Raw genomic sequence first — 54,476 nt, 5'->3', positions numbered from 1 at the left:
CCATGATCCGCTCCGTCAGCCGCCGTCCGGGAAGCCGCTGACCCGCAGGGTCACGTTCAGCCGCCCGTCCAGCCCCAGAGCGGCGGGGCCCGTCCCCGGGTACACCCTCGGCACGCCGTGGTACGCGAGCCGGGACTCCCCTCCGAAGACGAACAGGTCGCCGCTGCGCAGCTCGACGTCGGTGTAGGGACGGGTCCGCGTCCTGGTGTTGCCGAAGCGGAACACGCAGGTGTCGCCGAGACTGAGGGACACCACGGGCGCGTGCGAGGTCTCGTCGGCGTCGCGGTGCATGCCCATCCGGGCGTCGCCGGTGTAGAAGTTGATCAGCGCGATGTCGTACTCCTCCGTCCCGGCCGGTTCCGGCCCCAGCGCGTCGGTCAGCGCGCGCCGGCCCAGCTCGCCGAGCCAGGCCGGGAAGGGCTTCACCGGGGCGCCGTCGCCGTCGACGACCGTGCGCGCGTAGGCGTACGGGTACCAGTGCCAGCCCAGGCAGACCTGGCGGGCGGTCATGGCGCCGCCGCCGGGTGTGCGCACCGTGCGCAGTCCGGCGGGCGGACGCGCCCACTCCCGGCAGGCGTCGAGCAGCTCGCGCTGGCCGGCGGGGCCGAGCCAGTCGGGCACGTGCACCGCGCCCGGCGCGATCAGCGCCCGCTCCCGGGGAAACAGCTCCGCGTCCATTCCCCCATCCTCCCCCACCGGCCCTGACCTGCGGCTCGCGCACGGTCCGGACGGGCTTGGCGCAAGGATCCCTTAGCCTTGACGCACGATGGACGACCGTATGACGACTCCCTGGGGCGAGCTCACGCTGGCCCGCCACCCCGAGGACCCGCGCGACCGGCTGCGTGCCTGGGACGCCGCCGACGCGTATCTGCTCCGGCATCTCGCCGAGCAGGACGTGCCGGCGGACGGGACGGTCGTCGTGCTCGGCGACCGCTGGGGCGCGCTCGTCACGGCGCTCGCGGCGCCCGGGCCCACGGGGGCCGCCGGAGCGCCGGCCCAGGCACCGCGGGCGACACAGATCACCGACTCGTGGCTGGGGCAGGAGGCCACCCGGGCGAATCTCGCCCGCAACGGAGTCGCACCCGGCACGGTCCGGCTGCTCACCACGCAGGATCCGGTGCCCGCCCGCGTCGACGTGCTGCTGGTGCGGGTGCCCAAGAGTCTCGCGCTCCTTGAGGACCAACTGCTGCGCCTCGCGCCCTCGGTGCACGCGGGGACGGTCGTCGTCGGCGCCGGCATGGTGAAGGAGATCCACACCTCCACGCTCCAGTTGTTCGAGCGGATCCTCGGCCCCACCCGGACCTCGCTCGCCCGGCAGAAGGCCCGGCTGATCTTCTGCTCCCCCGACGCCTCGCCGGAGCGACAGCTCCCGTCCAACCCCTGGCCGTACCACTACGACCTGCCCGACGGCATCGGCGCGCTCTCCGGGCGTCCGGTGGTCAACCACGCGGGCGTGTTCTGCGCCGACCGGCTCGACATCGGCACCCGGTTCTTCCTGCGCCATCTGCCCCGTACGCGGGGCGAGCGGCGGGTCGTCGACCTGGGCTGCGGCAACGGCATCGTGGGCACGGCGGTCGCGCTGGCCGACCCGCGCGCCGAAGTGCTGTTCACGGACGAGTCGTTCCAGGCCGTGGCCTCGGCGGAGGCGACGTACAAGGCCAACGGGGCGCCCGGGCGGGCCGAGTTCAGGGTCGGGGACGGGCTGGCGGGGGTCGCGGACGGCAGCGTGGACCTCGTGCTGAACAACCCGCCGTTCCACTCCCACCAGGCCACGACCGACGCGACGGCGTGGCGGATGTTCGCCGGGGCGCGGCGCGCGCTGCGGCCGGGCGGCGAGCTGTGGGTGGTGGGCAACCGTCACCTGGGCTATCACGTCAAGCTGCGGCGACTGTTCGGCAACAGTGAACTGGTGGCGGGCGACCCGAAGTTCGTGGTGCTGAAGGCCGTCAAGCGAGGTTGAGCCGGGGTGCCCGGCAGACCCGAGGGACTGCGCACTCGGCCTGTCGAGGCGGCCGGCTGTCTCCTTCGCCGGGCGATCCCTGTGTGGCGGTCGCCCACCGCGCCGCGCGGGACCTGTCGAGGTCTGCGACCTGTTCACGGACCGGCCGAGCCGCACGGTCCAGGCACGGTGGCGGCTGACGCGGAGGAACGACGCCCGGCCGTTCGGATCCGCCGGGGAGGACCGGCACCCGAGTGGGGCGGATGCCGATCCGTTCAGGGGCCGCGGGGGCGGCGCCCACGGGCGGTTCGCCGTCCATGAGGCGTGCTCCCCGAGCCGCCGGCCGCCGGACGGGAGTCCACGGTCGGGCGTCCGAGGGGGCGGGCCGTGCGATGTGCGGGGCGTCAACTGTCCTCGCTGTCAGTTCGTTTCGCCAGACCGGCGCAGTGAGGAATCGACGGACGGCCGGGGTGCGTACGCTCCGCACCCCGGCCGTCGGTCGCTCTGGCTTGCCTTCGTCTCCTACTTCTTGCGCGCCACCCCGCAGTAAGCGTCGACGGCGACGGCCGAGTTGGCCGGATCGCCCGCGTCCGGACGCCACTCGGGAACTCGGACGACGCCCGGTTCGACCAGGTCGAGTCCTTCGAAGAACCCGGCGATCTCCTCGACGCCGCGCACGTGGTACGGCACCGCGCCGCTGGCGTTGTAGGCGTCGGACGCGGCGATCATGCCCTCGCTGGTCGCGGTGCTGTCGCTGATGACCAGGTAGCTGCCCGACGGCAGGCCGGCCATGAGCCGGCGCACGAGATCGCGGGCCTGCTCGTGGTCGGCGACATGGCCGAGGGTGTTGAGGATCATCAGGGCGACCGGCCTGCTGAGGTCGAGGGTGCCGCGGGCGGCCTCGATGACCTTCTCGGGCTCGTGGAGGTCGGCGTCGAGATAGGCCGTGCGGCCCTCGGGGGTGCTGGTGAGCAGAGCGTTCGCGTGGGCCAGGACGATGGGGTCGTTGTCGACGTAGACGATGCGGGCGTCCGGGGCGGCCCGCTGGGCGACCTCGTGGGTGTTGTCGGCGGTCGGCAGTCCGGTGCCGACGTCCAGGAACTGCCGGACGCCCTGATCGACGGCCAGATGACGCACCGCGCGGCCGAGGAAGTGGCGGCTGGTGACGGCCACGTCGACGAGGCCGGGGAAGATCTCCTTGATGTGGTCGCCGATCTCCCGGTCGACCTCGTAGTTGTCCTTGCCGCCCACGAAGTAGTTCCAGAACCGGGCCGAGTGGGGCTTGGAGGTGTCGATCCGGGCGAGGGCGCCGGCGGTGGTCTGGGGGGCGGGTTCCGGCACGGCGAGGCCTCCTGCGCGCTCAGGGTGGTGATCGGAAACCCCAACCTAAGTCAACTCGCCGTGGGGAAAGGCACGTCAGAGCGCCCGAGGGCAGCGCACCGCGCCGTTTCGGCCATCCTGCGTCACCGGAGGGGACGGGCCGTCAGTCCGACAACATTCGCGTCAGCACGGCACGTTGCACCGGCAGCACCTCGTCGTGCAGTGCGCGCCCCTTGCCGGTGAGAGCCACCCGGACGCCCCTGCGGTCCTCGGCGCACATCCCGCGCTCGACGAGGCCGTCCTTCTCCAGCCGGGCGATCAGCCGCGACAGCGCACTCTGACTGAGGTGGACCCGGTCGGCGATCTCCTGGACACGGAAGGCGCAGGCTCCGCCCGGGTCGGTCGCGGCGCTCGCGGCGAGGACGTCGAGCACCTCGAAGTCACTGCCGCACAGGCCGTGTCGGTGCAGAGCCCTGTCCAACTCGCACTGGGTGCGGGCGTGCAGCGACAGGATGTCCCGCCACTCTTCCACGAGCGCCTGCTCGGCCTTCTTCCCCGCCATGGCCCGCACCGTAGCAGAGAAGGCGTTTGATTGCATCAGAATTAAATGCATTTGCATTCGATGCAGACGCATGTAGTGTCTGCGGCATGTCCTCTCCGCTCTCCTTCCCCGCACCCCGCCTACCGGAGGTCCGCTGGACGCCGCGCCTGTGGGGAACCCTGCTGGTGCTCTGCGCCGCGATGTTCCTCGACGCGCTGGACGTGTCGATGGTCGGTGTCGCCCTGCCGTCCATCGGCGCCGACCTCGGGCTGTCCACCTCGACGCTGCAATGGATCGTCAGCGGCTACATCCTGGGCTACGGCGGTCTGCTCCTCCTCGGCGGCCGCACGGCCGATCTGCTGGGCCGCCGTCAGGTCTTCCTGGTCGCCCTCGGCGTCTTCGCGCTCGCCTCACTGCTCGGCGGACTGGTGGACTCCGGCCCGCTGCTGATCGCGAGCCGGTTCATCAAGGGGCTCAGCGCCGCCTTCACCGCCCCCGCCGGCCTGTCGATCATCACCACGACGTTCCCGGAGGGCCCGCTGCGCAACCGCGCGCTCTCCATCTACACCACCTGCGCCGCCACCGGCTTCTCCATGGGCCTGGTCCTCTCCGGCCTGCTCACCGAGGCCAGTTGGCGCCTCACCATGCTGCTGCCCGCGCCGATCGCCCTGATCGCGCTGGTCGCCGGCCTGAAACTGCTGCCGCGCAGCGCTCGCGAGCGGGGTCACGACGGCTACGACGTCCCCGGCGCCGTCCTCGGCACCGCGTCGATGCTCCTGTTGGTGTTCACCGTGGTCCAGGCGCCGGAGGCCGGGTGGGCGTCCGCCCGCACCCTGCTGTCCTTCCTCGCCGTCGCCGTGCTGCTGAGCGTCTTCGTCCTCGTCGAGCGACGCTCGCCCAGCCCGCTGATCCGGCTCGGCGTGCTGCGTTCGGGCAGCCAGGTGCGCGCCCAGCTCGGCGCCATGACGTTCTTCGGCTCCTACGTCGGTTTCCAGTTCCTGGCCACCCTCTACATGCAGACGCTGCTGGACTGGTCGGCGCTGCACACGGCGCTCGCGTTCCTGCCGGCGGGCGCACTGGTCGCGCTCTCCTCGACGAAGGTCGGCTCGGTCGTGGACCGTTTCGGCACCCCGCGGCTGATCACGGCCGGGTTCGCGCTCATGGTCGTCGGCTACGCGCTGTTCCTGCGCGTCGACCTGGACCCGGTCTACGCGGCCGTGATCCTGCCGAGCATGCTGCTCATCGGCGCGGCCTGCGCCCTGGTCTTCCCCTCGCTCAACATCCAGGCCACCAACGGCGTCGCGGACCGCGAGCAGGGCATGGTCTCCGGCCTGCTGAACACCTCGGTGCAGGTGGGTGGGGCGATCTTCCTCGCCGTGGTGACGGCGGTGGTCACCGCCGGCGCCCCGGCCGATCCCACCCCGCAGGCCGTGCTGGACAGTTACCGCCCCGGTCTGACGGTGGTCACCGCCATCGCCGCCCTGGGTCTCCTGATCAGCCTGACCGGCCTGCGCACCCGCCGCCCCGGTCCGACGGTGCCGGTCGCACGGTCCGCGAGCGATGTCGTCGTCGAGTCCACGGTGCGGGGGCCGGAAGCGGAGCGGGTGCCGGTCCACGACTAGGAAGACGCCTCCAGCGTGTGCCCGGCGGGGCGGTTGCTCCGCCGGGCACACGCCTGTGAGACTTGCGGGATGAGCGAGTACGGGGGACGACGCCGGCAGGCGCGGCGGGACGCGGTCACCGTCGAGATCGGGTACGCGCTGTTCAGCGCGGCGTTCGCGGCAGCAGTGATCTTCGGTGCGGTCGCCGGTCCGGCCCTGCTGTTCCGACTCCCGTCCGGCATCGAGATGTTGCTCTTCCGTACGGGGTACGTGCTCGCGCCTCTGGTGTTCGCGGCGCGGGTGGTGAGCGTGCTCGCCTGCTTCCGCCCCGACACCTCCCGGCCCAGCGGCGCCCACCCCGACGCGTAGCCGCGGCTCGTTCAACAGGGGTCTTCGCGGGTGCCGCGTCAGCGCCGCCCCAACGCTGCGGCAGCCGCGCCCGCCTCAACTTGCCCCTGTCGCCTGGATCTTCAGCCCAGTCCCACGCCATGGGCCAGGCGGGTGGCCGCGTGGCGGAAGAACGGCTCGCGGTCCTCGACCACCCGGTGGAACTGCCCGAACAGCTCGAATCCCACCAGGCCGTACAGCTGCGCCCAGGCCGCGACCAGCGCGGCGACCGTCTCCGGGGGCAGGTCGGGTGCGAGGTCGGCGGCCATACGGTCGGCCTCGGCGCGCAACTCGTCCGGGAGCGGCGGTAGTTCGGTCCCGCCGGCGCTCAGGCGGGCGTCGCGCAGGATGCCGATGAGGAGGAGGCCCACGCGGGAGGCGGCGGGGATCGTCGTGTCGGGTGCGCTGTAGCCGGGCACCGGCGACCCGTAGATCAGCGCGTACTCGTGGGGATGCGCCAGCGCCCAGCCGCGCACCCCCTCGCAGACCGCCACCCAGCGCCGGAGGGGGTCGGCGTCCGCGACGGCGGCGTGCGCGGTCTCGGCGCTCTCGCCCAGGGAGTCGTAGGCGTCGATGATGAGCGCGGTGAGCAGGTCGTCGCGGCTGGGGAAGTACCGGTACAGCGCGGAGGAGACCATACCGAGCGCGCGGGCCACGGCCCGCAGGGAGAGCTTGGCGGCACCTTCGGCCGCGAGCTGCCGACGGGCCTCGTCCTTGATGGCGGCGGTGACTTCGATGCGGGCGCGGGCGCGCGCGCCTTGAGTGGTGCTGCTCATGGGGGCAGTGTCGCACGGCGGGCGGAGCACCGCACACATCCGAGAGCGGTGACCCGCGACGAGATTGCCGCACACAAAAGAGAGCACTGCTCTTGTCATGGAGCACCCATCCGGTGCAGACTCCTCACAAGGGAAACGAGAGCACCGCTCTCCAAACCGCTCACTCACCGCTGGGGGCCATCATGTCGACGCCGTACTACATCCGGAGCAGCCGGCTCAACACCCGCTTCAACAGCGTCGTCGGCTGGCTGGCCCGGCACGGCGTGAGCCTCGCCGGCACGGCCGAGATGTCCGTGCGGGGCCGCAAGAGCGGCAGGATGCAGCGTATCCCCGTCAACCCGCACACATACGAGGGCGCGCGGTACCTGGTCTCGGCGCGGGGCCACTCCCAGTGGGTGCGCAACATGCGGGCCGCCGGGGGCGGTGAGCTGCGTGTGGGGCGCAAGGTGCACACGTTCTCCGCGGTGGAGCTTCCCGACGAGGAGAAGCTCCCGGTCCTGCGGACCTACCTGGAGAAGTGGGGCTGGGAGGTCAACCAGTACTTCGACGGGGTGACCGCCAAGTCCACCGACGCCGAGATCACCGCCGCGGCGGGCGACCACCCGGTGTTCCGGATCACGGTCGACGACCGTCCCTGACCGGACCGACCCACCTCACCCTCCCTCGTGAGGTGCGTCCCGGCCCCCGGCCTCAGCCCTCCCGGGCGCCCTCCCCGGACCGGCCTTCCAGAGACCGGCCCTCGCGGGGCTCCTGCGCCCCGCCGGCCCCCACCCACCGGTCCATGACGTTCAGCGCGCGCTGGGCCATCGGATGCGAGCGCACCAGCTCGCCCAGCGTGGTCCGGCCGCGGGTGATGTCCGTGAACGCCCGCCAGGCCGGGCGGACGCCGGTCAGCGCCGCGTGGAAGAGGCCGGGCCGGCGTTCGAAGGCGGCGAGCATCCGCTTGCCGACGCTCATCTCCACACCGAGGCCCGCCTTGACGGCGAACGCGTAGTTCAGGGCCTGACGGCGGGTGTCCACCGCGTCGTGCGCCTCCGCGATGCGGACCGCCCACTCACCGGCCAGCCGGCCCGAGCGCAGCGCGAAGGAGATGCCCTCACGGGTCCAGGGCTCCAGCAGGCCCGCGGCGTCGCCGCAGACCAGCACGCGCCCCCGGGAGAGCGGGGAGTCGTCGGCCCGGCAGCGGGTCAAGTGACCGGAGGAGATGCTCGGTTCGAAGCCGGCGAGGCCGAGCCGGCCGATGAAGTCCGCCAAGTAGCGCTTGGTGGCCGCGCCTTCACCGCGCGCGGAGATCACGCCGACGGTCAGTGTGTCGCCCTTGGGGAACACCCAGCCGTAACTGCCGGGCATCGGGCCCCAGTCGATGAGGACCCGCCCCTTCCAGTCCTCGGCGACGGTCTCCGGCACCGGGATCTCCGCTTCGAGGCCCAGGTCCACCTGGTCGAGCTTCACGCCGACATGCGCCCCTATGCGACTGGCGCTGCCGTCCGCGCCGACGACCGCGCGCGCCAGCAGCGTCTCGCCGCCCTGGAGGACGACCGCGACCGTGCGCCGGTCCGGCACCGACGAGCCGTGCTGCTCGACCCGCTGCACGGTGACGCCGGTGCGCAGCTCGGCGCCCGCCTTCTGGGCGTGTTCGACGAGCTGCTGGTCGAACTCGGGCCGGTTGATCAGCCCGAACAGCATCTGCCGGGAGCGTCGGGTGCGGGCGAAGCGCCCGTTGTGGGAGAAGGTCACCGCGTGCACGCGGTCGCGGAAGGGCAGCTCGAAGCCCGGTGGCAGCGCGTCGCGCGAAGGTCCGATGATGCCGCCGCCGCACGTCTTGTAGCGGGGCAGCTCCGCCTTCTCCAGCAACAGCACGCGCCGCCCCGTGACCGCCGCCGCATAGGCGGCCGAAGCCCCCGCGGGTCCCGCGCCCACCACGACGACGTCCCACACCCGCTGCACGTCGTCCGCCGAAGAGTTCTCGCTGCTCACGATGGTCTACTGCTCCCGATCAAGCCGCTTGCCGCACCTGTCCCACGCATCCTACGGCGGAGATCGCCGCCGTCCGCTGTGGGAGGATCGACGGCACCCACAGGTACAACGTCGCACCCACCAGGAGCGTGCCCATGTCGTCGAATCCGGTCGCCGAGACCGTCGCCTCCCTGATGCCCCGGGCGAAGGCGGAACTCACCGAACTGGTGGCGTTCAGGTCGGTGGCGGACTTCGACCAGTTCCCACGGAGCGAGAGCGAGGCGGCCGCGAACTGGATAGCGGCGGCGCTGCGTGTCGAGGGCTTCGAGGACGTGGCGCTGCTGGACACCCCGGACGGCACCCAGTCCGTGTACGGCTTCCTGCCCGGTCCCGAGGGCGCGAAGACGGTGCTGCTGTACGCGCACTACGACGTGCAGCCGCCGCTGGACGAGGCCGGCTGGGACACGCCGCCGTTCGAGCTGACCGAGCGGGACGGCCGCTGGTACGGGCGGGGCGCCGCCGACTGCAAGGGCGGCTTCATCATGCATCTGCTCGCGCTGCGCGCCCTCAAGGCGGACGGCGGGGTCCCGGTGAACGTGAAGGTGATCGTCGAGGGTTCCGAGGAGCAGGGCACGGGCGGTCTTGAGCGGTACGCCGAGCAGCACCCGGAGCTGCTGGCCGCCGACACGATCGTCATCGGCGACGCGGGCAACTTCCGGGTCGGTCTGCCCACGGTCACCTCCACCCTGCGCGGTATGACCATGATGCGGGTGACGATCGACACACTGGCGGGCAACCTGCACTCCGGCCAGTTCGGCGGGGCCGCACCCGACGCGCTCGGCGCGCTGATCCGCGTCCTGGACTCGCTGCGCGCCGAGGACGGCTCGACGACCGTCGACGGTCTGACCGACGGCGAGCCGTGGGAGGGGCTGGTGTACGAGGAGGAGCAGTTCCGCCGGGACGCCAAGGTCCTGGACGGCGTCGAGCTGATCGGTTCGGGGACGGTCGCCGACCGCATCTGGGCCCGTCCGGCGGTCACGGTCCTCGGCATCGACTGCCCGCCGGTCGTCGGCGCCACCCCGTCGGTGCAGGCGAGCGCCCGTGCGCTGATCAGCCTGCGGGTGCCGCCGGGCCGGGACGCGGCCGAGGCGACGAAGCTGCTCGAAGCCCACCTGGAGGCGCACACGCCGTGGGGCGCGCGGGTGCGAACGGAGCAGATCGGGCAGGGGCAGCCGTTCAGCGCCGACACGACGAGCCCGGCGTACGCGGCGATGGCCGACGCGATGGCGGTGGCCTACCCGGGTCAGGAGATGCAGTACGCCGGCCAGGGCGGGTCCATCCCGCTGTGCAACACGCTCGCGGCGCTGTACCCGCAGGCGGAGATCCTCCTCATCGGGCTGAGCGAGCCGGAGGCGCAGATCCACGCGGTCAACGAGAGCGTCTCCCCGGAGGAGCTGGAGCGGCTGTCGGTGGCGGAGGCGCTGTTCCTGCGTACGTACGCGGCGAGCTGATCAGCCGGCTCTGCCCTCGGCAGAAGGGCCTGCCCGCCGGGCGGGGTTCCTGCCTAGGGTCGGCTCATGGACGTCATCGAGCTGCTGCCCCGTCTTCACTTGCTGCGTTTCGCGGTCGGTCAGGCCTATCTGTGGTGTGACGGTGACGAGTTGACGCTCGTCGACGCCGGGCCGGCCGGATCCGGCCGGGTGATCGCCGACGCGGTCACGGCCCTGGGGCACTCCCCCGGGGCCGTACGGCGGGTGGTGCTCACCCACTTCCACGAGGACCACGCGGGCGGTGCCGCCGAGTTCGCCGCCCTGTCCGGGGCCGAGGTGCTGGCGCACAGCGCGGACGCGGCCGTCCTGCGCCGCGAAGCCCCGGCTCCGCCGCCGGTGTTGCGGGACTGGGAGCGCCCCCTGCACGCGGCCGCCCTGCGGCTGTTGCCCGAAGGTGACTTCGAACGGCCTTCACAGGTCTCGGAGTTGTCCGAGGGCGATGTGCTCGCCTTCGGTGGCGGTGCGCACGTGCTGCACGTCCCCGGGCACACCGACGGCAGTATCGCGCTCCATCTCCCCGATCAGGGCGTGCTGTTCACGGGCGACACCATCGCGGCCTCACCGGTCGACGGGTCGGTCGTGCCCGGTGTCTTCAACCTCGACGGCTCCCGGGTGCTCGCCGCTCTCCATCGTCTGGCCGCCCTCGACACGCGCACCGCCTGCTTCGGTCACGGCAGCCCGGTGACGGAGAACGCCTCGGACGTCCTCCGTGAGGCGGCGGACCGGTCCGGGGCCATGCGGTGACGTGCCTGCGCGGCCCGGCGTCCGCCCCGCGCCCGGTCCGTCAGCCGACCGGTGTGCCGGCCTCCAGGTAGAGGGCGGCGCCCCGTTCCCGTGCGCGCAGGGCCCAGCGCAGGCGCTCGTAGCGGACCGGGGGCAGCAGGCGGGCGGCCTCCTCCTCGGTCACGAAGCGCCAGGCGCGCAGTTCGGGGCCGGGCAGCAGCAGGCCCGCGACGGCGGCGGGGTCGAGGGGGCCGCCGTCGAAGAGGAAGCGCAGACCGCCGTATCCGGGGGGTGTGGGCCGTTCCCAGTCGACGACGAGCAGCCGGGGCGCCTCGTCCAGCTGGACGCCGGTCTCCTCCCGCACCTCGCGCATCCCGGCGCGTGCGGGCGCCTCCCCGGGTTCCACGACTCCGCCGGGGAACTCCCAGCCGGGCTTGTAGGTGGGGTCGACGAGGAGGACGCGGTCGTGCTCGTCGAAGAGCAGCACGCCGGCGGCCACGGTCTCGCCGGTGGGTTCGGGGGTCTGCACGATCTCGCAGACGGGGACGGTTCCGGCGCCGACGGCCTCCGCGATGCGGAGGGCGGTCTCGTACGGGGTGAGGGCGCTGGTGTCGACAAGGTGGGCGTCGGCGGTGAGCCAGGAGGCGAGGGCGGCTCGGTACGGTTCGATGTGGTCGTACGACCACTGCCGTACGCGCATCTCGCCGTCGGGGAGGTCGGGCGGGACGTCCCGCTCGGCTATCCGCCCGCGCAGGATCGTTTCAGCCGGGGCCAGGAGCACATGTCGGACGGGGATGCGGCGGGCGGCGAGGGCACCGAAGATCTCGTCGCGGTACTCCTGGCGCAGGAGGGTCATGGGGACGACGAGGGTGCCGCCGAGCTCGCCGAGGAGCGCTGCGGTGGTGTCGATGACGAGTCGGCGCCAGATCGGGAGGTCCTGGAAGTCGCCGACCTCGGCGAGGCGTTTGGCCGGCAGCAGGTGCGAGAGCGCCGCGCCGATGACCTCGGGGTCGAAGAGCGTGCTGTTCGGGATCAGGTCGATCAGTTCCCGTGCGGCGGTGGTCTTCCCCGCACCGAACGCGCCGTTGATCCAGACGACGGTCACGTGTCCCCCTCTTCGGTCGGCCCCCTGGGGCTTGCCCGCTCCACCCTGCCACGGAAACCGCGTCTCGTTGAGGGCGCGTGACACGGCGACGCCGGTCCCCGTGGGCCGGGGACCGGCGTCACGCCGTCGTGCGGGGGCGGTCAGTCGCCGAGGGCGCCCTCGTCCACGCTGAGGCTGTCGGCGGCGACGGTGTGGTCGAGGGTGCTGAGGGTGTCGCCCACATTCAGCCCGTCGAGTTCCTCACCGGCCGTGCTGTGCGAGGGGGTGATCGCCGCGACGACGAAGCCGGTGGCGAGTGAGGCGATGGCGAGCATGCTGCGCTTCTTCATGCCCGGAACAACTACGAAGCCCGCCCTGAGGTCACGCTCCCTCTGCGTCGTGGTCAGGCGGCGCGCTCGCCCGCGCGCTGCCCTGGCCTCCTGCCCCTCATACCCCCGCGCGTGCACCCGTCCCGCCGGCCAGTGCCGCCGCCGCGGCGCCGACCAGGCCCGCGTCCGTGCCCATCTGGGCGGGCACCACTCTCAGGCGCCGGACGAAGGAGAGCGTCGCGTAGTCGGCCAGGGCGCGCCGCAGGGGTGTCAGGAGCACGTCGCCCGCCTTGCCGACGCCTCCGCCGATCACCGCGACGTCGATCTCGACGAGGGTGGCGGTGGCGGCGATGCCGGCGGCCAGCGCCCGGGCGGCGCGCTCGAAGGAGGCGGTCGCGACGGGGTCGCCCGCGCGCGCGGCGGCGGCCACCGCGGCCGCGGAGGCGTCCCCGTCCGGGCCGGGCTGCCAGCCGTTCTCCAGGGCGCGGCGGGCGATGTTGGGGCCGCTGGCGATCCGCTCGACGCAGCCGCGCGCGCCGCAGGGGCACGGGTCGCCGTCGAGGTCGACGCTGATGTGGCCGATGTGGCCGGCGTTGCCGGTGGGGCCGGGGTGCAGCCGGCCGTTCAGCACCAGGCCGCCGCCGACGCCGGTGGAGACCACCATGCACAACGCGTCGTCGTGGCCGCGGGCGGCGCCCTGCCAGTGCTCGGCGGCCGTGATCGCCACGCCGTCGCCGATCAGCTCGACGGGGAGGTTCCCGGTCGCGGCCCGGACGCGTTCGACGAGGGGGAAGTCGCGCCAGCCGGGCACGTTGACCGGGCTGACGGTGCCGGCGGAGGCGTCCACCGGGCCGGCGCTGCCGATGCCGAGGGCGTGCGCGCGCTTCCAGAGCGGCGAGGCCGCCAGGTCGGCGAGCACCTCCTCGACCGCCCGCATCACGGTGTCGCCGTCCTCCCGGGCGGGCGTGGGCCGCTGGGCGCGGGCCTGGATGGCGCCGGTGCGGTCCACCAGCGCTCCCGCGATCTTGGTGCCGCCTATGTCCAGCGCTGCCACGAGGTCGGTGCGCATCAGTCTCGGTTCTCCCCCGTCGACCGTCGGGATCCATGACGGGAGACAGTCTCCCCGCGCATGACAACGTTGTCCAGGCCCTATGCTCGACGCCACATCGTCATACGATCCCCAAGGCCCTGGTACGCCAGTGCGACCCGGGACCCTGTAGCCGTGGACAGAAGGACAGGACACCGCATCGTGCCAGAGACGCCCCGCCGCCCAGCCGGCAGCTCGGGAACTCGTTACGGGAACCGTCCCACCATGAAGGACGTCGCGGCGCGGGCCGGGGTCGGTCTGAAGACCGTCTCCCGCGTGGTGAACGACGAACCGGGCGTCACGCCGGAGACGGAGCGGCGCGTCCAGGAGGCGATCGACGCGCTCGGCTTCCGCCGCAACGACAGCGCGCGCGTGCTGCGCAAGGGCCGTACCGCGAGCATCGGGCTCGTCCTGGAGGATCTCGCCGATCCTTTCTACGGCATGCTCAGCCGCGCGGTGGAGGAGGTGGCGCGGGCGCACGGCGCGCTGCTGATCAACGGCTCCAGCGCCGAGGACCCGGAGCGTGAGCAGGAGTTGGCGCTGGCGTTGTGCGCGCGCCGGGTGGACGGGCTGCTGGTCATCCCGGCCGGGGACGACCACCGGTATCTGGAGCCGGAGATCAGGGCGGGTGTGGCGACGGTGTTCGTCGACCGGCCGGCCTGCCGGATCGAGGCGGACTGTGTGCTGTCGGACAACTTCGGGGGCGCCCGGGAGGGGGTCGCGCATCTCGTCGCGCACGGCCACCGCCGGATCGGGTTCATCGGCGACATGCCGCGCATCCACACGGCCGCCGAGCGGCTGCGGGGCTACCGGACGGCGATGCGGGAGGCGGGCATCGCGGTGGCGGACGCCTGGACGTCGCTGGGGGTGACGGAGCCGGGCCGGGTGCGCCGGGCCGCGCAGGAGATGCTGTCGGGGCCGGAGCCGGTCACGGCGATCTTCTCGGGCAACAACCGGGTGACGGTCACCGTGATCCGGGTGCTGGCCGAGCGCGAGCGTCCGGTCGCACTGGTGGCCTTCGACGACCTGGAGCTGGCGGATCTGCTGCAGCCGGGCGTCACGGTGGTCGCCCAGGACGCGGCCGCCATCGGCCGCACCGCCGCCGAGCGGCTCTTCCGGCAGCTGGACGGCACCTTGGTGGCCCCTGAGCGTGTCGTGCTGCCGACGCGGCTCGTCGCCCGCGGCTCGGGCGAGACGCCGCCGGCCGACTGACCGCTCGAGATGCCGGGCGCGCACACCTGATCCTCCGTTAGGGTGAGCGCACGGCATCGCGTGTCGGTCACCGTCCGGGTGAGGCATGGAGGTGCCCGTGAGTTTGCCTTACGGAGGCATTCCACTCATGTCCGTCAAGCTCGATCACACCATCGTCCACTCCCGTGACAACCGGGAGTCCGCCGAGTTCCTCGCCCACGTCCTGGGTCTCGAGGTCGGCACCGAATGGGGCCCGTTCGTCCCCGTCACCACCGCCAACGGCGTCACCCTGGACTTCGCCGCGATCCCCGCGGAGAAGATCGTCACGCAGCACTACGCGTTCCTGGTCTCCGACGAGGAGTTCGACGCGGCGTTCGGCCGGATCAGGCAGGCGGGGATCACGTACTTCGCCGATCCGCACGGCAGGCAGCCGGGCGAGATCAACCACCACCACGGCGGCCGCGGTCTGTACTTCATGGATCCGGCGGGTCACGGGATGGAGATCATCACCACTCCGTACACCTTCCCCGAGCAGTAGTCCGCAGCGGGTGGCCGGCCGGGCGGTGTCGTCCCGGCCGGCCACCCGGCTCAGGGCGCCCGGCCCGCGCCCTCCGGCTCAGGACGCCATGAGGCCGCTCGGGCGCGGTGCGGCGAAGGCCTCCAGGTGGGCCCGCGTGAGTCCCGTCGCGCCCGTCACCTCCTCGGTGTCTAGTGCGCCGCAGTCCAGCCCGCGCAGCAGATGGCCGCTGAGGGCCTTGGCGGTGGCCGGCTCGTCCATGACGTCCCCGGCGCGCCGGTGGGCGTAGCGGGCGAGCCGCTCGGCGGCCCGGGCGAATCCCTCGCGGTAGAAGGCGTAGACGGCGGCGTAGCGGGTCGGGAGGTGGCCGGGGTGCATGTCCCAGCCCTGGTAGTAGGCCCGGGCGAGAGCGCGGCGGGTGAGGCGGTAGTGGAGCCGCCAGGCGTCGTGGACCTGCTCGGTGGGGCCTACCGGCAGGACGTTGGTGGAGCCGTCGCAGACGCGTACGCCGGTGCCGGCCGCGGCGACCTGCATGACCGCCTTGGCGTGGTCGGCGGCCGGGTGGTCGCTCGCCTGGTGGGCGGCGGAGACGCCGAGGCAGGCGCTGTAGTCGAAGGTGCCGTAGTGCAGGCCCGTGGCGCGGCCCTCGGCGGCCTGGATCATGCGGGCGACGGTGGCGGTGCCGTCGGTGGCGAGGATGGCCTGGCTGGTCTCGATCTGGATCTCGAAGCCGAGTCGGCCCGGGGTGAGTCCGTGTGCCTGCTCGAAGGCCTCCAGGAGCCGGACCATGGCGGTGACCTGCTGCGGGTAGGTCACCTTGGGCAGGGTGAGCAGCAGTCCGCCGGGCAGGGGGCCCGCCGCGGTGAGGCCGGTGAGGAAGACGTCGAGGGTGCGGATGCCGCGGTCGCGGACGGCGGCCTCCATGCACTTCATGCGGATGCCGGCACAGGGGGTGGCGGTGCCCCGGGCGTGGGCCTCGGCGATCAGCCGGGCGGCGCGGGCGGCGGCCTCGTCCTCCTCGGCGTCGGGGCGTACGCCGTAGCCGTCCTCGAAGTCGACGCGCAGGTCCTCGACGGGCTCACGGGCCAGCTTGGCGCGCACGCGCGCGTACACGTCCTCGGCGAGGTCGCGGGGCAGTTCGAGGACGGCGGCGAGGGCGGCGGCCTCGGGGGCGTGTTCGTCGAGGGCGGCGAGGGCCTGGTCGCCCCAGGAGCGGACGGTGCCGGCGGTGAAGGCGTCGCCGGGCACGTAGACGGTGTGGACGGGCTGGCGGGTGCCGGGGTCGCCCGGGTAGCGGCGGTCGAGTTCGGCGTCGACGGGTGCGAGGGAGGCGCCGACGGCCTCGCTGACGGCTGCCGGGAGGCTCGTGGCCACCGTCTCCTGCCGGCCGTGTCCCATCCCGCGACCTCCCGTTTTCCGGTGTACGGAATCAACAATCCGTAGAGCGAAGCTATCCGTGGATCTTCGCGTCGGTCAACACCCTGTCCTGCCCCCGGTTTCCCCCAGTCACCTGATTCCCCTTCCGCACGGCGGCTCGCACCCTCATCCTGGATCATCAGGGAGGAAGCACATGGCGGACACCGGGGCAATCACGCGTCGCACGGGACTGAGGACCGTGGCGGCGGCCGTCGCGGTGCCCCTGCTCGGGACGTGCCGCTCCTCCGCGCCCCGCGACCGGCCCGGGAAGGCCGAGGCCGACGACGAGGGTCCGGCGGCGCCGGTACGGTACCCGCCGCTGGAGGTCATGACGTTCAACCTCCGCTTCCCCAGCACCAAGGAACCGTACAGCTGGGCGAGCCGTCGTCCGGCGATGCGCGCTCTGTTACAGGGCGCGGCGCCGCACGTCATCGGCACCCAGGAGGGCGAGCCGCCGCAACTGCGGGACATCGAGGCGGACTTGGGGCCGCACTTCGACTGGATCGGCACCGGGCGCGGCGGTGGGGACCAGGAGTCCATGGCCGTCTTCTACGACACGCGACGGCTCACCCCGCTGGAGCACGCCCACTTCTGGCTGTCGGACACGCCGGAGGTGCACGGCTCCAACACCTGGGGCGGCATGCATCCCCGCATGGTCACGTGGGTCCGTTTCCGCGATGTGCGGGCCGGGGGGCGGCAGTTCTGCCTCCTGAACACCCACCTCGATCACAGGAGCCGGTACGCGCGGGAGCGCGGCGCGGCCCTGATCGCCTCCTGGATAGCGGAATTCGACCCAGGCCTGCCGTTGCTGGTGACCGGCGACTTCAACGTCCCCGCGCACGGTTCCCCGGTGTACGACACGCTGCTGGGCGCCGGTCTGGTCGACACCTGGGACACGGCGCGCGAGCGCGGTGAGGCCTTCGGGACGTTCCACGCGTACCGGCCGCTGCGGCCGGGCGGCCCCCGGATCGACTGGATCCTGGCGACGCCGGGGGTGACGGTCCACCGCAGCTGGGTCGACACGTTCACGCTGGACGGCCGTTACGCGAGCGACCATGTGCCGGTGCTGGCCTCGGTGTCGACGGGCTGAGCGACGGGTGTGGGAGCGGGCCGAGGCCCCCGAGACCGGTGTGCGGTCTCGGGGGCCTCGGGTGGTCCGGCGGATGCCGGGCGGCGCGTCAGCGGGTGATCAGCCCTTGCGGACCTTGATCGCCTCGGTGAGCTGCGGGACGACCTCGAAGAGGTCGCCGACGACGCCGTAGTCGACCAGGTCGAAGATCGGGGCCTCGGGGTCCTTGTTGACGGCCACGATGGTCTTCGAGGTCTGCATGCCGGCGCGGTGCTGGATCGCGCCGGAGATGCCGTTGGCGATGTACAACTGCGGCGACACCGACTTGCCGGTCTGGCCGACCTGGTTGGTGTGCGGGTACCAGCCGGCGTCGACGGCGGCGCGGGAGGCGCCGACGGCCGCGCCGAGGGAGTCGGCGAGGGCCTCGATGATCGAGAAGTTCTCCGCGCCGTTGACGCCGCGGCCGCCGGAGACGACGATCGCGGCCTCGGTCAGCTCCGGACGCCCGGTCGACTCGCGCGGGGTGCGGCCGGTGACCTTGGTGCCGGTGGCCTGGGCGGAGAAGGTCACGCTGAGCGCCTCGACGCTGCCGGCGGCCGGCGCGGCCTCGACGGCGGCGCTGTTCGGCTTGACGGTGATGACCGGGGTGCCCTTGGAGACACGGGACTTGGTGGTGAAGGACGCGGCGAACACCGACTGGGTGGCCACCGGGCCCTCGTCGCCGGCCTCGAGGTCGACGGCGTCGGTGATGATGCCGGAGCCGATGCGCAGCGCGAGCCGCGCGGCGATCTCCTTGCCCTCGGCGGAGGAGGGGACCAGGACGGCGGCCGGGGAGACGGCCTCGACGGCGGCCTGCAGCGCGTCCACCTTCGGTACGACGAGGTAGTCGGCGTACTCGGAGGCGTCGTGCGTGAGGACCTTGACCGCGCCGTGCTCGGCGAGCGCGGCGGCGGTGTTCTCGGCGCCGGCGCCGAGGGCGACGGCGACGGGCTCGCCGACGCGGCGGGCGAGCGTCAGCAGCTCCAGGGTGGGCTTGCGGACGGCGCCGTCCACGTGGTCGACGTAGACGAGGACTTCAGCCATGGGATTGCTCTCCTGCGAAACGAAGTTGAGGGGCGGTCGGCGTGGGCTCTAGATGAACTTCTGGCCCGCGAGGTAGTCGGCGAGCTGCTTGCCGCCCTCGCCCTCGTCCTTGACGATCGTGCCGGCGGTGCGCGCGGGGCGCTCGGACGCGGACTCGACCTTGGTCCAGGCGCTCTCCAGGCCGACCTCGTCGGCGTCGATGTCGAGGTCGGACAGGTCCCAGGACTCCACCGGCTTCTTCTTGGCGGCCATGATGCCCTTGAAGGACGGGTAGCGCGCCTCGCCCGACTGGTCGGTGACCGACACGACGGCCGGCAGGGAGGCCTCGAGCTGCTCCGAGGCGGCGTCGCCGTCGCGGCGCCCCTTGACGGTGCCGTCCTCGACGGACACCTCGGACAGCAGGGTGACCTGCGGGACGCCCAGGCGCTCGGCCAGCAGGGCCGGGACGACGCCCATGGTGCCGTCGGTGGAGGCCATGCCGGAGATCACCAGGTCGTAGCCGGCCTTCTCGATGGCCTTGGCCAGGACCAGGGAGGTGCCGATGGCGTCGGTGCCGTGCAGGTCGTCGTCCTCGACGTGGACGGCCTTGTCGGCGCCCATCGACAGCGCCTTGCGCAGCGCGTCCTTGGCGTCCTCGGGGCCGACGGTCAGGACGGTGACCTCGACGTCGTCGTCGGAGTTCTCGGAGATCTGCAGCGCCTGCTCGACGGCGTACTCGTCGAGCTCGGAGAGCAGACCGTCCACGTCGTCCCGGTCGACGGTCAGGTCATCGGCGAAGTGCCGGTCGCCAGTGGCGTCGGGCACGTACTTCACAGTGACAACGATCCTCAAGCTCACGCCGGCTCTCCTACTGCAATCGTCAGTTCTCGGCTGCCTTCTTGCAGGCAGCATAGGCGCTGCAAGCGGCCGATCCCGGTCGGGGCGGCCCGCGCTCCGACCGAAATATTACTCGCCAGTACACCCAGTTCGTTCCCGCTAAGCAAGCGCTTTGAACTGTGACCTGTGCAACGCAGCGTAATCGGATCCCGGCCGCTTCGCAGACGAGCAGGCCCGCGGTGTCAGTCCCGCAGGGCCGTGAACCCGCCCTCGTGGTAGAGGAGCGGCCGCCCCGCGCCGGCCGGGTCCCCGACGACGACCTCCGCCAGCACGATGCGGTGGTCCCCGGCGGGCACGCGCGCGACGACCCGGCAGACGAGCCAGGCGAGCACGTCGTCCAGGACGGGAACACCCTCGGGGCCCTCGCGCCAGGCGGTGGGCGCGCCGAACCGGTCGGCGCCGCTGCGGGCGAAGGTGGCGGCCAGCTCCCGCTGGTGCTCGCCGAGTATGTGCACGCCGACATGGTCGGCGCGGGAGAGGGCCGGCCAGCTGGACGCGCCGGTGCCCACCCCGAAGGAGAGCATCGGCGGCTCGGCGGAGACGGAGGTGAGCGAGGTGGCGGTGAATCCGACCGGGCCGCTCTCGCCGGGCGCGGTGATCACGGCGACGCCGGCGGCGTGGCGGCGGAAGACGGAGCGCAGCAGGCCGGGTGAGGCGAGCTGGGGGGCGCTGAGGCCGGACGTGGCCGTCATGAGGCGTTCCTTCTGCGGGAGGGGACGAGCGGGGTCGCGGGGGCTCACCGGCCCGGACAGCGCGCGCTCGCCGTCCGCACGAGGTCGACGTGGACCCGCGCGTGGAGAAGGAGTTCCTGCGGCATACGGTCAGGCTGACGATAGGTGACATGCGCAGTCAAGTCCGTCCCGGCATCCGGGAGCCGTCGCGCCACGCCCGGCACGGGCCTCACACGGCCTCCCCGAGGGCGGCGATGACGTCGGCCTTGCGGGGCTGGCCGGCGGCCCGGCGCACCACGCGGCCGTCCGCGTCGAGGACCAGCACGGTGGGGGTCTTGAGGATGCCGAGGTCGCGGACGAGGTCGAGGTGGGCCTCGGCGTCGATCTCCACGTGAGCGACGCCCGGGACCATGCCGGCGACCTCTCCGAGGACCCGGCGGGTGGCCCGGCAGGGGGCGCAGAAGGCGCTGGAGAACTGCACGAGCGTGGCCCGCTCGCCGAGTTCCCCGCCGAGCCGGCCGGCGTCGAGCCGCTGTCCCTCGTCGCGTCCGCGCACGCGCACTCTCCCGTTCCGCCGTCGGTGCAGCACTCCGTAGGCGCTCGCCGCCGCGAGCACCGCCACGCACACCATGAGTCCCGTCATCCCCAGCACCAGCGTTCATCAGACCGCAAAGATTCCCGGCTCCCGGGGGTGTTCCCGTTGCGGAATGCTTGATTCATGGACATCGACGCGAGGGGGCCGCGCTTCGGGGCGGCCGTGACGACCGTGGTGCTCGCGGTCGTGCTGATCACCGGGAGCGCCTGGCTGCTGGCCTGGCAGACGCTGGCGTTCGCGCTCGGCGCGGCGGGCGGCGTGGGGCGCTCGCCGTACGGGTGGTCCTGGCGGGTGGCGGTGCGGCCGAAGCTGGGGCCGCCGACGGAGTTCGAGCCGCCCCAGCCGCCGCGGTTCGCGCAGGCGGTGGGGCTGCTCTTCGCGGGCGTGGGACTCGTCGGCTTCACGCTGGGTCCCGGGTGGCTGGGTCTCGCGGCGACCGCGGCGGCGCTCGCGGCCGCGTTCCTCAATGCTGCTTTCGGGTACTGCCTGGGCTGCGAGATGTACCTGCTCGTCCGCAGGTCGACGGTACGAGCGAAGTAAAGACGATCTAAAAGCACAGGTCGGTCAGGGGGCCGAAGTGACGAGGATCTCGCGGTTCGGGGGCACCAGGGCTGGCTCCCGAGCCGTTCTTCGGGCACGATCTGCGACAAGCCGTAAACCTACGGCTGCGTAACTTTGCCCCTCGGGACACCCCCCGCGGGCAGAGAGAAGGAAGGGTTCGCCCCGCCCATGGCAGAGCTTGTCTACCGCCCCGTCGTCGGCCTCGCCCAGACCCTGTTCAAGGTGTGGGACCTCAAGATCGACTGCAAGGGGTCGGAGAACATCCCGCGCTCGGGCGGAGCCGTGCTGGTGAGCAACCACATCAGCTACCTCGACTTCATCTTCGACGGCTTCGCCGCGCTGCCGCAGAAGCGTCTGGTGCGGTTCATGGCGAAGGAGTCGGTGTTCCGGCACAAGATCTCCGGCCCGCTGATGCGCGGCATGAAGCACATCCCGGTGGACCGCAAGCAGGGCGAGGCGGCGTACGCGCACGCCCTGGACTCGCTGCGTTCCGGCGAGATCGTCGGCGTCTTCCCGGAGGCCACCATCTCCGAGTCGTTCACGCTGAAGAGCTTCAAGTCGGGCGCCGCCCGGCTGGCCCAGGAGGCGGGCGTCCCGCTGATCCCGATGGCCGTGTGGGGCACGCAGCGGCTGTGGACGAAGGGGCACCCGCGCAACTTCAAGCGCAGCCACACGCCGATCACCATCCGGGTCGGGGAGGCGATCGAGGCCTCCCGCGACAAGTACGCGGGGGCGATCACCCGGCAGCTGCGCGAGCGCGTCCAGGAGCTCCTGGAGGCCGCGCAGCGCGCCTATCCGGTGCGCCCCAAGGACTCCGAGGACACCTGGTGGATGCCGGCCCACCTCGGCGGCACGGCCCCCACCCCGGAACAGGTACGCGCGGCCGAGGCGCGCTGACCTCACCCGCGCGCGGCGCGCCGGCTCACAACGCGGTGGGGAGCGCCCCCCAGAGGCGGGGGCGGTCCGAAGCCGCCTTCAGCACGCTCAGCACGCCCGGGTGCGCGGCGGCGTACAGCACCGGGTGGTCGTACTCTCCGGCCTCGACGTCGGGCGTGAAGGCCAGCTGCTCTCCGTTGAGGGAGAAGCGGGCGTTCACGCCCGGTTTGTTGCCGCGCGGGTCCTGGCGGTGCCAGGCACCGTGGAAGCGTACGGCGACCAGTCCGTGCACCACGTCGAGCTTCTGATAGCACAGCGCGGTCGGGATGTCCTCGGCCCGCAGCAGCGCGGTCAGGGCGTGGGCCTTGGCGTAGCAGACGCCGGTCCGCTGCTCCAGGACGTCGGAGGCGCGCCAGGTGACGCGCGGGTCGCCGGAGTCCTGCGAGTGGGGGATGGTGTCGCGGACGTAGGCGAAAGCCAGGCGCGCATAGGCATACGAGTCCTCCGCCTCCGCAGCGATACGCGTGGCGGTCTCCCGCACCAGCGGATGGTGATGGTCGATGACCTCGTCCGCGGCCAGATAGGCGGACAGGTCGGGGTTCTCCTGGATCAGCTGCATGACGCGAGAGCATAGGAAAACGACCACCCGAAAGCCATTACTTTTCCGGGTGGTCGCATACCTATGCAGATATGGAGGGGCCTCTCAGCGGGCCATCTCCTCCTTGAGGGCGGCGAGGAACGCGTCCACGTCGTCCTCCGTGGTGTCGTAGGAGCACATCCAGCGGACGACGCCGGCCGGCTCGTCCCAGAAGTAGAAGCGGAACTTCTTCTGCAGCCGCTCGCTCACGTCGTTGGGCAGCTTGGCGAACACGGCGTTGACCTGGACCGGGTGGACGATCTCGACGCCGTGCACTGCGCGGACGCCCTCCGCCAGCCGCTGCGCCATCTCGTTGGCGTGGCGGGCGTTGCGCAGCCACAGGTCCTTGGCGAGCAGAGCCTCCAACTGCACCGACACGAAGCGCATCTTGGAAGCGAGCTGCATGGACAGCTTGCGCAGGTGCTTCATGTGGCTGACGGCGTCCTGATCGATCACCACGACCGCCTCGCCGAACAGGGCGCCGTTCTTCGTCCCGCCGAGGGAGAGAACGTCGACACCGACCGCGTTGGTGAACGTGCGCATCGGCACGTTCAGCGAGGCCGCCGCGTTGGCTATGCGGGAGCCGTCGAGGTGGACCTTCATCCCGCGCGCGTGGGCGTGGTCGCAGATCGCGCGGATCTCGTCCGGGGTGTAGAGCGTGCCGAGCTCGGTGCTCTGGGTGATCGAGACGACCTGCGGCATCGCGCGGTGCTCGTCGTCCCAGCCCCAGGCCTGCTTGTCGATCAGCTCGGGCGTGAGCTTGCCGTCCGGGGTGGGCACCGTCAGGAGCTTCAGCCCGCCCATGCGTTCGGGCGCGCCGCCCTCGTCCACGTTGATGTGGGCGCTCTCGGCGCAGACCACCGCGCCCCAGCGGTCGGTGAGCGCCTGGAGCGCGAGGACGTTGGCGCCAGTGCCGTTGAAGACCGGGAAGGCCTCCGCCGTGGGGCCGAAGTGGCTGCGGACGATCCCCTGGAGGTTCTCGGTGTAGTCGTCCTCCCCGTACGCCACCTGATGGCCGCCGTTGGCCAGGGCCAGGGCGGCCATCACCTCCGGGTGCGCCCCCGCGTAGTTGTCACTGGCGAATCCGCGGACCTGCGGGTCGTGACGGCGGCGCGCGTCGGTCTTGGAAGGGTTCACGGCTTCTCGGTGAGCCACAGACGGTGTCCGTTCACTTCGGCGGCGGACTTCTGCCAGACGCCGGCCACGGCCTCGGCCAGGTCCTTGACGTCGGTGAAGCCCGCGAACTTCGCGTTGGGTCGCTCGGCGCGCATCGCGTCGTGCACCAGCGCCTTCACCACCAGGATCGCAGCCGCGGAGGTCGGCCCCTCGGGGCCCCCGGCCTTGCGGAAGGCGTCGGCCAGCGCGAGCGTCCACGCCTCGGCGGCGGCCTTGGCGGCGGCGTACGAGGCGTTGCCCGCCGTGGGCTTCGTCGCGCCGGCGGCGCTGATCAGCACGTAACGGCCGCGGTCGCTGCGCTGGAGCGCGTCGTAGAAGGCCAGCGAGGTGTGCTGCACGGTGCGGATCAGCAGGAGTTCGAGGAAGTCCCAGTCGTCCAGGCTGGTCTTGATGAACGTCTCGCTGCCCCGCCAGCCGCCGACGAGGTGGACCAGGCCGTCGACGCGGCCGAAGTCCTTCTCGATGTGCGCGGCCCAGTCACGGGTGGACTGGAGGTCGAGCAGGTCCACCGGCTCACCGGTGACGCTGGCGCCACCGGAGGCGTAGCGGGCCGCGTCCACGGCCTCCGCGAGCCGCTCGGGGTCGTTGTCCGCCCCGACTACGGTCGCGCCGGCCTCGGCCAGCCGCAGCAGCGCGGCCCGGCCCGCGGGTCCGCCCGCTCCGGCCACCGCGATGACCGCACCGCTGAGTGCCCCGTTCCCCATGGTCTTCGCCTCCTGAGCAGTGTTCTCGGTACGCAGGTCGCTCACGCGGCGATCCGCTCGGCGCCGTCCGCCGTGATGCCCTTGGTGGAGGCGATCACGTTCTTCAGCTTCTTGGACAGGGCCTCATAGAACATGCTCAGGGGAAACTCGTCGGGAAGCACGTCATCGACGAGCTTGCGCGGCGGCTGGCTCAGGTCGAGGGCGTCGGGGCCCTTGGCCCACTTGGAACCCGGGTGCGGGGCGAGGTAGGTGGAGACCAGCTCGTAGCCGGCGAACCAGTGGACCAGCTTGGGGCGGTCGATGCCGTCGCGGTAGAGCTTCTCGATCTCGCCGCACAGCTCGTTGGTGACCTGCGGGGCGCGCTCCCAGTCGATGTGCAGCTTGTTGTCGGTCCAGCGCACCACGTCGTGCTTGTGCAGGTAGGCGAAGAGCAGCTGGCCGCCGAGGCCGTCGTAGTTGCGCACGCGCTCGCCGGTGACGGGGAAGCGGAACATGCGGTCGAACAGCACCGCGTACTGCACGTCGCGGGCCTGCGGGACGCCGTCCGCCTGGAGCTTGACGGCCTCCTTGAAGGCGGTGAGGTCGCAGCGCAGCTCCTCCAGGCCGTACATCCAGAACGGCTGGCGCTGCTTGATCATGAAGGGGTCGAAGGGCAGGTCACCGTGGCTGTGGGTGCGGTCGTGGACCATGTCCCACAGGACGAAGGCCTCCTCGCAGCGCTTCTGGTCGTGGACCATGGCGGCGATGTCCTCGGGCAGTTCCAGGCCCAGGATCTCGACGGCGGCGTCGGTCACCCGGCGGAAGCGGGCGGCCTCGCGGTCACAGAAGATGCCACCCCAGGAGAATCGTTCCGGCGCCTCGCGGACGGCGATGGTCTCCGGGAAGAGGACGGCGGAGTTGGTGTCGTAGCCGGAGGTGAAGTCCTCGAAGGTGATGCCGCAGAACAGCGGGTTGTCGTAGCGGGTGCGCTCCAGCTCGGCCAGCCAGTCGGGCCAGACCATGCGCAGCACGACCGCCTCGAGGTTGCGGTCCGGGTTGCCGTTCTGCGTGTACATCGGGAAGAGCACCAGGTGCTGGAGCCCGTCACGGCGGTTCGCGGCGGGCTGGAAGGCCAGCAGGGAGTCGAGGAAGTCCGGCACCTCGAAGCCGCCCTCGGACCAGCGGCGCAGGTCCTTCACCAGGGCGCGGTGGTAGTCGGCGTCGTGCGGGAGCAGCGGGGACAGCTCCTCGACCGCGTCGACCACCTGACGCAGGGCGTGCTCGGCGTCGGAGCGCTCGGGGGCGCCCTCGGCCGCGAAGTCGATCGCCCCGTCCTTCGCCTGCCAGGGGCGGATCCGCTCCACGGCATCCTTGAGCACGGGCCAGGCCGGGTGGTCCACCACCCTGACCGCGGGAGGAGCCTGGCCCTCCGAACCCACCTGCACAAGAATTTCCGTCATGTCCCATCCCTCACTGAAGAACCTTGCGTACGGACACCGTAGGCATACGAGCTTTCTTCCAGCAAGAGGGAGTGCGGGAAATCATCCTGCGCACATCCATGGTCACCGCTCTTTTTCCTGTTTCTCTTCACGTATGCCATGACTTTCGCCACGGTCGACGGGGTAGGCGATCGTCGGCGCAGACATCTGCCCGCGCCGGCGCCCGGCCGCGGGTCCCGGCGCAGCCGACGACGAAAGCGAGTCCAGTCGTGAACCTCCTCACCATCGGTCACCGCGGCGTGATGGGCGTCGAGCCCGAGAACACCCTCCGCTCGTTCGTCGCCGCCGAGCGGGCCGGCCTGGACGTCGTGGAGCTCGATCTGCACCTGAGCAAGGACGGCGCGCTCGTGGTCATGCACGACGCGGACGTGGACCGCACGACCGACGGCAGCGGGCCGGTCGCCGACCACACGCTCGACGAGCTGCGTGCGCTCGACGCGGGGCGCGGGGAGCGGGTGCCGGTGTTCGAGGAGGTCCTGGAGGCGGTGTCGCTGCCGGTCCAGGCCGAGATCAAGGACGTGCGGGCGGCACGGGCGCTCGCCGAGGTGATGCGGGCGCGCGCCCTGGTGGACCGCGTCGAGGTGTCCTCGTTCCACGACGAGGCGGTCGCCGAGATCACCCGCCTGGTCCCCGGGGTGCGTACAGCCCTGGTGGGCAGCCGGTACGGCGTCGACATCGTCGAGCGCGCGGTGGCCGTGGGAGCCGCGACGGTGTGCCTGGACATCCGGCGGCTCACCCTGGAGATCGTCGAACGGGCCCGCGCTCAGGGCTTGCGGATCTTCGGCTGGGTGGTCAACACGCCGGAGCACCTGCGCCTCGTACGGGCCCTGGGGCTGGACGGCGCGACCACCGACCGGCCCGAGATCAAGCAGGCGGGCCGTCTCACGGCGTAAGGGCGGTCACCGCGTCGGGCAGGCCTTCCCCGGGTCAGCGGGGGGCGGTCAGGCGAGTTCCTTGACCAGCAGCTCGAACTGGAGATCGTCGCGCTGCGGGATGCCGAACCGCTCGTCGCCGTACGGGAACGGCGTCATCCGGCCCGTACGGCGGTAGCCGCGCCGCTCGTACCAGGCGATCAGCTCCTCGCGCACCGAGATCACCGTCATGTGCATCTCGGTGGCGCCCCAGGTCTCGCGGGCCAGCCGCTCGGCCCGCGTGAGCACCGTCCGGCCGAGGCCCGAACCCTGCTCGGTCGGGCTCACCGCGAACATCCCGAAGTAGGCGTGGTCGCCGCGGTGTTCGAGCTGGCAGCAAGCGACGATCCGGCCGTCCCGCTCGGCGACCAGGACCTTGCCGTCGGGCGACTTGACGATCTCCAGGACGCCCTCGGGGTCGGTTCGCTGCCCCTGGAGTATGTCCGCCTCCGTGGTCCACCCGGCCCGGCTGGAGTCCCCGCGGTAGGCCGACTCGACGAGGCCGACCAGAGCGTCCACGTCGGTGTCGACGGCGTCGCGGAAGGTGAGCGCGGTGGCGGTGGTGTCCATACGACGGTCTCCGGTCTGCGATGTCGTTCGGGGCGGGGCGCGGCTCGCGCCGTGCGCCCGGCGGGTGCAGCGCCGAGCCTAACCCGGCGCCTGCTGAACGGCCCCTATGCTCCCGTCGCATGGTGCATGTACTCAGCAGCCGGATCCTGCTCCGTCCCACCGACCCGGAGCGTTCCCGCGTCTTCTACGGGGAGCAGCTCGGCCTCGCCGTCTACCGCGAGTTCGGGACGGGGCCGGAGCGCGGCACCGTCTACTTCCTCGGCGGCGGCTTCCTGGAGGTCTCGGGGCGTGCGGAGAGCCCGCCGGACCCCGCCGTGCGGCTGTGGATGCAGGTCGCGGACGTGGCGGCGGCGCACGAGGAGCTGCTCGCCAAGGGCGCGCGGGTGGTCCGGGAGCCGGTGCGGGAGCCGTGGGGCCTGGTCGAGATGTGGGTCGAGGACCCGGACGGGACGCCGGTCGTGCTGGTGGAGGTCCCGGCCGACCATCCGCTGCGGTACCGGCCGGGCCTGTGAGCCACCTGGTCCCCGGGACGTTCCGTCGGCGCGAGGGGGTCAGAGGGTGAAGTTCCGCATGTGTCCTTCCAGGCGGCTCAGCAACTCGCCCAGCAGATCGGCCAGTTCGCCCTGCCGGGTGCCGTCCAGGGCGGACAGCACGGCCCTCTCGTAGGCGAGTTGCTCGGGCAGGACGCCGTCGACGAGGTCGCGGCCGGCGTCGGTGAGGCGCACATGGGCGACACGGCGGTCGCGGGTGTCCACGCGGCGCTCCACCAGGCCGCGTTCGGTCAGCTGCTTGACGCGCTTGGTGACGGCGGCGCCCGAGGAGAAGGTCTCCCGGGCCAGTTCGCCGGGGGTCAGCTCGTGGCCGGTGCGGCGCAGCGCGCCCAGCAGGTCGAACTCGGGCCGGCTGAGACCGGCGCGGCGCAGCGGGGCGTCCTCGGCCTGCTGGAGGAGGGCCGCGCAGCGGTTGACCCGGCCGATGATCTCCATGGGCCCGGTGTCGAGGTCGGGCCGCACGGCTCGCCACTGCCGGACCACGGCGGCGACGGTGTCGGCGCGGAGGCCTTGGGCGGACGCCTGCGGTTCGGTAAGCCGGGGGCCGCGCGCGGACACCGGTTGTGCCGTGCCGGAGGCCGACTGCGCCATGTCCGGGTGGGTCCGCGGGTCTGTGCCGGCGACCTGCTGTCCCGCGTCCGCAGGAGCCCGGGGGTCCGTGTCGGCGGCCTGCTGCCCCGCCTCCGCAGAAGCCCCCCGGTCCGCACCGGGCTGCTGCCCCGCCTCCGCAGGAACCCCCGGGGCCGTGCCGGCGGCCTGCTGCCCCGCCTCCGCAGGAACCCCCGGGGCCATGCCGGCGGCCTGCTGCCCCGCCTCCACGGGAGCCCCCCGCTCCGCGCCGGCGGCCTGCTGCCCGCGCGCGTCGGCGGGCTGCGCGTGGCCCCGGCCTGAGGTCGGCTTCCGGAGCGCCGGAGGCGCTTCATGCCGGAGCTTGTCCGTGCTCGATGCTCGGCTCCCGTCCGGGGTCGCCCCGCGCTCGCCCTCGCCGCCCGTCGGCCGTCCGTGGGTCGCCGTCATGGCCGTGTGGCCTCCGCTTCTGCGCTCGTGTCCCTGACCGCGGTCCGGGCCAGGAGTTTCTGGCGGCGGGCCGTCGCCGCGAGCGTACGGTGTCCGGCTTGTTCGACCGCCATCACCCGCTCCTCGGGAAGGGCGCGCTGCCACCACTCGCCGGCGGCGGCGTCGGCGGTGGTACGCAGGTGGACCAGGGCGGCCGCGAGCGAACGGCGGGCGGACTCCAGGGCGTCCGGAGCGGGACGCGGCCGCGGCTGCTGCTGCGACTCGGCAAGGAGCAGGGCGACGTCCGCGCGGGCGCGCTCGGCGGCTGTCAGGGCCTGCCCGAGCCGGTCGCCGGCGCGGCGGTTGGTGACGGCGACGGCGGCGGCGAATCCGACCAGCGCGCCGACGAGGGTGTCCACGACCCGCTCGGTGATCAGTTCGCCCGCGTCCTGGTGGCGGGCGAACTCGGTGATCAGCAGGGCCATCGGTGTCACACAGACGCTGCCGAGCCAGTAGTTGCGGCTGATCAGCGCCTCGGCGCCGAAGTTCAGGGCCAGGCAGACGAGGACCAGGGCCGCCTGGTGGAAGTGGGCCACCGGGACGAGGGCCGCGTAGGCGAGCACGCCGACGAGGTTGCCGACGACGCGCTGGAGGCCCCGGCTCCAGGTGAGGGTGACGTTCGCCTGGTAGAGGGACGCGGCGGTGACCAGGGCCCAGTAGGGCCGGCCGATCCCGAGGGCGAGCGCGACGTACCCGGCGAGTGCGCAGCCGAGAGCGGTGCGGACGGCGAGCGGGGCGAGGGGGCCGAGGCGACGCCACAGCGGGGGCTGTCCGACGGCGAGCGTGGCGTCCAGGCCCAGGAGTTCGTCGTCGTCCACGAGGTCGTCGGGGCGCGGGACCGTACCGGTGCCGCGCAGTCGCCGTGCCCAGGCGCGCAGCCGCTCCGGGTCGCTGTCGGCGGGCGCGGCGAGCGCGACCTCGGCGCGGACCAGGAGCCGCTGCAAGGCGCGGCGGGGCTCGCTGTCGCGTGCCCACAGCAGGGTCTGCCAGGCGGCGTGCACGGCGGCAGCGGCGGCGGCACGCGCGTGTGCGTGTCCGTCCTGAGCGCCGGCCGCGCCGGCGACCGGGCTGCCGGCGGAGTCACCGTGTGCGGCGGCGTACGCGGCGGCGGCGTTCAGGGCCTGGGCAGTGGCGCGGCGCTCGGGCCCGTGGGGGCGCGCCGGTCCTGGCGCCATGCCGATCAGCCAGGCCCAGGCGCCCGCGGCGAGGGCCAGGGCGAGGTGCCCGGGGATCTGCCCGGGGGTCTGCGGCACGAACAGCGTGGCGGAGCTGATGAAGGTGAGGACGATGTTGCCCGGCGGCCCGACGCGGGTGGCGTCGCACAGCGCCTTCTGCACGGCGGCGAGGAGGGCGCCGACAGTGACGAGGACGACCGCGTTCGCGGTGAGCGACGCCGTGAGCAGGGCGACGGCGAGCCCGCCGGTCATTCCGAGGACCACCCACGCCAGTGCGCGCGCCCGGGCCGCGTAGGGGCGGTTGTGGGCGTACAGGGCGCACAGGGACCCGGCCATCGTGTACATGGCCAGGTCGAGGCGGTCGAGGGCCAGCAGGGTGAGGTTGGGCGGGGCGACCGCGGCGACCACGCTCAGTGCGGGCTTGAACCAGATGTCGGAGGGGCGGCCGAGCCGCAGGGCGCCGGCGAGCGGGAGGCGGGCGGGGGGACGGGGACGCCGAGGGGTCGCACTGCTCATGAGAACTAATTTAACAGGTGTTTTACTCATGAAAGATACGGTCCCCGGCGCCGCCTCCGTCACACCAGGCCACCCGCACCGGGCGCGCCCCCGTCGAACGCTCCCCGTTTACACCCGTGCGCTCGGGTGCGCGCCGCGCGCCTTGGGCATCGCATCCCTCGACCGATCGTCGAGCGGGGAGGTGCGCGTGCACGGTCCGGCTTCGCCCGGCTGGCTGCTGGTCGTGCTGTGTGCGGCCACGGGCGCCTACTGTCTGCTGCGCATGCGCAGCGGCGACGAGCGGCAGCGCCGCGCCGCGGGCGGTGAGGCGTTCATGGGCTTCGGCATGGCCGTGATGTCAATGCCCGCGGCGGCGTTCACCCCGCCGGGGTGGGCCTGGCCGCTGTACGCGGCGGTCTTCGGCGCCGCCGCTCTGCGCGCGCTGTGGGCCGCCCGTTCCGACGCCCACCACCTGCACCACCTGGTGGGTTCCGCGGCCATGGTCTACATGGCGGTGGCGATGGCCTCGCCCGCCGCGCACCACTCCCCCGCCCACGCGGACGCCGGCGCGGCGCACGGCGGCTCGGGGGTCCCGCTGCTCACGGGCGCGCTGCTGCTCTATTTCGCCGCGTACGTCCTCGTCTCCGGGGTGCGACTGCTGCCCGCGGGCGGCGGGCCGGCGGGCGTCGTCGCATGGGGCGACCGCCCCGAACTCGCGCGCGCATGCCGCCTGTCGATGGGCATCGGCATGCTGGCGATGCTGCTGACGATGTGAGCGCCCGACCTTCCCCCACCACCGGCCGGACAACCGTGGTGTGCGTCACTTTGCCCCGGTGAGCCGTACCCGAGCGCGGTACGCCGCTCATAGGGTGCTGCCCATGATGGTCCCCGCGGTCCTGCTCCTGCTCGGCGCCCTGACCGCCGTGGCCGGTCCCCGGCTGCTCGCGCGGGCCGACTGGCCGGACCGTGAACCGGTGGTGGCGCTGTGGACGTGGCAGTGCGTCGTGGCGGCGGTGCTGCTGTGCTGCGCCCTGTCGATGACGCTGAGCGCGGCGGCGGCCTGGCAGGCGGTGCGCGGGCACGTCTTCGCGTCGGCCCCGAGCGGCGTCGTGGAGGCGTACGCGCTGAGCGCGAGCGGGCCCTGGGCGGCGGCGACCGCGACGGCTCTGGCGTGCGCGGGGCTGTGGAGCGGGGCGATGCTCGTACGTGAGGTCGCCCGCGCGCGGTCGGGGCAGCGCCGCCGTCGGGCCGAACTGCGGCTGCGGGCACCGCTGTTGCCGGGCGAGGCGGCGACCCCGGGACAGCTGGTGGTGCTGGAGGACGAGCGGCCCGAGGCGTCATGGCTGGCCGACGGAACGCCTCAACTCGTGGTGACGACAGCCGCGTTGCGTCGACTGAAAGGTCGTCAGCTTGATGCGGTGCTGGCCCATGAGCAGGGTCACGCCCAGGCGCGGCACGACTGGCTGCTGCACTGCTCGGCCGCGCTGGCGAACGGGTTTCCGCAGGTGCCGGTGTTCGCCGCGTTCCGCGACGAGATGCACCGCCTGGTCGAACTCTCCGCCGACGACATGGCCTCCCGCCGCTTCGGCCGGCTGACGACCGCGCTCGCCCTCGTCGAACTCAACGAGGACCGGGGTGTCTTCGGCCCCTCCCCCGCCCCGCACGCGCACGTGCCGCTGCGGGTCCGGCGGCTGCTGACGCCTCCCGACCGGCTGAGCGCGTCCCGCCGGCTCGGGCTGACGGCGACGGCCGCGCTGGTTCCGGTGATCCCGGTTGCGGTGACGCTGGTGCCGGGACTGCGGGCGCTCGGCTGAGGATCGCCGCGCGGGAGAGCGGGAGAGTCCACGACCGGCCCCCGGGTAGGCTTCGAACTCCCGACGCGGGCAAGGATCAGGGCATGCACTCGCCGTCCGTCGACTCCCCGCCCGCCCCCTCGCCGTACCGCACGGCATTGCGCGCCGCGCTGGTCCTGGGGCTGTCCTCCCTGCTGCTCATGCTCCTTGTCGTGGCGGAGTGGCGTCCGCTGATGTCCGTGGACGGCGACATCGCCCGCACCACCCACCGCTGGGCCGTCGCCGACCCCGACGTGACACAGGTCTGCCGTGTGCTCACCGACTGGGTCTGGGACCCGCTGGTCATGCGGCTGCTGTGCGCGGCGGTCGCCGTGTGGCTGGTGTGGCGCCGAGGCGCGTGGTGGACGGCGGCGTGGCTGGTGACGACGTCGGCGGTGGGCACGGTCGTCCAGCAGGCCATGAAGGCCGCCGTCGGCCGCGCGCGCCCGGTCTGGCCCGACCCGGTCGACTCCGCCCACTACGCGGCCTACCCGTCCGGCCACGCCCTCACGGCCGTCGTCGCCCTCGGTCTCGTCCTGTGGATCCTGCGCCGCGAGAGCGTGAGCCCGGCTCTGTGGCGTACGGCGGTCGCGGTGGCGGTGGTCTCCGCGGTGGGCGTGGGTCTGACCCGGATCTGGCTGGGCGTCCACTGGGCCACGGACGTCCTGGGTGGCTGGCTGCTGGGCGCGGCGCTGGTCGCCCTGGCGATCGCGGCCCACGTCCGCTGGCGGCCGTGACGCGCCGCGACGGCGATGCCCTCGAGGGCCCGCGGGCGTACGACGGCCGGTCAGGCCCGATGTTCTTCACGCCTCTGGAAGGCCGACTCGCCGGCTCCGTAAGATCGATCGCATGACCACAGCCGTGCTGTTCGACTTCTCCGGCACCCTCTTCCGCATCGAGTCCACCGAGGCCTGGCTGCGTGCCGTGCTGGACGCTGCCGGTGCCGCGCCGGACGAGGAGGAAGTGGCGGACGCGGCGCGGGCGCTGGAGGCGGCCGGGGCGCTGCCGGGCGGCGCGCCTCCCGTGCGGGTGCCCGAGGAGCTGGTCGGGCTGTGGCGGGATCGGGACCGGAGCGCCGAGCTGCACCGGGCCGCGTACACCGGGCTCTCCCGCCAGGTCCCGCTGCCCGACCCGGCCCTGCACGACGCGCTGTACGACCGGCACATGACGCCGGCCGCATGGACCCCGTACCCGGACGCCTCCGAGGTGCTGGGCGCGCTGCGCGAGCGTGGCATCCGGGTGGGCGTGGTGAGCAACATCGGCTGGGATCCGCGTCCGGTGTTCCGCGAGCACGGTCTCGACCCGTTCGTCGACGCGTACGTCCTGTCGTATGAGCACGGCGTCCAGAAGCCGGACCCACTGCTGTTCGCGACGGCGTGCGAGAGGCTCGGCGTCGATCCGCGGACGACGCTGATGGTGGGCGACGACCGCAGGGCCGACGGCGGTGCCGCGCAGTTGGGCTGCGCGGTCCACTTCGTGGATCACCTGCCGGTGGCGGACCGGCCCTGCGGGCTGCGGCCGGTGCTGGAGCTCGTGGGCTGAGACGGTCGCGGTGAGCCCGGCTCGGCGGGGGCGGGGACCGCGCACGCGGTGCATGGACCCTGCCCGGCAGCCCTCCGCCGTCCGGAATCCCTCCGCACCGGAAGGAGCCTCAGGCCACTATCGGGGAGAAAACGCGCCCACTCTGGACGATCCCCCGCGTCGCCCAGAGCAGGCGGCAGCCCGGCACGGCTCCGAGCGGAACCCACCGGGATGTCCCTGAGTATAGTTGGCTGGCAGCCAGTCAACGCAGGAGTTCCAGGATGTCCCCGCGCAGCGCCTCGGTCAATGAAGAATTGCGGCGGCGTTCCCGGGAGCGACTGCTGCAGGCGGCGGTGGAGTTGGTGAGCGAACGCGGGTACGAGGCGACGACGCTCGGCGACATCGCGGACCGGGCGGGCTCGGCCAGGGGCCTGGTGTCGTACTACTTCCCCGGCAAGCGGCAGTTGGTCCAGTCGGCCGTGCACCGCTTGATGCACCGCACGCTGGAGGAGGCGCTGGAGCGGGAGCCGCGTACCGAGGACGGCCGGGAGCGGCTGGCGCGGGCCATCGACGCGATCCTGGGGCTGGCGCGGGACCGGCCGGTGCTGATGCGCCAGCACATGGCGGGGTTGCTCCAGGCGGAGGGCTTCGTGCGGTGTCCGGAGCAGCGGCGGCTGGCGGAGCTGCTGCGGGACACGGTGGCCCGGCACGGCTCGTGCGACGTCGACACCGACTACCCGGTGCTGCGTTCGCTGCTGATGGGCTCGGTCTACGCGATGGTGCTGCCCGATGCGGGGATGCCGCTCCCGCCGGTGCGCGCGGAGCTGTTCACGCGTTACCGGCTCGGCTGGGGACAGGGGGTCCCGCCGGACACCGTGGCGCCCGGCGGGACATGTGAGACGGACCTGTCACGCTTCTTCGCGACGGGACGGCCTGCCGGGAGTCCGCCGGCCGGGGTTCACCCCGCCGAGGCTCGGACCACCGGGATTCAGCCGGCCGCGGATCAGTCGAAGTAGTCCGGCTGGGTCTGGACGTTCAGTTCGGGCAGGTGCACACGCTTGGCCGGGTTCGTGCGCTTGTCGTCGATCTTCAGCACGTCGAAGCCCTTGGCGATGTCGTTCGAGTAGATGTAGCCGTTGTAGTAGTACGCCGACCAGGGGCCGGCCGTGGTCAGCCGCTCGGTGTCCACCGGGCCGCGCTCGAAGTAGGCGATCTCCTGCGGGCTGGCGGAGTCGGTGAAGTCCCAGACGGAGACGCCGCCCTGGTACCAGGCCTGGACCATGATGTCCTTGCCCTCGACCGGGATCAGCGAGGCGTTGTGGGCGACGCAGACCTCGGTGGGACCCTGGTGCCGAGGGATCTTGAAGTAGCTGCGGAAGACGAGCTTGCGCTTGTCGCCCTTGCCGACGATGTCGTAGATGCCGTCGGCGCCGCGGTTCGGGCCGATCTCGGCGGTGCAGGTGGCAGCGCCGCCGCCGCCCAGCTCGTCGGTGAAGACGACCTTGTTCGCCTTCTGGTTGAAGGTCGCCGAGTGCCAGAACGCGAAGTTCACGTTGTCCTGGACCCGGTCGATCACCTTGGGCTTCTCCGGGTTCTTGATGGAGAACAGGATGCCGTCGCCCATGCAGGCGCCGGCCGCGAGGTCCTCCTCCTGCAGCACGGTGATGTCGTGGCAGCCGGTCGTCTTGGAGACGCCCGGGTTGGTGGGTCCGCCGGGGTTGCCGCCGCCGTCCGGTCCCTCACCGGGGAAGAGGACGGGGAACCCCACGACCGCGGCCTTCTCGGGCGCCTTGCGCGGCACCTTGATGACCGAGATGCCGTCGTGCGGGGGCTGGCAGTCGGGGTAGGCGGCGTTCGGCGAGTACGAGGAGACGTAGACGTAGACGTTCTTGCGCTCGGGCACCAGCGTGTGGGTGTGCGAGCCGCAGGCTGTCTCGACGGCGGCGACGTACCTGGGGTTCTGCTTGTCGCTGATGTCGAAGACCTTGATGCCCTCCCAGGAGGACTTCTCGGTCGCGGGCTGGGTGGTGCTGTTGCAACTGCTGTCGCTGCGCGAGGAGTCGGTGGACAGGAACAGCAGGTCGCCGGAGACGGAGATGTCGTTCTGCGAGCCCGGGCAGAGCACCTGGGCGACGGTCTTCGGGGCCTTCGGCTTGCTGATGTCGAAGATCCGGAAGCCGTCGTAGTTGCCGGAGAAGGCGTACTTGCCCTGGAAGGCGAGGTCGGTGTTGGTGCCGGGTAAGGCGTCCTTGGGAACGTTCGCGACGTGCTCGATGTTGTCCGAGTGGACGATCACGTCCTTGCCGGGTATCTCGCCGGCGGCGATCGCCTCCGCGGCCTCCGCCTGCGCCCGCTGGGACACTTCGCGTTCGACGGCCGGGCCGTCCCCCGGGTCCGGGGTCGCCGCGGCCGGGGCCGCGGTCAGCAGCGCGGCCATGAGTCCGGCACAGGCGGCGACGACTCCCAGTCGTCTGCGCCGCGTTCGGGATTCGTTCAACAGGGTCACTGCGTCCTCCCTCGATGCCGTTCGCTCGGGAACGGTTCACGGTCCTCCGAAGTATCGTCTTCATCATGCACAGATCAACAGGCGGCAACGCACTCGTCATGAATGTTTTCGATCAACGTGGTCCAGACTCCCGGTAGACCGCACCACGGTCCCGCCAGGTCCGTCCGGGTCGTCAACCGGCCCCACCCAGGAGGTTGTTGTGCTTTTACGTCGAGCGCCCCTCGTCACCGCCTCGCTGCTCGTGCTCGTCCTCGGCGGTTGCGACTCCGGACCGGGCGACAAGTCCGGTGCGGCGAGCGGGCCTTCGGTGATCGCGCCGGGCAAGCCGGGCGAGGCGAACCGCACTTTGTCACCCGGGGAAGCGGCGGCGCACCGCGCGGAGGACGACACCCCGAACTCGGCCGACGTCTCCTTCGCCCAGACGATGATCGTGCACCACGCCCAGGCCCTGGAGATGACCGCTCTCGCCCCGAAGCAGGCCGAGTCGGCGAAGGTCAAGTCGCTCGCCGCCCGGATCACGGCCGCGCAGGGGCCGGAGATCGCGGCCATGAAGAGCTGGCTCGGCAAGTACGGCAAGGCGGAGGCGAACGGCGAGGGCGAGGCGGGCGACGGGGGAAGCGCGCACCATCACGGCGCGATGCCCGGGATGGCGACCGAGGCGCAGATGAAGCAGCTCCGCGCGGCCGACGGCAAGGCCTTCGACAAGCTGTTCCTCGCCTTGATGATCACCCACCACGAGGGTGCGCTCACCATGGCTGCGGACGTGAAGGCCCAGGGCAACAACATCCGCATCGAGGAGATGGCGGACGACGTGGTCGCCGAACAGACCTCGGAGATCTCCCGCATGCGCACGATGCTGTGACCGGCGGGGCCCGGGCCGGCGGGCATCGCCGGCGCTCGGGGCGGCGGGGCGGCGGGGGCGGTGCGGCCGGACGGGGCCGTCCGCCGTCGCACGGGACGTAACGATACGATCACTCTCCGTGCGGGCGGGAGTGCGCACGCGTGCCGGTCGCGGCACCCTGTCAGGGGAGCCGCGGCGGTGCGATGCTGGAAGTGCCGGCGCATCCCTCCGTCCCTCGGGGTAAGGAGTCCGGCCGTGCTGCGTGTCGCCGTCGTCGGCTCCGGGCCGAGTGGTGTCTACACCGCCCAGAGCCTCGTACAGATGGACCAGGAGGTCCTCGTCGACGTCCTGGACCGGCTGCCGTGCCCGTACGGGCTGGTGCGCTACGGGGTCGCCCCGGACCACGAGAAGATCAAGTCCCTCCAGCAGAACCTGCGGACGGTGCTGGAGCACGCGCGCGTGCGCTTCCTCGGCGGGGTGCGGGCCGGGGCCGGCGGAGTGCCCGTGGAGCGGCTGCGGGAGCTGTACCACGCGGTGGTGTACTGCGTGGGCGCCGCGACGGACCGGCGGCTCGGCATCCCCGGCGAGGACCTGCCCGGCAGCTGGTCGGCGACGGAGTTCGTGTCCTGGTACAGCGCCCACCCGGACGCCGGAGCCGACGGCTTCCTGACGGGCGCGCGCTCGGCCGTGGTCGTCGGCGTGGGGAACGTGGCCGTGGACGTCACCCGCATCCTCGCGCGCGGGGCGGCGGAGCTGAGCCCCACCGACATGCCGCAGGCGGCGCTGACCGCGCTCGCCGCGAGCGAGGTGACCGAGATCCACATGGTGGGGCGGCGCGGCCCGTCCCAGGCCCGCTTCACCACCAAGGAGCTGCGCGAGCTGGGCTCGCTGGCGGACACCGACGTCGTCGTCGACGAGGCGGAGCTCGCCCTCGATCCTGCCTGCGCCGACGCGTCCGCCCTGCCGGCCGCCCAACGCCGCAACGTGGAGGTCCTGCGCGGTTGGGCCGCCGTGCCGCCCAAGGGACTACGACGCCGGATCCGCCTGCGCTTCTTCCTGCGGCCCGTCGAACTGCTCGCCGAAGCGGGCCGCGTGGCCGCCGTGCGCTTCGAGCGGACCGCGCCGGACGGGCGGGGCGGGGTGACGGGCACGGGCCGCTACGAGGAGGTCGCGGCGCAGTTGGTGCTGCGGTCGGTGGGGTATCGCGGGGTGCCCTTGGAGGGGCTGCCGTTCGACGTGGAGCGGGGCACGGTGCCGCATGTCGCGGGACGTGTGGTGCGGGAGGGCACGGTGTCCCGGGGCGAGTACGTCGCGGGCTGGATCAAGCGGGGCCCGACGGGTGTCATCGGCACGAACCGGCCGTGCGCGAAGGAGACGGTCACCTCGCTGCTGGCGGACGCCCCCGCCCTCGTCGCGCGGGAGCTGCCGGGCGATCCGCTGGCCGCCCTGCGCGCCGAGGGCGCCGAGCCCGTCGAGTGGCCGGGCTGGCTGGCGATCGAACGGGCCGAGGCTGAACTCGGGGCCTCACTGGGCCGAGGCGTGGTCAAACTCCCGGACTGGGCCGCACTGAAAGCAGCAGCAACCAACCTGAACCACTGACGCCCTGCGCCCAGTCATAGGTGGCTTGCGCGAGCGCGGCCACACCTCGCCGGCCGCTGGACCGCTCACCCCGCACCCCGCGCCACCGCCGGGCCGCACACCCCGCCGGTGCCGAACCGCGCACTCAGCCGTCAACCGCGGCCGCAAGGGCGGCACGGGCGGGCGCGGCGGCACCGCCGACGCCGGGCCGCGCACACCTCCCCCGCGCCAACGCCAGGCCGCACACCCCGCCGTCCCCCGCAACCCGCGCCATCACCCCGCCACCCACACCCGCCAATCGCAGGCAGTCGTGCCGCCAGGGCGGCACGGGCGGGCGCGGCGGCACCCGCCGACGCCGAGCCGCGCACACCTCCCCCGCCCAACGCCGGGCCGCGCGACCCCGCCTCAGGGGGCACCGGCCACTCAGGCGAGCAGCGCCGTGTCCTCCGGTGAGCGTCGGTAGACGCCGTCCTGGCGGTCGAGGTGATGCAGGTCGACGAGGTGGCGGCGCAGGGTCACATGGTCAATGCCCTCCTCGGGGCACCAGGCGCGCAGCCGGTCGTCGACCTCCCGTTCGGAGTACTCCCGCCCCGCCTCGAAGCTGCGCTCGGCGACATGGCGCAGCACGAGCTTCTTGCGCTCCCACTGCGCGGGCAGCCGCACCAGCCGCCCGTCGCGCACGAACGTCCGCAGCAGCGCCTCGACGCGCTCGTCCCCGGTGCCGTGGTCGCGCGGAGGCTCCCCGCTCACGGCCGTCTCCCGGGCGAGGTCGCGGAAGAGGTCGTACGCGACCGCCAGTCCCCCGTCGTCCGACACGACGACCTCGCGGTCCTGCAGCCGGCGCAGCGCGGCGAGGGTCTCCTTGGCCGACAGCCCGGCCCGCTCTGCGACCTCGGCCGTACCGCGCGCGCCCAAGGCGACGGCGGCGAAGGCGCGCACCTTCTTCTCGTCGGCGAACAGCCTCAACACGTCGTCGGACGTCATTCTCGGGTCTCCTTCCGCCGGGCCGGCGCCCGGGACCCGGGGGACGCTACCCCTCGGCCTTCATCGGCCGCCCGGCATTTTCCACCGCCCCACGACGAGCGCGCACGCGCACGCGTGCGGCCCCCGATCGATGGTGACAAGAGGGCCGCACAGAAGGGACGCGACGTCAGATCGTCGTGCAGGCAGCTCCGTTGAGGGTGAAAGCGGTCGGCGCGGCGCTGTCACCGGTGTGGTTCGCCTGGTATCCGATGGTGACGCTGGCGTTCGGCGCGAGCGTGCCGTTGTACGGCGCGTTGGTCGCGGTCACCGCTCCCGCGGCCGGTGCGTACGTGGCGCCCCAGCCGCCGGTGATGCTCTGGCCTGCGGGCAGGGTGAACCCGAGCCGCCAGCCGCTGACGGTGGCGGTCCCGGTGTTGGTGAGGGTGATCGAGGCGGTCAGGCCGGTGCTCCATGCGCTGGTCGACGCGGTCACCTTGCAGGGCCCGGCCGGGGGCTCGGGATCGGGGCCGGGTCCGGGGCCGCCGCCGGCGTCCAGGCCGAAGAAGGTGATCACTCGGGTGCCCATGCCCCAGGCGTACACGTTGTGTCCGACGCCCCGGAGGCTGACGGCCTCGACGGCGGCGCGGTCACCGGTGCCGCCGTAGCGGGTACGGGTCCAGCCGGACTGCGGGGAGTCGGTGGCGGCCGGGGTCTGGGAGAGGCCCCGCACGTTGGTCCACTGCTTGATCATCTCGCCGAAGTTGGGATAGCGCAGCACGTCGTCCTCGGTGCCGTGCCACAGCTGCATGCGCGGCCGGGCCCCGGTGTAGCCGGGGTAGGCGCCGCGGACGAGATCGCCCCACTGCTGCGGCGTGCGGATCACGGTGCCCTGGGCGCAGGCGCTGTTCCACTCGGAGCCGTCGGTGGTCGCGAAGCATCCGAAGGGGACGCCGGCGAAGGCCGCGCCTGCGGCGAAGACGTCGGGATAGTCGCCGAGGAGGACGTTGGTCATCATCGCCCCGGAGGAGATGCCGGTGACGTACACGCGCGTGGGGTCGGCGGAGTAGTGGGCGCCCACCCAGTCGACCATGGACTTGATGCCGACGGGGTCGCTGCCGCCGCCGCGCCGCAGGGCCTGGGGCGAGGAGACGTCGAAGCACTTGCTGCTGCGGGTGACGGACGGGTAGACGACCACGAACCCGTACCGGTCGGCGAGTTGGGCGTACTCGGTGCCGGAGTACATGGCGGGTCCGGAGCCGGTGCAGTAGTGGACGGCGACGAGGACCGCGGGGCGCGCGGCCACATTGGCCGGCACGTACACGTACATCCGGAGGTTGCTGGGGTTGGCGCCGAAGCCGGTGACCTCGGTGAGGGCGGCGGCCGGCACGGGCGTCTGCGCGGACCGCGGGCTCGCGGTGGCGGTGGGGGCTGTGAGGAGGGCGCCGGTGAGCAGGAGCACCAGCGCGGCGAGCGCCGAACGCAGCGCTCGTAAGGGTGGGTTGAGGGTGTGCACGTGCTGGTCCTTTCTGACGGCGGCTCAGTGCGCGAAAGGTGGCTCAGCGGGTGGTTCGCCCGGACGGGGCACGGACCGCGGGGTCCGGCACCGGATGGAGGGGCGTCCGCCCGCATGGTGACATGCGCACGCCCCTCATGGAAGCGCTCCCACGCCACCTCTCGGCCCCCCGCACCGTGAACAGGGGGCGACTGAACGTGTTCCGCGCAAACCGTTGACTAGAAAGCGCTTGCCCTCTACGTTCCGTTCAGCAGTGTGGACGATCCGCTTACGCAGGCCCCCACCACCCCACTGTGCCCGCGTAGGACGTTCATGAATCAGCACGTCATTCACATATACGACCATGCAAGCCCTTTCGAAGGGACGCACCCGCATGCGTACAGGCCCCCCACGTACACACGCGCAAAGGCCCACTCGGGCGGCGGCGCTCGCCCTCGCGCTCGCCGGCGTGACGGTCCTCGCCTCCCCCCAGCAAGCCGGCGCCGCGGAGAGCGCGCCGATCGGCTTCGGCACCGGAACGACCGGCGGAGGCGGTGCGGCAGCCGTCACCGTCTCGAACCTCGCCGCCTTCAAGACGGCCGTCACCGGCAACGCCGCCAAGGTGGTGAAGGTCAACGGCCTGATCACGCTGAGCGGTCAGGTCGACGTCGGGTCCAACACCACGGTCCTGGGCGTCGGTTCGTCGTCCGGGTTCACCGGCGGCGGACTGCGGCTGAAGAAGGTCACGAACGTCGTCATCCGCAACCTGAACATCAGCAAGCCGCTGGCGCCGTCCGACGGCGTCACGGTGGAGTCGTCCACGAAGGTGTGGATCGACCACAACTCCTTCTCCGCGGACCGCGGTCACGACAAGGACCACTACGACGGTCTGCTGGACATCAACCACGGCTCCGACAACGTGACGGTGTCCTGGAACACCTTCAAGGACCACTTCAAGGGCTCGCTCGTCGGTCACAGCGACAAGAACGAGAGCCAGGACACGGGCCACTTGAAGGTGACGTACCACCACAACCACTTCAGCGACGTCTACTCGCGCATCCCGAGCCTGCGCTTCGGCACCGGACACTTCTACGACAACTACGTCGTGGGCGCCGACACCGCGGTGCACTCCCGCATGGGCGCGCAGATGCTGGTGGAGAACAACGTCTTCCGCTCGACCAAGGTCGCGGTCACCACGAACCGCAGCAGCGACGTCGACGGGTTCGCCAACCTCCGCGGCAACGATCTCGGCGGAGCCGCGACCGAGATCTCCCGGACCGGCACGTTCACCAGCGCCCCGTACAGCTACACCGCGGAGCCGGCCTCGTCCGTCGTCGCCTCGGTGACGGCCGGCGCGGGCGCCGGAAAGCTCTGACCTCCCCCCCCCCCCATATCCCCCCCAACAGGAAGAAGGATTCGGGACATGACTTCTTCGTCACGCTCGCGCACCCGTGTGCGCGCGCTGACCGGCACGCTGGCCGCCCTGGGCCTGTCGGTTGGCATGATCATGGCGGATGGTGCGCTCTCCACTCCCGCCGGCGCCGCCACCTGGCCCTCCGCCAACGGCAGCCAGGGGGTGTCCTCCACCATCCAGGTCTCGGGCACCAAGGACTACGGGATGAAGCGCCTGTACGGCACCGGTGACCTGGGCAGCGGCAGCCAGAACGAGGACCAGGGACCCATCCTCGAACTGGCCCCCGGCGCCGTCCTGAAGAACGTCATCATCGGCGCCCCCGCCGCCGACGGCGTCCACTGCAAGGGCAGTTGCACCCTGCAGAACGTCTGGTGGGAGGACGTCGGCGAGGACGCGGCGACGTTCCGGGGCTCCTCGTCGTCCAACGTCTACACCGTGTCCGGCGGCGGGGCGAAGGAAGCCAGCGACAAGGTGTTCCAGTTCAACGGCGCCGGAACGCTGAACATCTCGAACTTCGCCGTGAAGAACTTCGGCACCTTCGTCCGCTCCTGCGGCAACTGCTCGACGCAGTACAAGCGGACGATCAACCTCAACACCATCGAGGTGAACTGGAAGGGCGGCAAGCTCGCCGGCATCAACACCAACTACGGCGACAGCGCGTCCCTGAAGAAGATCACGATCATCGGGGACGGCAGCAAGAAGATCATCCCGTGCCAGAAGTACATCGGGAACAACACGGGCAAGGAGCCGACCACCAACGGCACCAACGCCGACGGAACGTACTGCAAGTACTCCGGTTCTGACATCACCTACAGGTAGCCCCCCACGGTGAAGGCGGTCGTACGGAGCGCTCCCCCACACCGCGCTCCGTACGACCGCCGCACGTGCGCCGGGCCCTGAGTGCCGGGTGCCGGGCAGTCGGCCGCCGCCCCCCGCCTCACGCCCGCGCCGCCTCGGCCACCTCCCGCCGGTAGTCCGCGTAGGCGGCCCTCAGATCGGCGCCGGGCCAGCCCTCGGGGAGCAGCCGGGGCGGGAGAACGGGGTCGGCGAGCAGATGGCGTACGACGGCCGCGTAGGCGGTGAAGCGGTCGGCCGGGCCGGGCGCCCGGCCGATGTGCGCGAGGAGGGCCCGGGCAGTGGCCGCCCAGGCGTCCAGCGGCCAGAGCGCCGCGGCCAGCCGGCGCTCTGGCAGGCCGGGGCGGGCGGTGTAGTGCTGCGCCACCTCGCACAGGTCGTCCGGCAGTGCCCGGGCGAGGTTGGCAGGGCGCAGCCAGACGCCCTCGCGTAGTTCCGCGAGGCGCAGAGCGGTAAGGCGGGCGCGCAGTTCCGCGCGTTCGGCGGGGCCGCGACCCGAGGCCGTGATCACCACCATCTCCCAGTCGCCGTCCCACGCGCGCGTGGCCGGACGCACCGCGTCGTCCTGGCGGCGCTGCCGGGCCAGCAGGCGGTCGCTCAGGCGGTAGCCGGTGTCGGTGCGCCGCAGGTCGCCGGCGGCCGCCATGCGGCTCAGCGCGGCCCGCAGCGTGGAGCCGCCGACCCCGAAGGGCTCCACCGCGCGCACCAGCTCCCGCACCGGCAGCTCCGGCGGATGCGTGCCGAGCAGCAGGCTCAGCACGACCGACCGCGCGGACAGGGGCCGCAGGTCGACCTCGCCGGGCTGCGCTGACACGTTCATCCGCATGGTCACGTACCTTACGCATGCCCACCATGTTGCACTATTGCTGCGTCCGCAGCGAGAGTGCAACATTGTGCGTATGGTCTCGACACTCCCGCACGAGCGGTCCGGCACCCACGACGTCACCAACCAGGCCCCGCCCCTGGCGCCTTACGACGCCTCCGAGGACACCGCCCTCCTGGAGGGACTGCGCCGGGAGGGCGCCGGGTGGGCAGAGGAGGACGTCCGGCGGCTAGGGCTGCTGGCCGGCGGCCCGCAGGCGCAGGAGTGGGCCGAACTCGCCAACCGGCACGAGCCCGAGCTGCGCACCCACGACCGCTACGGCCACCGCGTGGACGAGGTCGACTTCCACCCCGGCTGGCACGAGCTGATGCGGGTCGCGGTCGCCGAGGGGCAGGCGGGCGCGCCCTGGGCCGACGCCCGGCCGGGCGCGCACGTGGCCCGCACGGCCGGCGGACTCGTGTGGGGTCACACCGACGCCGGGCACGGCTGTCCCACCTCGATGACCTACGCCGCCGTCCCCGCGCTGCGCCGCGAACCGGAGCTCGCGAAGGTGTACGAACCGCTGCTGACCAGTCGTCACTACGATCCCGGGCTGCGGGTTCCGACCGGGAAGCGGGGCCTGCTGGCGGGCATGGGGATGACCGAGAAGCAGGGCGGTTCCGACGTCCGCACCAACACCACGACGGCCACGCCCACGGCCGAACCCGGGGTGTACACCCTGCGGGGCCACAAGTGGTTCACCTCGGCGCCGATGTGCGACGTGTTCCTGGTGCTGGCCCAGGCGCCGGGCGGGCTGTCCTGTTTCCTGGTGCCGCGCGTGCTGCCCGACGGCAGCCGCAACACCTTCCGCATCCAGCGACTGAAGGACAAGCTCGGCAACCGCTCCAACGCCTCCGCCGAGCCCGAGTTCGACGGGACCGTGGCCTGGCTGGTCGGAGAGGAAGGTCAGGGCGTGAAGACCATCATCGAGATGGTCAACTGCACGCGTCTGGACTGCGTGACGATGTCGGCCGCCCTGATGCGCAAGACTCTCGTGGAGGCTGGCCACCATGTCCGCCACCGCGCCGCGTTCGGGGCGCGGCTGATCGACCAGCCGCTGATGCGCAACGTCCTGGCCGACCTGGCGCTGGAGTCGGAGGCCGCGACCGCCCTGACCCTGCGGCTGGCAGGTGCCGCCGACCGCGCCGTGCGCGGGGACGCGCGCGAGCAGGCCTTCCGGCGGATCGCGACCGCCGTCGGCAAGTACTGGGTGACCAAACGGGGTCCGGCCTTCACCGCGGAGGCGCTGGAGTGCCTGGGCGGCAACGGTTACGTCGAGGACTCGGGGATGCCGCGGCACTACCGCGAGGCGCCGCTGCTGTCGATCTGGGAGGGCTCGGGGAACGTCAACGCCCTCGACGTGCTGCGGGCGTTGACCCGTGAGCCGGCCACCGCGGACGTCCTGTTCGACGAACTGACGTCGGCGCGGGGCGCGGACGCCCGGCTGGACGCCGCGGTCGACGCGCTCCGCGTGCGGCTGGCCGAGGGGACCGAGGGCGGCGCGCGCCGGCTGGTGGAGCGGATGGCGCTCGCTCTCCAGGCGTCCCTGCTGGTCCGGTACGCCCCGCCGGCGATCGCCGACGCCTTCTGCGCGACCCGGCTCGGCGGCGACTGGGGTCACGCCTTCGGCACCCTGCCGGACGGGCCGGGCGGCGCGGACGTCGACGGCATCCTGGGGAGGTCGCTGACCGAACGATAGCTCCCGACAGGTCAGCACTTCACATTTCGCGCACATTTCCCACACGCTGCGATCACCTTGGATATGCTCCCCCGTACTTCAATCGCACCATCAGGGGGGCATTACCTCATGCGCATACGCATGTCTCACGCGTGGACGGCCATGGCCGCGGCGGGCGCGGCCGTCGCGATCACCGCGGTCACCGCCGTTCCGGCCCAGGCCGCCGAGTACTCGTCCCCGCTCAAGGTGAAGGGCGTGCAGTACGACGCCCCCGGCGCCGACTCCAACCGGTGCTCCGGCGGGAACGCGAAGAACGAGTACCTGACGATCAAAAACTACTCGCGGACCGCGAAGGTCAACCTCAAGGGCTACGCCGTCAAGGACGCCAGCGGCAACAAGTACACCTTCACCGCCAACCACACCCTCGAGCCCGGCGACTACGTGACGCTGCGCGGCGGCCGCGGCACCGAGTCCGACGCCGGAAACGTCGCCTACCGCCAGAACTGCAACTTCATCTGGAACAACGACAAGGACACCATCTACCTGCTCAAGCCGGGCGGCGCCGCGGCCGACACGCACGCCTACACCAAGCGCGCCAACGACGCGGACGGCAACGGGTACATCACGTACCACGGCTGATCCGAGGACGGCCCGAGCGGCGCGTCGGCCCCAGTGCGGGCCGGCGCGCCGCTGTCGTGGGAGGTCGCGCCGCTTCCCGTGGGACGGACGGAGCAGGTGGGCGCCCCGGTGGTCCGCCGCGGGCCACCGGGGGTCCGGCTCAGCCCGTGGGCTTGCCGCGCAGGGCGTCGAAGCGGGCCCAGTCCGTGTCCCACTGGTCCGTGCGCCGGCGTTCGAGGCGGGTGCGCAGGACGCGGGCGCCCGCGAAGGGCAGGGTCGCCGCGCCGGCGCCCGCCAGGACCCCGACGAGGGCGGCGCGCACGCGCGCCTGATCGGCGGTGGTCGGCTTGGTGACCAGGCGGCCCTGACGGTCCGTCCAGATCGTGACGCGGGTGCCGGCCGTGCTGCCGGGGGCGACCCGGACCTGGCCGGCATGGGCGGAGCCGTCGGGGGCGGTCCAGTCGACCTTGGCCCACACCCGGTCGCCGCTGGCGGCGCCCGCGCGCGTGGACGCCTTGCCCGGCGCCTGCTCGGTCAGCCGCCCGGCGACGGCCCGCCACTCGACGCGCTCCCGGGCGAGCCCGTCTTCGACGGAACGGGCGGTCGCCCAGCCGGCCAGGACCCCGGCGAGAACGGTCAGCGCCCACGCGCCGAGCACCACCCAAGCCTCCACCACGTCGGCGCGACGCTTGAGCGGGTTGCGCCGCCAACGCCACAGCCACACCTTCGGACCACGGAACGCCATCGAAGGCTTCCTCCTCATGAGCGCGCGAACATCCCGGCGCCCTCCCATACGGTGCGGGCGGTCCTGATGCTCAGGGCGAATCCCTCCCACCCGCCAGTTCCACGCTCTCGCCGGTCCAAGCCACAGCTGCGGCGAATGTGGCCGGGACCATGCCGACCTTTTCCCGCCATCGCCGCCGTGACCTGCGTCGACGCGCTTGAGCGGGTGACTGTCAGTGGTGGGGTGCAGACTGGCCGATGCCGGGACAAAGCCGTCGCGGCACAGCGGAGGTGATCGCAATGACAGAGGTGCTGCTCGCCGTGGGGACGCGAAAAGGCCTGTTCATCGGACGCAGGCGCGGGGGCGCCTGGGAGTTCGACGAGTCGCCCTACTTCAACGCGCAGGCGATCTACTCGGTCGCCGTCGACACCCGCGGTGACCGCCCGCGGCTCCTCGCCGGCGGGGACAGCGCGCACTGGGGTCCGTCGGTGTTCCACTCCGACGACCTGGGCCGGACGTGGACGGAACCGGCGACACCGGCCGTCAAGTTCCCGCAGGACACGGGGGCTTCCCTGGAGCGGGTCTGGCAGCTGCACCCGTCGGTGGCGGAACCGGACGTGGTCTACGCGGGCACCGAACCGGCGGCGCTGTACCGGTCCGAGGACCGCGGGGAGAGCTTCGAGCTGATCCGCCCGCTGTGGGAGCACCCCACGCGCGCGCAGTGGGTGCCCGGCGGCGGTGGGGAGGGCCTGCACACGGTGCTCACCGACCGGCGCGACCCACGCCGGGTGACGGTGGCCGTGTCGACGGCCGGCGTGTTCCGCACGGCCGACGGCGGTGCGAGCTGGGAGCCGTCCAACTCCGGTGTCTCCGCCGTGTTCCTGCCCGACCCCGACCCGGAGTTCGGCCAGTGCGTGCACAAAGTGGCGCGGGACGCCGCCGATCCGGACCGGCTCTACCTGCAGAACCACTGGGGCGTCTACCGCAGCGACGACGCGGGCACGCACTGGACGGACATCGGCGAGGGGCTGCCGTCCACCTTCGGGTTCGCCGCCGCCGCGCACCCCACGCGGGGGGACACGGCGTACGTCTTCCCGATCAACGCGGACGCGGACCGGGTGCCCGCCGAGCACCGCTGCCGGGTGTTCCGCACGGCGGACGCGGGCCGCACCTGGGAGCCGCTCACGGCGGGCCTGCCGCAGGAGGACCACTACGGCACCGTGCTGCGCGACGCGCTCTGCACGGACGACGCGGATCCGGCCGGCGTGTACTTCGGCAACCGCAACGGCGAGGTCTTCGCTTCGGCCGACGACGGCGACACCTGGCGGCAGCTGGCCTCCCACCTGCCGGACGTCCTGTGCGTACGGGCAGCGGTGGTCGGATGACCCCGACGTGACTGTCCGGCCATGCTTCGACGGCGTCCGCGGCGGGAGGGATCGGCGGGCGGCGTCCGGCTACTCGAACTCCACGACGGCGCGGTAGCGGACGCTGCCCTTGCGGACCTGGTCCGGCGCCTGCGCGAAGTCCGGCGCCGGGAACGTCCGCACCTGCGGGCGGAGGCCATGGCGCCTCGCGAAGTCGATCACTGCCGGGTCTGAGCCGCCGACCCCACGATGCCGCCGGCGATCGACTCCGCGCATGTCGGGACCGGAACCGGCCGAACCGACGAACGGATGTCAGTACCTCCTGACACGATCACGCGCATGACAGCGATCGACGAGCGACTCGTCCACGACACGGCCCAGCGGCACGGCATTCCGAACACCGTCGCGGCCGAGCTGCTCGCGCATTCCCGCCCGTGCGTCTACCTGCTCCCCCTCGAAGACCTCTCCCCGGCGCAGCAGGAGACCGCCCGCCCGGCCGCGCGCACGGGCGGGCTGCCCTCGCTCCCCGACGACGCCGACCGGCACCAGGGCATGGAACCCCTCATCCTGACCGTCGACTGCGCGGCCCTGCCGCACGGCGCCCTGGACATCGAGCTGCCCACCGACGGCCATCTGCTCTTCTTCTCCAAGATCGAGTACGAGCCGGAGAACTCCTCGGTGCTCCACGTGCCCGCGGGAGCACGGACCACCGAGCGCCCCGTGACGTACGACGTCGACGGCGAGACCGCGCAGACCACGGTCTACGAACCGCGGACGCTCTACCCCGTCGTCGGACTGACCCTGCACAGCGACTGGCAGGACGCCCCCGCGTGCCGCGCCTTCCTGAACGCAGCCGACGGCAACGAAGCGGTACTGGACGCGTTCGGGGACACCGTCCGCGAACTGGCCGCCGGAGGGGCGGAGTTCGGTGTCTGCGCCCAGCTGGGCGGCTTCTCCGCCCCTTACGACATGGCCCCCGACGAGGGTGACCTCGTCCTCTTCGCCCAGGTGGCCGGCCAGGTGGTCGACCTCGACGTCTACACCCTGAACCTGATCACAGGCACCCGGCAGGACATCGCCGCGCGCCACTACACCGCCCTGACGTACACGCAGCAGTGCTGATAAGCACCGCGTAGGGCGTGATCCCCGGTTCCGACTCGTCCGTGTACCGGTGTGAGATGGACCGCGCGGCGGGATCCACGCGGCTCACCCTCTCTCCCCGCTCGGCCGGATCGGCAGGATCGGCAGGATCGGCCAGATCCTGGCGGTCACGGCCGGGCGGGCGGATGGCGCGACGGCCATGCTCCACGAAAAGTCGTGGTCCACGGACGGTCGTGCTCCACGGACGGTCGTGCTCCACGGACGGTCGTGCTCCACGGACGGTCGTGCTCCACGGACGGTCGTGCTTACGGCAGTCGCCAGTCCACCGGCTGCGCGCCCTGCCGCAGCAGCAGGTCGTTGGCCCGGCTGAACGGACGCGAGCCGAAGAAACCCCGGTCCGCCGACATGGGGGACGGATGGGCGGACTCGATCGCCGGAAGATCCCCCAGCAGCGGACGGAGATTGCGCGCGTCACGGCCCCACAGGATCGACACCAGCGGCTTGCCGCGAGCGGCCAGCATCCGGATCGCCTGCTCCGTGACCTCCTCCCAGCCCTTGCCCCGGTGCGCCGCGGGCTTGCGCGGGGCGGTCGTCAGCGCCCTGTTGAGCAACAGCACGCCCTGCTGCGTCCACGGCGTCAGATCGCCGTTCGACGGCCTGGGCAGCCCGAGATCGGAGTGCATCTCCCGGAAGATGTTCTCCAGGCTCCCCGGCAGCGAACGCACGTCCGGCGAGACCGCGAAGCTCAGTCCGATCGCCATCCCGGGTGTGGGATAGGGGTCCTGCCCCACGATCAGGACACGGACGTCGTCGAAGGGCTGCTGGAAGGCCCGCAGGACGTTCGCCCCGGCCGGGACGTACGTGCGGCCCGCCGCTATCTCGGCCCGGAGGAAGTCCCCCATGGCCGCGACGCGTTCGGCCACGGGTTCGAGAGCTTTCGCCCAGCCCGCTTCGACAAGTTCATGCAAGGGTCGTGGTGCCACGACGCCTTACTCTACTGGTGGGCGCGGCGCCCCGGCGCGACACGCAGCCCTCACCCACGACCGGCGTCCGGGAAGGAGGGGTGCCTGTTGCATCCCGACGGTGAACCGACGCCGCGGACGCGGCAGGGCGCGTTGCCGTTCGCCCGCGAGCACGGTGTTCTCGCCGTGGACTCGGGCGGCTCCGGTCTGCGGGTCGCACTCGGCACAGCCGGACGCGGGACCGTGGCGCGGCGGTCGTCGGCCGTCCCGGTGCGCACCGGCGGGCAGGGGATCGACCCGACGCATCTGATGGAGCAACTCGTGCCGCTGGTGCGCGCGTTGACGGCGGAGACGGGCATCGAGCGGCCGGCGACGGTGGTCGTGGGAGCCGCCGGGTTCAGCACGCTGGGCGACGCGCTGCGCGCCGCACTGCCGTCCGCCCTGGCGCGGGAGTTCGGCGTGCGCACCACGGCTCTGGCCGCCGACGCCGTCACCGCCTACGTCGGCGCGCTCGGGCAGCGGCCGGGCGCGGTCCTCGCGGCCGGCACCGGGCTGATCGCGGTGGGGACGGACCTGAGGGCGTGGCGACGGGCCGACGGCTGGGGTCATCTGCTGGGCGACTGTGGCGGTGGTGCATGGATCGGCCGGGCGGGCCTGGAGGCGGCCCTACGTGCGCACGACGGCCGCTCCGGGGGCTCCGCCGCGCTTCTGGCCTGCGCACGGGAGCAGTTCGGCCCCATGCCCGGGCTGCCCGGCCGGCTCTACCCGCGCCCGGACCGTGCGGCCGTCCTCGCGTCGTTCGCCTCGCAGGTGGCCGAGTGCGCCCCGGGCGACCCGGTCGCCGCGGACATCCTGCGGGCCGCGGCCCGGCACATGGCCGACTCCGCCGCCGCCGTCTGCCCGGACGGCGGGGAGCTCTCCGCCGGCGGCGCGGCGTGCGTCGCCGTCACCGGCGGCCTGTTGAAGCTGGGCGAGCCCCTCCTCGTACCGCTGGACGCGGAACTGGAGCGGAGGCTGCCGTACGCGCGCCGGGTGCCGGCGGAGGGCGATCCGCTGCACGGCGCGGTCCGTATCGGCATCGCGCTGGCGACGGAGACGCTGACCCTGCCGGGTGACCAGACGATGATGTACGTGGTGAACCACGAGGGCTGACAGGAAAGGGGGATTGGCCCCCTTCGGGGGCAAGTCGTCCGAAAAACACGCTGATCACTTCTGATCCGTACGTAACTCATCAGACAAAACAGGACGGATACCGCTCACCTGCACCCTCCCCGAACAAGGGAGCCCAAGAAGCCAGTAACATGCGGCGCCATGAGCTCCCCCACTGGGCCCGCGTCCGGCCTGCCTGTACGAATGCCGCGCCCCCGCCAGCCCGGGCGGCACCGCCGACCCGAGCCGCTGGCGGCTCCCGAGGGCGCGCCCGCGCTCGTTCTCGCGGTGCCGGGCACGCCGAGCGCCGCCACCCGCGGTCTGGCCGAGGAGGTCGTGAGCATCGCCCGCTCCGAGCTCCCCGGCCTCGACGCGCGCATCGGGTACGTCGACGGGGGCGACCACGAGTTCCCCAGCCTCCAGGCCGTGCTGGCGTTCGCCGCCGAGGAGCGCACCGCCCGCTACGAGCAGGCGGTCGCCGCCGGGATGGACGTCAAGGAGCCCGACGGCCCGGTCGCCGTCGTGGTGCCGCTGCTGGCCGGCCCGGACAACGCGCTGCTGCGCCGGATCCGCCAGGCCGTCATGGAGAGCCGGATCGCCGCCGAGCTGACCGACGTCCTCGGCCCGCACCCGCTGCTCGCCGAGGCGCTGCACGTGCGGCTGTCCGAGGCGGGCCTGGCCCGCGCCGACCGCGCCCGCCTGTTCACCGTGGCGACGGCCGCGGACGGCATCATCCTGGCGTCCGTGGGCGGCGACGAGGCGGTGCAGGCCGCCGGGATCACCGGCATGCTGCTCGCCGCGCGTCTGGCCGTCCCCGTGATGGCCGCGGCGCTCGACGAAGAGGGCTCCATCGCCTCCGTCGCCGAGCAGCTGCGTTCCTCCGGCTCCCAGCAGCTGGCCCTCGCGCCGTACCTCATCGGCCCGGAGATCGACGCCACGCTGCTGGAGGAGGCCGCCAGGGAGGCGGGCTGCGCCACCGCCGACGCGCTCGGCCCGTACCCGGCGATCGGCAAGCTCGCCCTGGCCAAGTACACGACCGCGCTGGGCATCGCCCCGCAGCAGCCGCAGGGGGCCCCGGTCCGCTAGCACGCGTGCGCGTGCCGCCCCGACACGACGAAAGGGCCCGCTTCCGGTAAGAGGAGCGGGCCCTTCGTGCTGCGGTGCAGCGGGGCGCTGCCGCCACGCCGGGGCCTCAGCGGGCGGGACGGTTCCGTCAGGGCTTGTTCGGGGCTGTGCAGGTGGGCCCAGGCGGGGTGCGTGGCCGACGCGGCGTGCACGGTGAGGGTCAGGCGGTCGGGGCGGCCGTCGGCGAGGGCCTCGACCGCGTCCTTGGCCCGCCGGCAGGCGGCGGCCGGGCGGGCATCGTGGGAGGCCTCCGGTGCGGCCGCGACGGCGACCGGGCCGCGCATCTCATGGGCGCACGACGTCGACGGCGCGAGAACCCCGCGGATGCGGCGCTTTCGGTCGAGCACGGGGTGGAGCGGGGCGGACGAGCGGGGCGACGGACAGCCCCGCCCGGCCGAGCGAGTGCTCCGGTTCGGCGACACGTCCGGCCTGGTCCGCCGTGTCGTCGCCGACGAGGCGCACCCGCGGCCTCGGCAGGCGTGCACGCAGCGCAGGACGCGGTGCATCCAGACGTCGCTGACGGCGTGGTTCGTCACCGGCGGCACGAGCAGCTGTGAGCCGTCGGGCAGAGAGTGCCGCACCTTCGGCCGGCCCGCTTCCTTTCGATCAAGAACGGACGAGTGAAGGGCGCGGAGCCGACGCGAGCGGCATCGCCAGCTCCGACAGAGCTTTCTCCAGGCCGCGCAGGTGCACGAGGGCCGACTCCGTCTCCTCCCGCTGAGCCCTTTCACCGGCGGCGGGCTCCACTTCCCTGCGTCCCAGGTCGCTCGCAGTGAGTGCTTCCAGCACGGCCTCGACTCGCCGGCAGGCGGCGACCAGGTCGGCGTCGTGCGACGCGACGGAGTCGGCGGCGACGGCCACCAGACCCCGTACTTCGCGGGCGCAGTCGTCGAGCAACGCGATGACCCGACGGGCACGGGCTTTCCGAGCGCGGAAGGGACTCAAGGGGTGCACCAACGGAGCGAGAGCCATCCGTACCCGGCCGAGCAG

At 72.5% G+C, this 54,476-nt stretch carries 56 protein-coding genes (1 of these 56 cut by a window edge); 28 read left to right on the top strand and 28 right to left on the bottom strand.

All coding sequences use genetic code 11. From position 1 onward, the window contains the following. Nucleotides 1-15: 15 nt before the first annotated feature. Nucleotides 16-678 (bottom strand): alpha-ketoglutarate-dependent dioxygenase AlkB, encoded by a 663-nt coding sequence (locus EV567_RS15955; protein WP_130440463.1) that lies wholly within the window; start codon nucleotides 676-678, stop codon nucleotides 16-18. 100 nt (nucleotides 679-778) lie between these two features. On the opposite strand from EV567_RS15955, the gene EV567_RS15950 reads away from it, so the two are divergent. Then, nucleotides 779-1,960 (top strand): methyltransferase, encoded by a 1,182-nt coding sequence (locus EV567_RS15950; RefSeq protein ID WP_130440461.1) that lies wholly within the window; start codon nucleotides 779-781, stop codon nucleotides 1,958-1,960. Nucleotides 1,961-2,461: 501 nt separating this feature from the next. Here EV567_RS15950 and EV567_RS15945 read toward each other — a convergent pair. Beyond that, nucleotides 2,462-3,280: an SAM-dependent methyltransferase gene (locus EV567_RS15945; RefSeq protein ID WP_130440459.1), complete on the bottom strand. Its 819-nt coding sequence runs from the start codon at nucleotides 3,278-3,280 to the stop codon at nucleotides 2,462-2,464. A 142-nt stretch (nucleotides 3,281-3,422) separates the two neighbouring features. Next, entirely contained in the window at nucleotides 3,423-3,821 is a 399-nt protein-coding gene (locus EV567_RS15940) for a MarR family winged helix-turn-helix transcriptional regulator (RefSeq protein ID WP_130440457.1), read from the bottom strand. 86 nt (nucleotides 3,822-3,907) lie between these two features. Here EV567_RS15940 and EV567_RS15935 point away from each other — a divergent pair, with 86 nt between their 5' ends. Further along, nucleotides 3,908-5,422, top strand: coding sequence for an MFS transporter (locus EV567_RS15935; RefSeq protein ID WP_130440455.1), 1,515 nt, complete (start codon nucleotides 3,908-3,910; stop codon nucleotides 5,420-5,422). 69 nt (nucleotides 5,423-5,491) lie between these two features. Then, entirely contained in the window at nucleotides 5,492-5,770 is a 279-nt protein-coding gene (locus EV567_RS15930) for a DUF6332 family protein (RefSeq protein ID WP_130440453.1), read from the top strand. Between the two features lie 101 nt (nucleotides 5,771-5,871). On the opposite strand, the gene EV567_RS15925 is transcribed toward EV567_RS15930, so the two are convergent. After that, nucleotides 5,872-6,564 (bottom strand): TetR/AcrR family transcriptional regulator, encoded by a 693-nt coding sequence (locus EV567_RS15925; protein WP_130440451.1) that lies wholly within the window; start codon nucleotides 6,562-6,564, stop codon nucleotides 5,872-5,874. 182 nt (nucleotides 6,565-6,746) lie between these two features. On the opposite strand from EV567_RS15925, the gene EV567_RS15920 reads away from it, so the two are divergent. Next, on the top strand, nucleotides 6,747-7,202 hold the full coding sequence (locus EV567_RS15920; RefSeq protein ID WP_130440449.1) for a nitroreductase/quinone reductase family protein: 456 nt from the start codon (nucleotides 6,747-6,749) through the stop codon (nucleotides 7,200-7,202). 52 nt (nucleotides 7,203-7,254) lie between these two features. On the opposite strand, the gene EV567_RS15915 is transcribed toward EV567_RS15920, so the two are convergent. Further along, nucleotides 7,255-8,541 (bottom strand): geranylgeranyl reductase family protein, encoded by a 1,287-nt coding sequence (locus EV567_RS15915; RefSeq protein WP_130440447.1) that lies wholly within the window; start codon nucleotides 8,539-8,541, stop codon nucleotides 7,255-7,257. Nucleotides 8,542-8,675: 134 nt separating this feature from the next. On the opposite strand from EV567_RS15915, the gene EV567_RS15910 reads away from it, so the two are divergent. After that, on the top strand, nucleotides 8,676-10,031 hold the full coding sequence (locus EV567_RS15910) for a dipeptidase (protein ID WP_130440445.1): 1,356 nt from the start codon (nucleotides 8,676-8,678) through the stop codon (nucleotides 10,029-10,031). Between the two features lie 66 nt (nucleotides 10,032-10,097). Next, on the top strand, nucleotides 10,098-10,814 hold the full coding sequence (locus EV567_RS15905; protein WP_130440443.1) for an MBL fold metallo-hydrolase: 717 nt from the start codon (nucleotides 10,098-10,100) through the stop codon (nucleotides 10,812-10,814). Between the two features lie 40 nt (nucleotides 10,815-10,854). Here the strand turns inward: EV567_RS15905 and EV567_RS15900 are convergent, their stop codons facing one another. From EV567_RS15900 to EV567_RS15890, 3 genes are all read right to left on the bottom strand, one after another. Then, the gene (locus EV567_RS15900; protein WP_130440441.1) at nucleotides 10,855-11,898 is read right to left on the bottom strand and encodes an NUDIX hydrolase; all 1,044 of its coding nucleotides are present in this window, start codon (nucleotides 11,896-11,898) and stop codon (nucleotides 10,855-10,857) included. Between the two features lie 140 nt (nucleotides 11,899-12,038). Beyond that, on the bottom strand, nucleotides 12,039-12,227 hold the full coding sequence (locus EV567_RS15895) for a hypothetical protein (RefSeq protein ID WP_130440439.1): 189 nt from the start codon (nucleotides 12,225-12,227) through the stop codon (nucleotides 12,039-12,041). A 97-nt stretch (nucleotides 12,228-12,324) separates the two neighbouring features. Then, nucleotides 12,325-13,275 carry an ROK family protein gene (locus EV567_RS15890; protein ID WP_130440437.1) on the bottom strand — a complete coding sequence of 317 codons (951 nt, stop codon included), beginning with the start codon at nucleotides 13,273-13,275 and terminating at the stop codon, nucleotides 12,325-12,327. A gap of 180 nt (nucleotides 13,276-13,455) precedes the next feature. Between EV567_RS15890 and EV567_RS15885 the strand changes: the two genes are divergently transcribed. After that, nucleotides 13,456-14,505 (top strand): LacI family DNA-binding transcriptional regulator, encoded by a 1,050-nt coding sequence (locus tag EV567_RS15885; protein ID WP_130440435.1) that lies wholly within the window; start codon nucleotides 13,456-13,458, stop codon nucleotides 14,503-14,505. Nucleotides 14,506-14,632: 127 nt separating this feature from the next. After that, nucleotides 14,633-15,022, top strand: a complete 390-nt coding sequence (locus tag EV567_RS15880) for a VOC family protein (RefSeq protein WP_130440433.1) — start codon at nucleotides 14,633-14,635, stop codon at nucleotides 15,020-15,022. Nucleotides 15,023-15,100: 78 nt separating this feature from the next. On the opposite strand, the gene EV567_RS15875 is transcribed toward EV567_RS15880, so the two are convergent. Continuing rightward, nucleotides 15,101-16,399 (bottom strand): DUF6986 family protein, encoded by a 1,299-nt coding sequence (locus tag EV567_RS15875; protein WP_130440431.1) that lies wholly within the window; start codon nucleotides 16,397-16,399, stop codon nucleotides 15,101-15,103. 172 nt (nucleotides 16,400-16,571) lie between these two features. On the opposite strand from EV567_RS15875, the gene EV567_RS15870 reads away from it, so the two are divergent. Continuing rightward, entirely contained in the window at nucleotides 16,572-17,507 is a 936-nt protein-coding gene (locus EV567_RS15870) for an endonuclease/exonuclease/phosphatase family protein (RefSeq protein ID WP_130440429.1), read from the top strand. Nucleotides 17,508-17,606: 99 nt separating this feature from the next. On the opposite strand, the gene EV567_RS15865 is transcribed toward EV567_RS15870, so the two are convergent. The 4 genes from EV567_RS15865 to EV567_RS15850 all read right to left on the bottom strand — a co-directional run bounded on the left by EV567_RS15865 (nucleotide 17,607) and on the right by EV567_RS15850 (nucleotide 20,759). Next, nucleotides 17,607-18,569, bottom strand: a complete 963-nt coding sequence (locus tag EV567_RS15865) for an electron transfer flavoprotein subunit alpha/FixB family protein (protein ID WP_130440427.1) — start codon at nucleotides 18,567-18,569, stop codon at nucleotides 17,607-17,609. A gap of 48 nt (nucleotides 18,570-18,617) precedes the next feature. Further along, entirely contained in the window at nucleotides 18,618-19,406 is a 789-nt protein-coding gene (locus EV567_RS15860; protein WP_130440425.1) for an electron transfer flavoprotein subunit beta/FixA family protein, read from the bottom strand. Nucleotides 19,407-19,627: 221 nt separating this feature from the next. Next, a complete protein-coding gene (locus tag EV567_RS15855) occupies nucleotides 19,628-20,137 on the bottom strand; it encodes a flavin reductase family protein (protein WP_130440424.1) in 510 nt (169 codons plus the stop codon). 208 nt (nucleotides 20,138-20,345) lie between these two features. Then, nucleotides 20,346-20,759, bottom strand: coding sequence for a thioredoxin family protein (locus EV567_RS15850; RefSeq protein ID WP_130440423.1), 414 nt, complete (start codon nucleotides 20,757-20,759; stop codon nucleotides 20,346-20,348). Between the two features lie 75 nt (nucleotides 20,760-20,834). Between EV567_RS15850 and EV567_RS15845 the strand changes: the two genes are divergently transcribed. Together EV567_RS15845 and EV567_RS15840 are read left to right on the top strand one after the other, a co-directional pair. Then, nucleotides 20,835-21,251 (top strand): DUF4395 domain-containing protein, encoded by a 417-nt coding sequence (locus EV567_RS15845; RefSeq protein WP_130440422.1) that lies wholly within the window; start codon nucleotides 20,835-20,837, stop codon nucleotides 21,249-21,251. A 189-nt stretch (nucleotides 21,252-21,440) separates the two neighbouring features. Then, nucleotides 21,441-22,169, top strand: a complete 729-nt coding sequence (locus EV567_RS15840; protein WP_130440421.1) for a 1-acyl-sn-glycerol-3-phosphate acyltransferase — start codon at nucleotides 21,441-21,443, stop codon at nucleotides 22,167-22,169. Nucleotides 22,170-22,194: 25 nt separating this feature from the next. On the opposite strand, the gene EV567_RS15835 is transcribed toward EV567_RS15840, so the two are convergent. From EV567_RS15835 to EV567_RS15820, 4 genes are all read right to left on the bottom strand, one after another. Beyond that, nucleotides 22,195-22,767 carry a transglutaminase family protein gene (locus EV567_RS15835; RefSeq protein WP_165430390.1) on the bottom strand — a complete coding sequence of 191 codons (573 nt, stop codon included), beginning with the start codon at nucleotides 22,765-22,767 and terminating at the stop codon, nucleotides 22,195-22,197. An 84-nt stretch (nucleotides 22,768-22,851) separates the two neighbouring features. Next, the gene (locus EV567_RS15830; protein WP_130440419.1) at nucleotides 22,852-23,922 is read right to left on the bottom strand and encodes a low specificity L-threonine aldolase; all 1,071 of its coding nucleotides are present in this window, start codon (nucleotides 23,920-23,922) and stop codon (nucleotides 22,852-22,854) included. Further along, on the bottom strand, nucleotides 23,919-24,665 hold the full coding sequence (locus EV567_RS15825) for an SDR family NAD(P)-dependent oxidoreductase (RefSeq protein WP_130440687.1): 747 nt from the start codon (nucleotides 24,663-24,665) through the stop codon (nucleotides 23,919-23,921). Before EV567_RS15825 ends, EV567_RS15830 begins: the two co-directional genes overlap by 4 nt. Nucleotides 24,666-24,706: 41 nt before the next feature. Beyond that, nucleotides 24,707-26,104, bottom strand: coding sequence for a DUF6421 family protein (locus EV567_RS15820; protein ID WP_130440418.1), 1,398 nt, complete (start codon nucleotides 26,102-26,104; stop codon nucleotides 24,707-24,709). A 248-nt stretch (nucleotides 26,105-26,352) separates the two neighbouring features. Here EV567_RS15820 and EV567_RS15815 point away from each other — a divergent pair, with 248 nt between their 5' ends. Next, nucleotides 26,353-27,036, top strand: a complete 684-nt coding sequence (locus EV567_RS15815; RefSeq protein WP_130440417.1) for a glycerophosphodiester phosphodiesterase family protein — start codon at nucleotides 26,353-26,355, stop codon at nucleotides 27,034-27,036. Nucleotides 27,037-27,084: 48 nt separating this feature from the next. On the opposite strand, the gene EV567_RS15810 is transcribed toward EV567_RS15815, so the two are convergent. Beyond that, nucleotides 27,085-27,624 (bottom strand): GNAT family N-acetyltransferase, encoded by a 540-nt coding sequence (locus tag EV567_RS15810; protein WP_130440415.1) that lies wholly within the window; start codon nucleotides 27,622-27,624, stop codon nucleotides 27,085-27,087. A 119-nt stretch (nucleotides 27,625-27,743) separates the two neighbouring features. Between EV567_RS15810 and EV567_RS15805 the strand changes: the two genes are divergently transcribed. Then, nucleotides 27,744-28,136, top strand: a complete 393-nt coding sequence (locus EV567_RS15805) for a VOC family protein (protein WP_130440413.1) — start codon at nucleotides 27,744-27,746, stop codon at nucleotides 28,134-28,136. Between the two features lie 39 nt (nucleotides 28,137-28,175). Here the strand turns inward: EV567_RS15805 and EV567_RS15800 are convergent, their stop codons facing one another. Together EV567_RS15800 and EV567_RS15795 are read right to left on the bottom strand one after the other, a co-directional pair. Further along, a complete protein-coding gene (locus tag EV567_RS15800) occupies nucleotides 28,176-28,766 on the bottom strand; it encodes a MarR family winged helix-turn-helix transcriptional regulator (RefSeq protein WP_130440685.1) in 591 nt (196 codons plus the stop codon). Nucleotides 28,767-29,188: 422 nt separating this feature from the next. Further along, on the bottom strand, nucleotides 29,189-30,922 hold the full coding sequence (locus EV567_RS15795; protein ID WP_130440411.1) for an FUSC family protein: 1,734 nt from the start codon (nucleotides 30,920-30,922) through the stop codon (nucleotides 29,189-29,191). A gap of 187 nt (nucleotides 30,923-31,109) precedes the next feature. On the opposite strand from EV567_RS15795, the gene EV567_RS15790 reads away from it, so the two are divergent. The 5 genes from EV567_RS15790 to EV567_RS15770 all read left to right on the top strand — a co-directional run bounded on the left by EV567_RS15790 (nucleotide 31,110) and on the right by EV567_RS15770 (nucleotide 35,270). Then, complete coding sequence (locus EV567_RS15790; protein ID WP_130440409.1) at nucleotides 31,110-31,676, top strand: DUF5134 domain-containing protein; 567 nt, start codon at nucleotides 31,110-31,112, stop codon at nucleotides 31,674-31,676. A 103-nt stretch (nucleotides 31,677-31,779) separates the two neighbouring features. Beyond that, nucleotides 31,780-32,715: a M56 family metallopeptidase gene (locus EV567_RS15785; protein WP_130440407.1), complete on the top strand. Its 936-nt coding sequence runs from the start codon at nucleotides 31,780-31,782 to the stop codon at nucleotides 32,713-32,715. An 83-nt stretch (nucleotides 32,716-32,798) separates the two neighbouring features. Next, nucleotides 32,799-33,470: a phosphatase PAP2 family protein gene (locus tag EV567_RS15780; protein WP_130440405.1), complete on the top strand. Its 672-nt coding sequence runs from the start codon at nucleotides 32,799-32,801 to the stop codon at nucleotides 33,468-33,470. Nucleotides 33,471-33,582: 112 nt separating this feature from the next. Further along, nucleotides 33,583-34,275, top strand: a complete 693-nt coding sequence (locus tag EV567_RS15775; protein WP_130440403.1) for an HAD family hydrolase — start codon at nucleotides 33,583-33,585, stop codon at nucleotides 34,273-34,275. A 260-nt stretch (nucleotides 34,276-34,535) separates the two neighbouring features. Further along, nucleotides 34,536-35,270 (top strand): TetR/AcrR family transcriptional regulator, encoded by a 735-nt coding sequence (locus EV567_RS15770; protein WP_130440401.1) that lies wholly within the window; start codon nucleotides 34,536-34,538, stop codon nucleotides 35,268-35,270. Here EV567_RS15770 and EV567_RS15765 read toward each other — a convergent pair. After that, a complete protein-coding gene (locus EV567_RS15765; protein ID WP_130440399.1) occupies nucleotides 35,258-36,760 on the bottom strand; it encodes an LVIVD repeat-containing protein in 1,503 nt (500 codons plus the stop codon). The two genes, EV567_RS15770 and EV567_RS15765, sit on opposite strands and share 13 nt — an antisense overlap. 199 nt (nucleotides 36,761-36,959) lie before the next feature. Here EV567_RS15765 and EV567_RS15760 point away from each other — a divergent pair, with 199 nt between their 5' ends. Beyond that, nucleotides 36,960-37,622: a DUF305 domain-containing protein gene (locus EV567_RS15760; protein ID WP_242620825.1), complete on the top strand. Its 663-nt coding sequence runs from the start codon at nucleotides 36,960-36,962 to the stop codon at nucleotides 37,620-37,622. A 234-nt stretch (nucleotides 37,623-37,856) separates the two neighbouring features. Continuing rightward, nucleotides 37,857-39,200 (top strand): FAD-dependent oxidoreductase, encoded by a 1,344-nt coding sequence (locus EV567_RS15755; protein WP_130440395.1) that lies wholly within the window; start codon nucleotides 37,857-37,859, stop codon nucleotides 39,198-39,200. A 402-nt stretch (nucleotides 39,201-39,602) separates the two neighbouring features. Here EV567_RS15755 and EV567_RS15750 read toward each other — a convergent pair whose 3' ends face one another. Continuing rightward, nucleotides 39,603-40,163, bottom strand: a complete 561-nt coding sequence (locus EV567_RS15750; protein ID WP_130440393.1) for a DUF2087 domain-containing protein — start codon at nucleotides 40,161-40,163, stop codon at nucleotides 39,603-39,605. Between the two features lie 166 nt (nucleotides 40,164-40,329). Then, nucleotides 40,330-41,655 carry a PHB depolymerase family esterase gene (locus tag EV567_RS15745; protein WP_242620824.1) on the bottom strand — a complete coding sequence of 442 codons (1,326 nt, stop codon included), beginning with the start codon at nucleotides 41,653-41,655 and terminating at the stop codon, nucleotides 40,330-40,332. Between the two features lie 373 nt (nucleotides 41,656-42,028). On the opposite strand from EV567_RS15745, the gene EV567_RS15740 reads away from it, so the two are divergent. After that, a complete protein-coding gene (locus EV567_RS15740) occupies nucleotides 42,029-43,009 on the top strand; it encodes a polysaccharide lyase family 1 protein (protein ID WP_130440391.1) in 981 nt (326 codons plus the stop codon). Between the two features lie 48 nt (nucleotides 43,010-43,057). Then, nucleotides 43,058-43,867 (top strand): pectate lyase, encoded by an 810-nt coding sequence (locus EV567_RS15735; RefSeq protein ID WP_130440389.1) that lies wholly within the window; start codon nucleotides 43,058-43,060, stop codon nucleotides 43,865-43,867. A gap of 118 nt (nucleotides 43,868-43,985) precedes the next feature. Here the strand turns inward: EV567_RS15735 and EV567_RS15730 are convergent, their stop codons facing one another. Further along, nucleotides 43,986-44,729: a PaaX family transcriptional regulator C-terminal domain-containing protein gene (locus EV567_RS15730; RefSeq protein WP_130440387.1), complete on the bottom strand. Its 744-nt coding sequence runs from the start codon at nucleotides 44,727-44,729 to the stop codon at nucleotides 43,986-43,988. 73 nt (nucleotides 44,730-44,802) lie between these two features. Here EV567_RS15730 and EV567_RS15725 point away from each other — a divergent pair, with 73 nt between their 5' ends. Both EV567_RS15725 and EV567_RS15720 read left to right on the top strand, forming a co-directional pair. After that, nucleotides 44,803-46,464 (top strand): acyl-CoA dehydrogenase family protein, encoded by a 1,662-nt coding sequence (locus EV567_RS15725; RefSeq protein ID WP_130440385.1) that lies wholly within the window; start codon nucleotides 44,803-44,805, stop codon nucleotides 46,462-46,464. A 108-nt stretch (nucleotides 46,465-46,572) separates the two neighbouring features. Next, entirely contained in the window at nucleotides 46,573-47,082 is a 510-nt protein-coding gene (locus EV567_RS15720; RefSeq protein WP_130440383.1) for a lamin tail domain-containing protein, read from the top strand. A gap of 139 nt (nucleotides 47,083-47,221) precedes the next feature. On the opposite strand, the gene EV567_RS15715 is transcribed toward EV567_RS15720, so the two are convergent. After that, nucleotides 47,222-47,806, bottom strand: a complete 585-nt coding sequence (locus EV567_RS15715) for a hypothetical protein (RefSeq protein WP_130440381.1) — start codon at nucleotides 47,804-47,806, stop codon at nucleotides 47,222-47,224. 278 nt (nucleotides 47,807-48,084) lie between these two features. Here EV567_RS15715 and EV567_RS15710 point away from each other — a divergent pair, with 278 nt between their 5' ends. Both EV567_RS15710 and EV567_RS15705 read left to right on the top strand, forming a co-directional pair. Beyond that, complete coding sequence (locus tag EV567_RS15710) at nucleotides 48,085-49,170, top strand: sialidase family protein (protein ID WP_165430389.1); 1,086 nt, start codon at nucleotides 48,085-48,087, stop codon at nucleotides 49,168-49,170. A 318-nt stretch (nucleotides 49,171-49,488) separates the two neighbouring features. Then, on the top strand, nucleotides 49,489-50,271 hold the full coding sequence (locus EV567_RS15705) for a YwqG family protein (protein ID WP_242620823.1): 783 nt from the start codon (nucleotides 49,489-49,491) through the stop codon (nucleotides 50,269-50,271). Between the two features lie 284 nt (nucleotides 50,272-50,555). Here EV567_RS15705 and EV567_RS15700 read toward each other — a convergent pair whose 3' ends face one another. Next, on the bottom strand, nucleotides 50,556-51,233 hold the full coding sequence (locus tag EV567_RS15700; protein WP_130440377.1) for a uracil-DNA glycosylase: 678 nt from the start codon (nucleotides 51,231-51,233) through the stop codon (nucleotides 50,556-50,558). Nucleotides 51,234-51,365: 132 nt separating this feature from the next. On the opposite strand from EV567_RS15700, the gene EV567_RS15695 reads away from it, so the two are divergent. Then, nucleotides 51,366-52,364, top strand: coding sequence for an N-acetylglucosamine kinase (locus EV567_RS15695; RefSeq protein WP_242620847.1), 999 nt, complete (start codon nucleotides 51,366-51,368; stop codon nucleotides 52,362-52,364). 159 nt (nucleotides 52,365-52,523) lie between these two features. Continuing rightward, nucleotides 52,524-53,447, top strand: a complete 924-nt coding sequence (locus EV567_RS15690) for a sirohydrochlorin chelatase (RefSeq protein ID WP_130440373.1) — start codon at nucleotides 52,524-52,526, stop codon at nucleotides 53,445-53,447. On the opposite strand, the gene EV567_RS15685 is transcribed toward EV567_RS15690, so the two are convergent. Then, complete coding sequence (locus tag EV567_RS15685) at nucleotides 53,444-53,833, bottom strand: hypothetical protein (RefSeq protein WP_130440371.1); 390 nt, start codon at nucleotides 53,831-53,833, stop codon at nucleotides 53,444-53,446. The genes EV567_RS15690 and EV567_RS15685 overlap by 4 nt on opposite strands. A 259-nt stretch (nucleotides 53,834-54,092) precedes the next feature. Continuing rightward, on the bottom strand, nucleotides 54,093-54,476 hold the 3' end of the coding sequence (locus tag EV567_RS15680) for an FUSC family protein (protein WP_130440369.1). It continues 1,116 nt past the right edge of the window; the window shows 384 of its 1,500 coding nt (coding positions 1,117-1,500); its start codon lies off the right edge, out of view — the gene reads right to left on this strand; the stop codon is at nucleotides 54,093-54,095.

Source organism: Streptomyces sp. BK239 (assembly GCF_004217285.1).
Lineage (GTDB): Bacteria > Actinomycetota > Actinomycetes > Streptomycetales > Streptomycetaceae > Streptomyces.
This window is presented reverse-complemented; position numbering and strand designations above follow the sequence as displayed.

What these genes read in the sequence shown, in the direction of transcription:
- EV567_RS15955 (WP_130440463.1), bottom strand. Translation starts at nt 678, where the DNA reads ATGGACGCGGAGCTGTTTCCCCGGGAGCGGGCGCTGATCGCGCCGGGC.
- EV567_RS15950 (WP_130440461.1), top strand. Translation starts at nt 779, where the DNA reads ATGACGACTCCCTGGGGCGAGCTCACGCTGGCCCGCCACCCCGAGGAC.
- EV567_RS15940 (WP_130440457.1), bottom strand. Translation starts at nt 3,821, where the DNA reads ATGGCGGGGAAGAAGGCCGAGCAGGCGCTCGTGGAAGAGTGGCGGGAC.
- EV567_RS15935 (WP_130440455.1), top strand. Translation starts at nt 3,908, where the DNA reads ATGTCCTCTCCGCTCTCCTTCCCCGCACCCCGCCTACCGGAGGTCCGC.
- EV567_RS15930 (WP_130440453.1), top strand. Translation starts at nt 5,492, where the DNA reads ATGAGCGAGTACGGGGGACGACGCCGGCAGGCGCGGCGGGACGCGGTC.
- EV567_RS15925 (WP_130440451.1), bottom strand. Translation starts at nt 6,564, where the DNA reads ATGAGCAGCACCACTCAAGGCGCGCGCGCCCGCGCCCGCATCGAAGTC.
- EV567_RS15920 (WP_130440449.1), top strand. Translation starts at nt 6,747, where the DNA reads ATGTCGACGCCGTACTACATCCGGAGCAGCCGGCTCAACACCCGCTTC.
- EV567_RS15910 (WP_130440445.1), top strand. Translation starts at nt 8,676, where the DNA reads ATGTCGTCGAATCCGGTCGCCGAGACCGTCGCCTCCCTGATGCCCCGG.
- EV567_RS15905 (WP_130440443.1), top strand. Translation starts at nt 10,098, where the DNA reads ATGGACGTCATCGAGCTGCTGCCCCGTCTTCACTTGCTGCGTTTCGCG.
- EV567_RS15895 (WP_130440439.1), bottom strand. Translation starts at nt 12,227, where the DNA reads ATGAAGAAGCGCAGCATGCTCGCCATCGCCTCACTCGCCACCGGCTTC.
- EV567_RS15890 (WP_130440437.1), bottom strand. Translation starts at nt 13,275, where the DNA reads ATGCGCACCGACCTCGTGGCAGCGCTGGACATAGGCGGCACCAAGATC.
- EV567_RS15880 (WP_130440433.1), top strand. Translation starts at nt 14,633, where the DNA reads ATGTCCGTCAAGCTCGATCACACCATCGTCCACTCCCGTGACAACCGG.
- EV567_RS15875 (WP_130440431.1), bottom strand. Translation starts at nt 16,399, where the DNA reads ATGGGACACGGCCGGCAGGAGACGGTGGCCACGAGCCTCCCGGCAGCC.
- EV567_RS15870 (WP_130440429.1), top strand. Translation starts at nt 16,572, where the DNA reads ATGGCGGACACCGGGGCAATCACGCGTCGCACGGGACTGAGGACCGTG.
- EV567_RS15865 (WP_130440427.1), bottom strand. Translation starts at nt 18,569, where the DNA reads ATGGCTGAAGTCCTCGTCTACGTCGACCACGTGGACGGCGCCGTCCGC.
- EV567_RS15855 (WP_130440424.1), bottom strand. Translation starts at nt 20,137, where the DNA reads ATGACGGCCACGTCCGGCCTCAGCGCCCCCCAGCTCGCCTCACCCGGC.
- EV567_RS15850 (WP_130440423.1), bottom strand. Translation starts at nt 20,759, where the DNA reads ATGACGGGACTCATGGTGTGCGTGGCGGTGCTCGCGGCGGCGAGCGCC.
- EV567_RS15845 (WP_130440422.1), top strand. Translation starts at nt 20,835, where the DNA reads ATGGACATCGACGCGAGGGGGCCGCGCTTCGGGGCGGCCGTGACGACC.
- EV567_RS15840 (WP_130440421.1), top strand. Translation starts at nt 21,441, where the DNA reads ATGGCAGAGCTTGTCTACCGCCCCGTCGTCGGCCTCGCCCAGACCCTG.
- EV567_RS15835 (WP_165430390.1), bottom strand. Translation starts at nt 22,767, where the DNA reads ATGCAGCTGATCCAGGAGAACCCCGACCTGTCCGCCTATCTGGCCGCG.
- EV567_RS15825 (WP_130440687.1), bottom strand. Translation starts at nt 24,665, where the DNA reads ATGGGGAACGGGGCACTCAGCGGTGCGGTCATCGCGGTGGCCGGAGCG.
- EV567_RS15820 (WP_130440418.1), bottom strand. Translation starts at nt 26,104, where the DNA reads ATGACGGAAATTCTTGTGCAGGTGGGTTCGGAGGGCCAGGCTCCTCCC.
- EV567_RS15810 (WP_130440415.1), bottom strand. Translation starts at nt 27,624, where the DNA reads ATGGACACCACCGCCACCGCGCTCACCTTCCGCGACGCCGTCGACACC.
- EV567_RS15805 (WP_130440413.1), top strand. Translation starts at nt 27,744, where the DNA reads ATGGTGCATGTACTCAGCAGCCGGATCCTGCTCCGTCCCACCGACCCG.
- EV567_RS15800 (WP_130440685.1), bottom strand. Translation starts at nt 28,766, where the DNA reads ATGGCGCAGTCGGCCTCCGGCACGGCACAACCGGTGTCCGCGCGCGGC.
- EV567_RS15795 (WP_130440411.1), bottom strand. Translation starts at nt 30,922, where the DNA reads ATGAGCAGTGCGACCCCTCGGCGTCCCCGTCCCCCCGCCCGCCTCCCG.
- EV567_RS15785 (WP_130440407.1), top strand. Translation starts at nt 31,780, where the DNA reads ATGATGGTCCCCGCGGTCCTGCTCCTGCTCGGCGCCCTGACCGCCGTG.
- EV567_RS15780 (WP_130440405.1), top strand. Translation starts at nt 32,799, where the DNA reads ATGCACTCGCCGTCCGTCGACTCCCCGCCCGCCCCCTCGCCGTACCGC.
- EV567_RS15775 (WP_130440403.1), top strand. Translation starts at nt 33,583, where the DNA reads ATGACCACAGCCGTGCTGTTCGACTTCTCCGGCACCCTCTTCCGCATC.
- EV567_RS15770 (WP_130440401.1), top strand. Translation starts at nt 34,536, where the DNA reads ATGTCCCCGCGCAGCGCCTCGGTCAATGAAGAATTGCGGCGGCGTTCC.
- EV567_RS15750 (WP_130440393.1), bottom strand. Translation starts at nt 40,163, where the DNA reads ATGACGTCCGACGACGTGTTGAGGCTGTTCGCCGACGAGAAGAAGGTG.
- EV567_RS15740 (WP_130440391.1), top strand. Translation starts at nt 42,029, where the DNA reads ATGCGTACAGGCCCCCCACGTACACACGCGCAAAGGCCCACTCGGGCG.
- EV567_RS15735 (WP_130440389.1), top strand. Translation starts at nt 43,058, where the DNA reads ATGACTTCTTCGTCACGCTCGCGCACCCGTGTGCGCGCGCTGACCGGC.
- EV567_RS15730 (WP_130440387.1), bottom strand. Translation starts at nt 44,729, where the DNA reads ATGCGGATGAACGTGTCAGCGCAGCCCGGCGAGGTCGACCTGCGGCCC.
- EV567_RS15725 (WP_130440385.1), top strand. Translation starts at nt 44,803, where the DNA reads ATGGTCTCGACACTCCCGCACGAGCGGTCCGGCACCCACGACGTCACC.
- EV567_RS15720 (WP_130440383.1), top strand. Translation starts at nt 46,573, where the DNA reads ATGCGCATACGCATGTCTCACGCGTGGACGGCCATGGCCGCGGCGGGC.
- EV567_RS15715 (WP_130440381.1), bottom strand. Translation starts at nt 47,806, where the DNA reads ATGGCGTTCCGTGGTCCGAAGGTGTGGCTGTGGCGTTGGCGGCGCAAC.
- EV567_RS15710 (WP_165430389.1), top strand. Translation starts at nt 48,085, where the DNA reads ATGACAGAGGTGCTGCTCGCCGTGGGGACGCGAAAAGGCCTGTTCATC.
- EV567_RS15705 (WP_242620823.1), top strand. Translation starts at nt 49,489, where the DNA reads ATGACAGCGATCGACGAGCGACTCGTCCACGACACGGCCCAGCGGCAC.
- EV567_RS15690 (WP_130440373.1), top strand. Translation starts at nt 52,524, where the DNA reads ATGAGCTCCCCCACTGGGCCCGCGTCCGGCCTGCCTGTACGAATGCCG.